The organism is Weissella sagaensis, assembly GCF_005405285.1.
GTDB lineage: Bacteria > Bacillota > Bacilli > Lactobacillales > Lactobacillaceae > Weissella > Weissella sagaensis.
Map to the genome: position 1 here is coordinate 115,344 of NZ_BJDT01000003.1, position 57,671 is coordinate 173,014.

52 protein-coding genes and 1 riboswitch (2 of these 53 cut by a window edge) are annotated in these 57,671 nt (G+C 37.0%); of the genes, 6 read left to right on the forward strand and 46 right to left on the reverse strand.

The window, feature by feature from the left end; all coding sequences use genetic code 11:
- Positions 1–165: the final stretch of an NAD(P)H-binding protein gene (locus FFM55_RS04270; protein WP_042493925.1), read on the forward strand. It extends 492 nt beyond the left edge of the window; only the last 165 of its 657 coding nucleotides appear in the window; its start codon lies off the left edge, out of view; the stop codon is at positions 163–165.
- A gap of 40 nt (positions 166–205) precedes the next feature.
- Here the strand turns inward: FFM55_RS04270 and FFM55_RS04275 are convergent, their stop codons facing one another.
- Entirely contained in the window at positions 206–1,315 is a 1,110-nt protein-coding gene (locus tag FFM55_RS04275) for an SLC13 family permease (RefSeq protein ID WP_137600552.1), read from the reverse strand.
- 202 nt (positions 1,316–1,517) lie between these two features.
- On the reverse strand, positions 1,518–4,442 hold the full coding sequence (locus tag FFM55_RS04280; protein ID WP_170999654.1) for a lectin-like domain-containing protein: 2,925 nt from the start codon (positions 4,440–4,442) through the stop codon (positions 1,518–1,520).
- 310 nt (positions 4,443–4,752) lie between these two features.
- Between FFM55_RS04280 and FFM55_RS04285 the strand changes: the two genes are divergently transcribed.
- The 3 genes from FFM55_RS04285 to FFM55_RS04295 are packed head-to-tail and all read left to right on the forward strand — an operon-like array spanning position 4,753 to position 6,202.
- Complete coding sequence (locus tag FFM55_RS04285; protein WP_042493919.1) at positions 4,753–5,283, forward strand: helix-turn-helix domain-containing protein; 531 nt, start codon at positions 4,753–4,755, stop codon at positions 5,281–5,283.
- The gene (locus tag FFM55_RS04290) at positions 5,231–5,791 is read left to right on the forward strand and encodes a hypothetical protein (RefSeq protein WP_042493917.1); all 561 of its coding nucleotides are present in this window, start codon (positions 5,231–5,233) and stop codon (positions 5,789–5,791) included. The genes FFM55_RS04285 and FFM55_RS04290 overlap by 53 nt, the downstream gene beginning before the upstream one ends.
- Positions 5,792–5,848: 57 nt before the next feature.
- Positions 5,849–6,202: a hypothetical protein gene (locus tag FFM55_RS04295; RefSeq protein WP_042493915.1), complete on the forward strand. Its 354-nt coding sequence runs from the start codon at positions 5,849–5,851 to the stop codon at positions 6,200–6,202.
- Positions 6,203–6,267: 65 nt separating this feature from the next.
- Here the strand turns inward: FFM55_RS04295 and FFM55_RS04300 are convergent, their stop codons facing one another.
- The 12 genes from FFM55_RS04300 to FFM55_RS04345 all read right to left on the reverse strand — a co-directional run bounded on the left by FFM55_RS04300 (position 6,268) and on the right by FFM55_RS04345 (position 18,869).
- Positions 6,268–7,467: an SAM-dependent methyltransferase gene (locus tag FFM55_RS04300; RefSeq protein ID WP_137600554.1), complete on the reverse strand. Its 1,200-nt coding sequence runs from the start codon at positions 7,465–7,467 to the stop codon at positions 6,268–6,270.
- A 136-nt stretch (positions 7,468–7,603) separates the two neighbouring features.
- The gene (gene rpsN, locus FFM55_RS04305) at positions 7,604–7,873 is read right to left on the reverse strand and encodes a 30S ribosomal protein S14 (protein ID WP_042493910.1); all 270 of its coding nucleotides are present in this window, start codon (positions 7,871–7,873) and stop codon (positions 7,604–7,606) included.
- Positions 7,874–7,875: 2 nt separating this feature from the next.
- Positions 7,876–8,025 (reverse strand): 50S ribosomal protein L33, encoded by a 150-nt coding sequence (gene rpmG / locus FFM55_RS04310; RefSeq protein WP_002827335.1) that lies wholly within the window; start codon positions 8,023–8,025, stop codon positions 7,876–7,878.
- 185 nt (positions 8,026–8,210) lie between these two features.
- Positions 8,211–8,846 (reverse strand): hypothetical protein, encoded by a 636-nt coding sequence (locus FFM55_RS04315; protein ID WP_137600555.1) that lies wholly within the window; start codon positions 8,844–8,846, stop codon positions 8,211–8,213.
- A gap of 136 nt (positions 8,847–8,982) precedes the next feature.
- On the reverse strand, positions 8,983–12,420 hold the full coding sequence (locus tag FFM55_RS04320; protein ID WP_042493904.1) for a pyruvate carboxylase: 3,438 nt from the start codon (positions 12,418–12,420) through the stop codon (positions 8,983–8,985).
- A gap of 159 nt (positions 12,421–12,579) precedes the next feature.
- A complete protein-coding gene (locus FFM55_RS09800; protein WP_155982519.1) occupies positions 12,580–12,753 on the reverse strand; it encodes a hypothetical protein in 174 nt (57 codons plus the stop codon).
- Between the two features lie 63 nt (positions 12,754–12,816).
- Positions 12,817–14,049 (reverse strand): peptidase T, encoded by a 1,233-nt coding sequence (gene pepT, locus FFM55_RS04325; RefSeq protein WP_042493902.1) that lies wholly within the window; start codon positions 14,047–14,049, stop codon positions 12,817–12,819.
- 15 nt (positions 14,050–14,064) lie between these two features.
- The gene (locus tag FFM55_RS04330; protein WP_042493900.1) at positions 14,065–14,862 is read right to left on the reverse strand and encodes a Nif3-like dinuclear metal center hexameric protein; all 798 of its coding nucleotides are present in this window, start codon (positions 14,860–14,862) and stop codon (positions 14,065–14,067) included.
- The gene (locus tag FFM55_RS04335) at positions 14,849–15,550 is read right to left on the reverse strand and encodes a tRNA (adenine(22)-N(1))-methyltransferase (protein WP_042493897.1); all 702 of its coding nucleotides are present in this window, start codon (positions 15,548–15,550) and stop codon (positions 14,849–14,851) included. Before FFM55_RS04335 ends, FFM55_RS04330 begins: the two co-directional genes overlap by 14 nt.
- A 147-nt stretch (positions 15,551–15,697) precedes the next feature.
- Positions 15,698–16,978 (reverse strand): tetratricopeptide repeat protein, encoded by a 1,281-nt coding sequence (locus FFM55_RS04340; protein ID WP_042493895.1) that lies wholly within the window; start codon positions 16,976–16,978, stop codon positions 15,698–15,700.
- Between the two features lie 25 nt (positions 16,979–17,003).
- On the reverse strand, positions 17,004–17,144 hold the full coding sequence (locus tag FFM55_RS09805) for a hypothetical protein (protein ID WP_167494795.1): 141 nt from the start codon (positions 17,142–17,144) through the stop codon (positions 17,004–17,006).
- Positions 17,145–17,165: 21 nt separating this feature from the next.
- Entirely contained in the window at positions 17,166–18,869 is a 1,704-nt protein-coding gene (locus FFM55_RS04345) for a hypothetical protein (protein WP_042493893.1), read from the reverse strand.
- Between the two features lie 121 nt (positions 18,870–18,990).
- On the opposite strand from FFM55_RS04345, the gene FFM55_RS04350 reads away from it, so the two are divergent.
- Positions 18,991–19,467 (forward strand): NUDIX domain-containing protein, encoded by a 477-nt coding sequence (locus FFM55_RS04350; RefSeq protein WP_052348440.1) that lies wholly within the window; start codon positions 18,991–18,993, stop codon positions 19,465–19,467.
- 68 nt (positions 19,468–19,535) lie between these two features.
- Here FFM55_RS04350 and FFM55_RS04355 read toward each other — a convergent pair whose 3' ends face one another.
- The 19 genes from FFM55_RS04355 to FFM55_RS04445 all read right to left on the reverse strand — a co-directional run bounded on the left by FFM55_RS04355 (position 19,536) and on the right by FFM55_RS04445 (position 39,501).
- The gene (locus tag FFM55_RS04355) at positions 19,536–22,742 is read right to left on the reverse strand and encodes an AAA family ATPase (RefSeq protein ID WP_137600557.1); all 3,207 of its coding nucleotides are present in this window, start codon (positions 22,740–22,742) and stop codon (positions 19,536–19,538) included.
- Between the two features lies 1 nt (position 22,743).
- Positions 22,744–23,916, reverse strand: a complete 1,173-nt coding sequence (locus FFM55_RS04360) for a metallophosphoesterase family protein (protein ID WP_042493889.1) — start codon at positions 23,914–23,916, stop codon at positions 22,744–22,746.
- A gap of 23 nt (positions 23,917–23,939) precedes the next feature.
- Entirely contained in the window at positions 23,940–25,085 is a 1,146-nt protein-coding gene (locus tag FFM55_RS04365; protein WP_240006005.1) for an MFS transporter, read from the reverse strand.
- A 132-nt stretch (positions 25,086–25,217) separates the two neighbouring features.
- Positions 25,218–25,724 carry an ECF transporter S component gene (locus FFM55_RS04370; RefSeq protein ID WP_137600559.1) on the reverse strand — a complete coding sequence of 169 codons (507 nt, stop codon included), beginning with the start codon at positions 25,722–25,724 and terminating at the stop codon, positions 25,218–25,220.
- The gene (locus FFM55_RS04375) at positions 25,721–26,536 is read right to left on the reverse strand and encodes a bifunctional hydroxymethylpyrimidine kinase/phosphomethylpyrimidine kinase (protein ID WP_137600560.1); all 816 of its coding nucleotides are present in this window, start codon (positions 26,534–26,536) and stop codon (positions 25,721–25,723) included. The genes FFM55_RS04370 and FFM55_RS04375 overlap by 4 nt, the downstream gene beginning before the upstream one ends.
- Before the next feature lie 155 nt (positions 26,537–26,691).
- Positions 26,692–26,967, reverse strand: coding sequence for a non-specific DNA-binding protein Hbs (hbs, locus tag FFM55_RS04380; protein WP_042493879.1), 276 nt, complete (start codon positions 26,965–26,967; stop codon positions 26,692–26,694).
- Between the two features lie 206 nt (positions 26,968–27,173).
- Entirely contained in the window at positions 27,174–28,484 is a 1,311-nt protein-coding gene (gene der / locus FFM55_RS04385) for a ribosome biogenesis GTPase Der (RefSeq protein ID WP_137600561.1), read from the reverse strand.
- Between the two features lie 152 nt (positions 28,485–28,636).
- A complete protein-coding gene (gene rpsA, locus FFM55_RS04390; RefSeq protein ID WP_042493874.1) occupies positions 28,637–29,854 on the reverse strand; it encodes a 30S ribosomal protein S1 in 1,218 nt (405 codons plus the stop codon).
- 105 nt (positions 29,855–29,959) lie between these two features.
- Complete coding sequence (cmk, locus tag FFM55_RS04395; protein ID WP_137600562.1) at positions 29,960–30,625, reverse strand: (d)CMP kinase; 666 nt, start codon at positions 30,623–30,625, stop codon at positions 29,960–29,962.
- A 109-nt stretch (positions 30,626–30,734) separates the two neighbouring features.
- Positions 30,735–31,367 carry a LysM peptidoglycan-binding domain-containing protein gene (locus FFM55_RS04400; RefSeq protein ID WP_137600563.1) on the reverse strand — a complete coding sequence of 211 codons (633 nt, stop codon included), beginning with the start codon at positions 31,365–31,367 and terminating at the stop codon, positions 30,735–30,737.
- A 91-nt stretch (positions 31,368–31,458) separates the two neighbouring features.
- Positions 31,459–32,901, reverse strand: coding sequence for a RecQ family ATP-dependent DNA helicase (locus FFM55_RS04405; RefSeq protein ID WP_137600564.1), 1,443 nt, complete (start codon positions 32,899–32,901; stop codon positions 31,459–31,461).
- 6 nt (positions 32,902–32,907) lie between these two features.
- Positions 32,908–33,963, reverse strand: coding sequence for a helix-turn-helix domain-containing protein (locus tag FFM55_RS04410; RefSeq protein WP_240006006.1), 1,056 nt, complete (start codon positions 33,961–33,963; stop codon positions 32,908–32,910).
- A gap of 307 nt (positions 33,964–34,270) precedes the next feature.
- On the reverse strand, positions 34,271–34,849 hold the full coding sequence (locus tag FFM55_RS04415; RefSeq protein ID WP_042493862.1) for an ECF transporter S component: 579 nt from the start codon (positions 34,847–34,849) through the stop codon (positions 34,271–34,273).
- A gap of 92 nt (positions 34,850–34,941) precedes the next feature.
- Positions 34,942–35,078, reverse strand: a riboswitch (FMN riboswitch).
- Positions 35,079–35,139: 61 nt separating this feature from the next.
- Complete coding sequence (locus FFM55_RS04420; RefSeq protein ID WP_137600566.1) at positions 35,140–35,907, reverse strand: pseudouridine synthase; 768 nt, start codon at positions 35,905–35,907, stop codon at positions 35,140–35,142.
- Positions 35,907–36,548, reverse strand: a complete 642-nt coding sequence (gene scpB, locus FFM55_RS04425; RefSeq protein WP_137600567.1) for an SMC-Scp complex subunit ScpB — start codon at positions 36,546–36,548, stop codon at positions 35,907–35,909. Before scpB ends, FFM55_RS04420 begins: the two co-directional genes overlap by 1 nt.
- The gene (locus FFM55_RS04430) at positions 36,538–37,332 is read right to left on the reverse strand and encodes a segregation and condensation protein A (protein WP_052348438.1); all 795 of its coding nucleotides are present in this window, start codon (positions 37,330–37,332) and stop codon (positions 36,538–36,540) included. The genes scpB and FFM55_RS04430 overlap by 11 nt, the downstream gene beginning before the upstream one ends.
- The gene (locus tag FFM55_RS04435) at positions 37,329–37,694 is read right to left on the reverse strand and encodes a reductase (protein ID WP_137600568.1); all 366 of its coding nucleotides are present in this window, start codon (positions 37,692–37,694) and stop codon (positions 37,329–37,331) included. Before FFM55_RS04435 ends, FFM55_RS04430 begins: the two co-directional genes overlap by 4 nt.
- A 24-nt stretch (positions 37,695–37,718) precedes the next feature.
- Positions 37,719–38,627: a site-specific tyrosine recombinase XerD gene (gene xerD / locus FFM55_RS04440; protein WP_042493854.1), complete on the reverse strand. Its 909-nt coding sequence runs from the start codon at positions 38,625–38,627 to the stop codon at positions 37,719–37,721.
- 1 nt (position 38,628) lies between these two features.
- Positions 38,629–39,501: a CvfB family protein gene (locus FFM55_RS04445; protein ID WP_137600569.1), complete on the reverse strand. Its 873-nt coding sequence runs from the start codon at positions 39,499–39,501 to the stop codon at positions 38,629–38,631.
- 244 nt (positions 39,502–39,745) lie between these two features.
- On the opposite strand from FFM55_RS04445, the gene FFM55_RS04450 reads away from it, so the two are divergent.
- A complete protein-coding gene (locus FFM55_RS04450; protein WP_137600570.1) occupies positions 39,746–40,297 on the forward strand; it encodes a hypothetical protein in 552 nt (183 codons plus the stop codon).
- 56 nt (positions 40,298–40,353) lie between these two features.
- Here the strand turns inward: FFM55_RS04450 and FFM55_RS04455 are convergent, their stop codons facing one another.
- The 13 genes from FFM55_RS04455 to FFM55_RS04515 form a co-directional block, all read right to left on the reverse strand.
- Positions 40,354–41,319, reverse strand: coding sequence for a cation:proton antiporter (locus tag FFM55_RS04455; RefSeq protein ID WP_042493849.1), 966 nt, complete (start codon positions 41,317–41,319; stop codon positions 40,354–40,356).
- Positions 41,320–41,412: 93 nt separating this feature from the next.
- Positions 41,413–41,589 (reverse strand): type II toxin-antitoxin system RelB/DinJ family antitoxin, encoded by a 177-nt coding sequence (locus tag FFM55_RS04460; RefSeq protein WP_002827374.1) that lies wholly within the window; start codon positions 41,587–41,589, stop codon positions 41,413–41,415.
- Positions 41,590–41,732: 143 nt separating this feature from the next.
- Positions 41,733–42,179, reverse strand: coding sequence for a D-aminoacyl-tRNA deacylase (gene dtd / locus FFM55_RS04465; protein ID WP_137600571.1), 447 nt, complete (start codon positions 42,177–42,179; stop codon positions 41,733–41,735).
- Entirely contained in the window at positions 42,179–44,410 is a 2,232-nt protein-coding gene (locus tag FFM55_RS04470; RefSeq protein WP_137600572.1) for a RelA/SpoT family protein, read from the reverse strand. The genes dtd and FFM55_RS04470 overlap by 1 nt, the downstream gene beginning before the upstream one ends.
- 145 nt (positions 44,411–44,555) lie before the next feature.
- Positions 44,556–47,927: a DNA polymerase III subunit alpha gene (locus tag FFM55_RS04475; protein ID WP_137600573.1), complete on the reverse strand. Its 3,372-nt coding sequence runs from the start codon at positions 47,925–47,927 to the stop codon at positions 44,556–44,558.
- A gap of 120 nt (positions 47,928–48,047) precedes the next feature.
- Entirely contained in the window at positions 48,048–48,236 is a 189-nt protein-coding gene (locus FFM55_RS04480) for a YjzD family protein (protein ID WP_042493842.1), read from the reverse strand.
- 97 nt (positions 48,237–48,333) lie between these two features.
- Positions 48,334–48,831, reverse strand: coding sequence for a dihydrofolate reductase (locus tag FFM55_RS04485; RefSeq protein ID WP_042493841.1), 498 nt, complete (start codon positions 48,829–48,831; stop codon positions 48,334–48,336).
- A gap of 1 nt (position 48,832) precedes the next feature.
- Entirely contained in the window at positions 48,833–50,734 is a 1,902-nt protein-coding gene (locus FFM55_RS04490; RefSeq protein WP_137600574.1) for an ABC-F family ATP-binding cassette domain-containing protein, read from the reverse strand.
- A 6-nt stretch (positions 50,735–50,740) separates the two neighbouring features.
- Positions 50,741–51,958 carry a CCA tRNA nucleotidyltransferase gene (locus tag FFM55_RS04495; protein WP_137600575.1) on the reverse strand — a complete coding sequence of 406 codons (1,218 nt, stop codon included), beginning with the start codon at positions 51,956–51,958 and terminating at the stop codon, positions 50,741–50,743.
- Between the two features lie 96 nt (positions 51,959–52,054).
- Positions 52,055–52,879 (reverse strand): MYG1 family protein, encoded by an 825-nt coding sequence (locus FFM55_RS04500; protein ID WP_137600576.1) that lies wholly within the window; start codon positions 52,877–52,879, stop codon positions 52,055–52,057.
- A 228-nt stretch (positions 52,880–53,107) separates the two neighbouring features.
- Positions 53,108–54,928, reverse strand: coding sequence for a glutamine--fructose-6-phosphate transaminase (isomerizing) (gene glmS, locus FFM55_RS04505; RefSeq protein ID WP_137600577.1), 1,821 nt, complete (start codon positions 54,926–54,928; stop codon positions 53,108–53,110).
- A 515-nt stretch (positions 54,929–55,443) separates the two neighbouring features.
- Complete coding sequence (locus FFM55_RS04510) at positions 55,444–56,628, reverse strand: ammonium transporter (protein WP_137600578.1); 1,185 nt, start codon at positions 56,626–56,628, stop codon at positions 55,444–55,446.
- A 188-nt stretch (positions 56,629–56,816) separates the two neighbouring features.
- Positions 56,817–57,671: the 3' portion of an LCP family protein gene (locus FFM55_RS04515; protein ID WP_137600579.1), read on the reverse strand. The gene runs 258 nt beyond the window's last position; only the last 855 of its 1,113 coding nucleotides appear in the window; its start codon lies off the right edge, out of view — the gene reads right to left on this strand; the stop codon is at positions 56,817–56,819.

Sequence of the window (57,671 nt, forward strand, 5' to 3'; positions counted from 1 at the left end):
GTTCCTGGTGAACTTTCTGATAATATTCTTTATGGTGAAGATGATATGCTATTTGACGATAATGGTAATTCGCAAACAACTAGCGATACCATGGCAAAAGCAATTATTGATGAAATTACTACACCAAGCCACAAGCAATCACGTTTCATTGTTACAAACGGTTAATTAAAATATCCCCCGCACAGTTGTGCGGGGGGTATTTTAATTAATCACCAATCATTAATAAACCAACTCCAACTAGAACAAAGATGATTAAAAAGCATAGATTAACAACCATTAACTTAAGTGGAAACGCTAATGATTGATGATCTGTTTGTTGCTGGTATTGACGCCAGGCTAATAAATTTGCCAATGAAGCAATTATCGTTCCCAATCCACCAATAGATACACCCAAATAAACGGCATACATATGATCAGTAAAAGCACTCAACAACACTGCTGCTGGCACATTACTAATCACCTGACTTAATCCAACACCCGAAGTAAAAGCACCTATTTCAGTCATCGTTAATTTTTTAAATAGCGATACAATTATTGGTACACGACTTAAACCACCCACAATTAAAAATAGTTCCATGAATAAAATAATAATGCCATAGTCAACAGTTACAAAATTTTTATAATCAATAACAATTGTTAATATGATACTTGTCAACAATGATATGCTAATTGGCACTAAATGCAACAACCCTGCGAGTACAATAACGCTACCTATTAATAACAATATTGTCTGTTTAATCCGAATATTCGGTATTGTTAAAGTTAAATCATCTAATGGTTCTGATTTAAATAAATAACTACTCAATAATAAGCTAATCAAACTAATAATACCTAATGGCAACGACATTTTAAAGAATGCCCCTGCATTCAAATGATAATAATTTGCTAGAAAAATATTTTGTGGATTACCAAAAGGTGTTATTGAACTTCCAAGATTCGCAAATATTGTTAGCAAGATAATTGGTAATACCGGTTTAATATTAATTTTTTGAGCAATAACGATAAATATCGGAATAAACGTTAGAATAGCAACATCATTTGTTAAAAGCATGGCACCAAAGAAAACCAACAAAAAGACTGTTAATTGTACTTGCCTGGTTGTTTGACATTTTTTTATAATGATTATTGCAATATATTTTAACAAATCTTCTTTTTCAAATAATCCGATTAAAATCATTAATGATAATAATGCACTAATTGTTTGAAAATCTATATCTTGAATCTTGACTGATCCAAAAACTAACATAAGAACCAATAAAAATGATGTTATCCATAAAGTACGATCATTTATAATCTTCGAAATAAATACTGGCATTTGACATTTCCCTATTTCATTTTCTAGATAATATAGTTAATATTTATTAACTTTTAAATTTCAGTATAACAAACCCTATATAACATAGTATACGCCTAACTTACTTTTTAAAAAAATAAGCAGCAACTTATCATATCATTCGTGATAAGTTGCTGCTTCAAATTTATACGCAACGACGTTAATAATTATTTACTGACTTATTTTAATCATCAAAGTTTTTCTTACTACCTAAACCAACTAAGCTTAACAAAATGGCTAATATAGACAATATCGATACACCAATTTTCTTAGTATTATATTGGCTATCATGGACACCAGTTTGAGGCAAGTCTGGTTTATCTGTCCTTTTATTCTCACCCGCTATTGTCGTCTGTGATTTTTCTTGAAGCGACTGATCAAATATTGTTTGACTTGTTGCTTGGCCAAATACTGAGGTTGTTTCATCTAGAACATTGGGTTCATTTAGTGTTTCAGATGAATTTGATTCAGAATTTGGTTTAATGACATCTTTTGGATTATTTGGCTTATCTGGTTTTATCGATATGCCTGGTTCCTGGTTCATTGTATAGATAATCGTTTGTTCATTATCTTGACTATCATAAGTTAAGCCATCAACGACTGCACTGTTGGCTTGACTTGACGTGTAACCCGCAATGACAGGTGATTCCTTACTATCGAAGTTATCCTTGCCATCAACTGCTTGCCAACCATCGTCTTGCACGATTTCACCAGTTACCTTATCCACCTGGATTTGGTGCGTAAAGTGAACAGCATCAGTCTTATCAGCGGCGGCCATTGTCCCATCAGCGTATTGGTAATGAATTGTTTGGTGCACATCAGCTGTCAAGGATGTCTTATCGGTCCCATCAGGCCACTTTGGCCCATCCGGATCTTCTGGATTAATTGGTGTGCCAGGTTCTTGGGGGTTGTCCGGATTAACCGGTGTCACACCATGCACGAAGTGCACTTCATATTGCTTAACCCCACCAGCTTGATCGTAAACCACACCATCAGTTGGATAGTTATCGGAAACCAATTCATAACCTTGATTCTCGTATCCTGTAATCTTATCCACTGTTCGGTAATCATCAGTTGTCCCGTAAGCACCGCTTAATTGATCCGCACTAATCACGTCACCCGTCGTGTCATCAATATAACTAACTTGGGCTTTTTCTTCATTGGCCATGTAGATAATCGTTTGTTCATTATCTTGACTATCATAAGTTAAGCCATCAACTGCCTCACTGTTGGCTTGACTTGGCGTGTAACCCGCAATGACAGGTGATTCCTTACTATCGAAGTTATCCTTGCCATCAACTGCTTGCCAACCATCATCTTGCACAATTTCACCAGTCACCTTATCCACCTGGATTTGGTGCGTAAAGTGAACGGCATCAGTCTTATCAGCGGCTGCCATTGTCCCATCAGCGTATTGGTAATGAATTGTTTGGTTCACATCAGCTGTCAAGGACGTCTGATCACTGCCGTCTGGCCACTTTGGCCCATCGGGATTTTCTGGATTGATCGGTGTGCCGGGTTCTTGGGGGTTGTCCGGATTAACCGGTGTCACACCATGCACGAAATAAACAGCATAATTTTGATCAACACTAATATCATTATCAAATACTGATCCTGGTGTAAATTCATCACTGTCCAGAATATACCCTTTATTTTCATAATTATCTATTTCATTACTAGTAGTGTATTCAATGGTACTCCCAGATTGTCCCGTTACTTCATCAACAGATAATTCCTCTCCTGTTGTCTTATCAAAATAATGAACATATGCTGTTTGTCCTGCTACATAATTAAATTCATCAATTCTAAATTGTTGTAAATTAGTTGCCCCACCAGTAGAACCTGACATCATAAATGCAGCTAACTTATTATTAAAATTATTAACATCTACTTCTTGTTCCCAAACGAGAAAATTATTTCTTTGTTTTAAAGTAATCGTCATTCTGTGTGAATTTCCATTATAATCAATTAAAAAATAATGAAAATCACCATCATAAATATTACGATCTAATATTTGATAACCGTTTTTCCCTTTTTGTTGCTCAGTCTCTGCCCACCATACATTATCTCTACCACCTTGTGGTTTCTTATACGTTGTTGTCACAAAACTACCAAAAGGACCACGGACAGGATCCTTATCCCAACCAAACTTATTTGATTCAGTTGTAGCGTTTGAATTTGGTCGAGTTGCACTGTTATACCAAGAATCTAATTTAAATCCAAAAGCGTTTTCCAGCCCAGCAATCCCTAAGTTACCACCTGAAATACCGACATCACTGGTTTTACCATCATGGAAAGCAATACCAATGCCATCAGCACCAGAAGCATTAGCACCTAAATTAACAGACCCTGACAAAGTAAAGTCATAATCTAAATTAATCTTATTTTTAAGCGTAAAATTTCCAACTTGATCTTGTCTATTTTTTGTTAAAGTGACAATACCGTTTTTCTTATCATAGCTAGCATCTTTATTCAGAACAAAAAAATCTAAGAAGTTATCTTTTGTAATTTTTGTATAGTCTTGATTAATATCTGCCAATTGATTAATTGCATCCTTGTAAGAAAGTCGAACAATACTATCTCTGTCATGATTTTGCTTTACCAATCCAGCTTCTGGTGTTGCTAATCCGGTTACAGCCGCCGCGCTTTTTTCTGCAGGTTCTTCTGTCGCTGCTACTTCACTTTCTGGTACAACTTCTTCCGTTGTTGCCGCTTCACTTTCTGATACAACTTCTTCCGTTGTTGCCGCTTCACTTTCTGATACAACTTCTTCCGTTGTTGCCGCTTCACTTTCTGATACAACTTCTTCCGTTGTGGCCGCTTCAACAACTTCTTCCGTTGTTGCCGCTTCACTTTCTGGTACAGCTTCTTCCGTTGCCGCTGCTTCACTTTCTGGTACAACTTCTTCCGTTGTTGCCGCTTCTGATGTCAAACTTTTGCCATCAATGTTTCCGAACTGCTTAGTCCCAACCGTAGTAATATCCTGATCAGCATAAACATTAATATCCATGCTAGTCAATCCAATGCTGATTGTCGTAACAGCTAAACCTGTAAATACCCACTTTTTACCATCTTTATACATTTTATAATGAATTTTATTTTGACCCATTATCAAATCTCTCATCTCATTTCAAAATTCCCCAATTAATAATTTAACTGAGCACAAACTAGTTAAATATTATTCATTAGGAAAGCCTTTTCATAAAAAAAGGAATCGATAATAAAATATCAACTTTTTATGAATTTAAAAAAATAAGATAATTTTTGTTACTTTTTATTAGTATAAAAAACACAAAAATGATGTATAACAGTATTACTAAACAACACATATTAAAGTACTGTTAATTAATAGTTACTATTTGAAAAAAATCTTCAAATATAATATGATTCGTTTATTAAATTTTTAGGGGATTATTTTTATGCTTCCATACTATGCACACTTCATTGATGATGACCAATATCAGGTTATTCGCTTTTTTGAATTATTTTTTAACACACGAAAGCATACCTATTCAATTGAACAACTACAAAAAAACCTTGGACTAAGTCGATATAAAATTAAAGATATTATTGCCAATGGTACGATTCTTAAAGAAGAAATTTCTAATTTAAAACTATCTGTTGATCAAAATATTGTTACTTGTGAAGATATTGATCAATCTATACTAAGAGAAATCATCACGCAATCAGCTAAAAAATCTATAAAGTTTCTAATATTCTTACACATTGTTTTAAATCCTAAACAATTATCAGATAATGAATTCCAAGCTGATATTGGGATTAGTTCAGCAACTTATTTCAGATTAAAAAAACAATTAAAAAGTGATATTGGTAGTAAAAACATCAATTACCTTAAGGAACACGAATCCCAGTTAAGATACATTAGTTTTCGTATTCTTGAATATTTTGATTTTTTTTGCCAATCCTTTACTACAAAACACTTTACCTGAAGATTTTATAACCAAAGTAAACAACAGTATTACGTATTCAGCCATATTATTAGGCAATACACCTAATAATAGTCAACGACAACAAACATTACATTTTGCAATTGTTAATTTTTTCCGTTCAATCCAAAATAAGCATAGTTTGGATGAAAATGATAATCAATCTTTATTAAAATTAAATCCAAGTCATAAGCTCGACTTATTTAATAACCATCTAAGAGAAACTTGGCGTATTCCTCAAGGAGAACATCTTTTACAAACAAGATTGTTTATTACTTTTCTGATTTCAGTACAACAAATACCTCTGGAAAATCTAATTGTGTTAGCCCATCATCAAAATATTATTAATTTAACTGATAGTCAAACTAAGTTAACCAAAAAAATTATTGATACTGAGGTAGATATTGACAAATTTAAAAATTTTTACAAACAGCTTATTAAAATTAATGCAAAATCAATATCGCCATTTCTGATTATTGACTTATTAACCCAACACAATTGGTTTCCATAAGAAATTGATAATAATGCCAATATTAAAAAATTAAGACATGTCTTGATCAAGACATATATGAAAGATACTAACTTTGGCAGTGATAAAGTACCATTAAATTATATTTATACGCAATACACACTAAATATTGCTAATGAACTTTTCCCTCATTATTATGAAAGTCCTATTTACATAGCTGTCGATTTTTCACAACAATTACGTGAAAATTACGTTATTAACCGTTTAGAAAATTCAAAACGGTTAAATATTCATATCGAAAAAAGCACCTCTAATAAAACTGATATTTTAATATCAGATACGCATGATCCAAATTTTGAAAATGAATTTATTTGGAAAGACGATCCTGACATTATTGACTGGATTAACCTAGACGAATTCATTCAATCGCAACATGAAGAAAATAACATTTAATTATTTTTTATTTCAAATAAAAAGCCGAGCAGAACCCCAACAGGTGCTACTCGGCTTTATTTATTTTATTTATTATTATCACGAGCTGTCATATAAGCGCGATTCATTGGCAAATCATGGCCTGCAGGTCCTTTAGTAATTAAGAATTGCATGACATCAATATTACCTGCTTCAAATGAAGCTGCACATGCTTGTAAATACAAGTCCCACATACGAGCAAATTGTTCACCGTACTCTTTAACGGTCTCATCATATACTTTATGATAATTTGCTGTCCAGTGTTCCAATGTCTTTTGGTAATGACGACGTAATGGTTCAAGATCATCTAATTGCAAACCAGCATCCATAATGTGCGTCATATTTTCAACGACGTTTGGAATATAGCCACCAGGGAAAATATACTTTTCGATAAATGGATCAACTCCTGCACCATAATGTTGCCCTGTAATACCGTGAATTAAAGCACGACCATTGGGCACAAGATATTTTGCAACATCTGCAAAATATTCTGCCAAGTTATCCTTACCAACATGTTCAAACATTCCTACAGATGTAATGTAATCGAATTGTTGTTCAATATCACGATAATCTTTTAACATAACGTGAACTTTATCTTCCAAGCCTAATTCTTTAACACGTTGGATCGTGTAATTATATTGTTCTTCAGAAAGTGTTACACCATATGTTTCAAGATCATAATCTTGTGCAGCTGTAATAATCAAAGTTCCCCAACCTGAACCAATATCTAGCAGTTTCTTGCCTGGTTGACTGTTTAATTTATCTAAAATATGGTGGACTTTAGCAATTTGGGCTTCTTCTAATGTCATATCATCACGTGCCCAATAAGCACAAGAATATGTCATTGTGTCATCCAACCATTTTTGATAAAAATCATTTCCAATATCATAATGACTTTGAATATCTTCTTTAGACGTTTCTTTATCGTGGGAAGACGTAAATTTTGACAGTAATGCACCAGTAAAGCCACTTTGATCCGTCAAAAAACTATCTGATTGATTATATGCTGCTTTAACAAGTTCTTGAATACTACCATCAATTTCAATATCTCGTCTCATGTACGCTTCGGCTAATTCTAGTGTTGGTACTTTTGCCATGCGCTTTAAATCAAGCTTTTTGTTAAAAGTAACATGAATATCAGATTGACCTTGACCATATTCTTCAGTCTTGCCGTCCCAATAGGTTACCTTAACAGGTACATTAAACGCACTTGCTAATAGCTTATTTAAAACTTTCTTTTGTAACATACTTTTTAAACCTCACAAACAATAAAATATATATACCTCTATTGTACGCCTCTGTGTCAAGGACATATAAAACACAAATAAAAAAAAGAACCGCCACATTAATGTGGAGGTTCTTTAATTCTTTATGGTAAAAATTTTACCATGAAGCCTTCTTAACACCAGGAATTTGACCCTTGTGTGCCAATTCACGGAAGTTCAAACGTGACATACCAAACTCACGCATGTATGCACGTGGACGACCATCAATCTTATCACGACGGTGGATACGAACAGGTGAAGCGTTGCGAGGCAACTTTGACAAACCAACGTAATCCCCAGCAGCCTTTAGTTCAGCACGCTTTGCAGCGTACTTCTCTACAGTTGCTTCAATCTTCTTTTCCTTAGCGATCTTTGACTTTTTAGCCATGATTACTTTACCTCCTTGAACACTGTAACACGACGCAACTTTGGAGAATATTTCTTAAGCTCCAAACGGTCTGGCGTGTTACGACGGTTCTTAGAAGTCAAGTAGATACGCTCACCGGTTTCGGCGGCTTCTAATAAAATGTTAATGCGCATTAACATAACTCCTTGAATTTATTTGCGGGGTGCCCCCCGCCACTAATTTGAACGACAGGATCAGCTGCATTAAACTAACCCCCAAGCTTGCGCCGTTACAATATAGCTAGTAAATTACAAATACTTATATTACACATGTTTTAGCGAAATAGCAAGACTTTTGCTTGAAAAAAATAAATATTATTTTATGATTCAGCTAAACGCATAAAATACCAACTAACAAATCCCATTGCAACAGTTATAACGTCATTAGCTATAACATCTAGAAAACCATTCACCGGCCAGCCCAGTAGTGTGACGACATATGTTAGAAAATTAAACAAGATATACAAAATACCTAATAAGGTTACTGCATTGCTTAATGACTCAAACTGATTTTCTTGAGCTGAACGTCCTAATTGTATCAAGCTAACGCCCAATCCAATAATCACCAGACCAAACACAACATCTCTAACAGAAATCGGCGTCACTGTAATCGCAACGTCTAATGTAATTGGCCACACAAATTGTAAAACCATCCAAATCAACCAAATTAGTGACAACCAACGTAGATCACGGTTGAATTTATTCTTTTTGGTTGCAATGGCATATTTAATTAATGAAATTAATGTTACTAAAATAAGCATCCCCGCAATCAATTGCAACATTCTAAAGCCCAATTCATAGGGGGTTCCTTTAGCAGTCAACATAGCTACTGGATACGGACCAATTTTATAAGTTGGCCAGGCCAACGTTCCAAGGACACTTTGTAGTATCAATAACAGACTTCCTACCATTCCTGCCCCAATAATAATTTTTTTCTGCCACCACAGTTGCATCATTTTCTCCTCAATTGTATAAAATAAAAAAGAGCAAAAGCCCTATCACCAATATAACGAAAATTTTTTTGAACAGCAAGCTCATAAAATTAACTTTATCAGATGAAGTATCTTTACGCTCTTTATCATCACTAATAATTTAATTAGATTCTATCTCTAATAATAAATCACCACCGTCAACGACATCACCATCAGCAACATGAATTTGCTTAACAATACCGTTAAATGGTGCTTGAATGGTTGTTTCCATCTTCATTGCCTCGGTAACCAACAACGTATCACCTTGCTTAAACGTCTGGCCATCAACCACATCAACTGACAAGACACTGCCCGCCATAGTGGCACCAATCTCATTTTCATTAGTTGGCTCGGCTTTACGTCTTACTATTGTTGTTGTTTGAACACTTGCATCTTGTACATCAACTTCTAATGGTGTTCCGTTAACATCAAAGTAAAGCGTCCGAATACCTTTAGCACTTGGTTCACCAATTTCCTCAAGTTGGAAAATAGCTGTTTTGCCAGTGCCTAATTGGACATCTACTCGTTCACCTATACGCATTCCTTGGAAAAAAGTTGGTGTATCAAGCAATGTCATTGGGCCGAAGTTATCAAATTTAGCAACATAATCCAAGAAAACCTTTGGATACAAAATATAAGAAATTACTTCTTCTGGCGTTGGCTGACGCTTTAACTTACGTGCCAGAGTTGCTTCTTGTTGCGCAAAGTCTACGGGTTCACTTAAAGCACCTGGACGTACAGTAATGGATTTGCGTCCCTTCAAAACAACTGATTGTAGCTCCTTAGGGAAACCACCAACAGGTTGTCCCAAATCGCCGGCAAAGAAATCAACGACTGATTGTGGGAAATCAATTGTTTGCCCTTCAGCAAGAACCTTTTCAGGCGTCAAATCATTTTGAATCATGAACAAAGTCATATCCCCAACAACCTTAGATGATGGTGTCACCTTAATAATATCGCCGAACATTTTATTAACTGTAACGTACATCTTCTTAATATCAGACCAGCGATCTCCTAAGCGTAACGCTTGTGCTTGTTGTTGTAAGTTAGAATACTGACCACCAGGCATTTCAACTTCGAAAATATCCGTTTGTGTACTGCTTGTTGCACTCGCAAAGTCACGATAATAAGGGCGCACACTCGTCCAATAATCATTAATTTTATTTGCAGCATCAACATTTACTTCAGGTTGACGCTTATTACCACTTAATGAATAATAAACTGCCCCCATTGAAGGTTGTGACGTTGCACCAGAGAAAGCGGACATTGCCACATCAATAATATCAACACCCGCATCAACCGCGCGTGCATAGGTGTACACACCATTACCAGTCGTATCATGTGTGTGTAGATGAATTGGCACATCGACTGTATCTTTCAACGCACTAACTAATTGATAAGCAGCCTCTGGTTTTAATAGTCCAGCCATATCCTTAATCGCAATAATGTGTGCACCAGCATCAACTAATTCTTGTGCAAAATCAGTGTAATACTTCAAATTATACTTTGTACGACTTGTATCTAAGATATCACCTGTATATGCCATGGCAACTTCAGCAAGCTTATTATTATCGCGAACATATTGAATTGACTTTTCCATCTGTGGTAACCAGTTCAAACTATCAAAGATACGGAATACGTCCATCCCATTAGTTGCTGCTAATTTAATGAATTCTTGCAATACATTATCTGGATAATTTTGATAACCAACAGCGTTAGAACCTCTAAACAACATTTGTGTCAATGTACGTGGCATCTTCTCACGTAGGATACGCAAACGTTCCCAAGGATCTTCTCCCAAGAAACGATAAGCTGTGTCAAAAGTAGCACCTCCCCACATCTCACTTGAGAATAAATTAGGCAATGCATTTTGTACATCTGTTGCAATAGCTGCCATATCTTTTGTACGCAAGCGTGTTGCAAACAACGATTGATGGGCATCTCGCATTGTAGTATCTGTTAGCAATACCTTATCTTGTTGTTTCAACCAATCAACCACACCCCGTGGACCTTTACTATCTAAAACATCCTTAGCAGTTACCAAATCACTTGGCAAAACAATGTCTTTAGCTGGTTCAATAGTGTTTGCGGTATAAATTCTTGGTCGGTTATGATCCAAACCAGGGAACCCGTTAACAGTCGTCTCGGCAACATAGCGTAATACCTTACGTTCAGGATCCTTGTCTGGCAAAATTTCAAATAATTCAGTGTGCTTATCAACAAAAGTTGTTGGTGCTGAAGCACTTCTAAATGTTGGATGCGCAAAAACATTCTTCAAGAATGGAATATTTGTTTTCACGCCACGAATAACAAACTCATCCAATGCGCGCTGCATTTTATCAACAGCCGCTGTAAAATCAGATCCGCGTGTCACTAACTTAACTAATAGTGAATCAAAATATGGTGTAACCGTTGCGCCTGCAAATACATTACCTGCATCTAAACGGACACCAGTTCCACCTGGTGAACGATACCACTCAATTTTACCTGTATCAGGCATGAAATCATTAGCTGGATCTTCTGTTGTAATACGTGATTGAATTGCAACACCATTAGCTGTTAATTGGTCTTGCATCGGGATATTCAATGGAGCTTCATGTAGACGATAGCCCTGAGCAATTAAAAGTTGTGATTTAACGATATCGACACCCGTCACCTCTTCTGTAACGGTATGTTCAACCTGAACACGTGGGTTAACTTCAATGAAATAAAAATTATCACCCTCTACTAAAAATTCAACCGTACCGGCATTTTGATAGTCAACACTACGCATTAAACGTAGTGCAGCATCTTGAATACGTTGTCGCATATTAACAGATACTGAAACCGCCGGTGCAAATTCAATAATTTTTTGATGGCGACGTTGAACGGATGAGTCACGCTCGAATAGATGCATAACCTCCCCATGTTCATCAGCTAAAATTTGGATTTCAACGTGTTGTGGATCCTTTAGATATTTCTCTAAATAAATATCGGGCTTACCAAAACTTTGTTGTGCTTCCGAAGCAGCACGTTCAAACGCTTCTTTAAGTTCTTCAGCATGCTCAACAACTCGCATACCACGGCCACCACCACCAGCAGCTGACTTAACAAACAATGGATACCCATGCGTTTCACCAAAAGCTAATGCCTCAGCGACATCCGCAACGGGATGATCTGTACCAGGAACTGTTGGTACATCAGCCTTTATAGCTGTTTGCTTAGCAACAATTTTGTCACCAAACATTTTTAAATGTTCAACTTTTGGACCGACAAATTTAATACCAGCTGCTTCAACTGCAGCTACAAAATCAGCGTTCTCTGATAGAAAACCATAACCTGGATGAATTGCATCGGCACCGGCTTGCTTTGCAATACGGATAATATCATCAATATCCAAATATGCAGCAATTGGGGCTTTGCCTGCACCAACTTGATATGCTTCATCAGCCTTAAAACGATGAACGGCAAATTCATCTTCTTTTGCAAAGATTGCTACCGTTTTTATTCCGAGTTCCTTAGCTGCTCGAATTAAGCGAACAGCAATTTCACCTCGGTTTGCAATCAACAACTTTTTCATTTAGTTGAATCCCCCGTGTCTTTGTATGCCTACCTTATTTTCACATTTTATGATAAACATCTAATTTATTTTACCAAAAAAAAGCGCTATACACTACCATAAAATAGTATATAGCGCAAATATTACGGTTTTTAAGTGGCTTAAAACGATAAAAGAAATTTAATGTTTGTTTTTGACTTCTTCAAACTCTCCGTCAAAAACATCAGCACCCGGTTGAAAATTATGCCTAGCATTTGCTGCATTTATATTGCGAGCTATCATTTGTTTAGTACGTCGTAAGCGGACACGCCAGCCAATCCAAACAGCTAATATAACAATTAATAATAAAAACATTTAAATTCCCCCAACTTTAGTCTAACTACAGTACCTAGGATAACTTAAAATATACTTAGTTAATTATTCAGCGTTTAGTGTTGCAATTTTAACAACTGTATCAGCCGCTTGTTGCATAACTGTCGTTGAAACATACTCATAGCGACCATGCATATTTTCACCACCAGCAAACAAGTTAGGTGTTGGTAATCCTAGGAATGTAATCTTTGAGCCATCAGTACCACCACGAACTGGTTCAATAATTGGTTCAATATCCAACTGACGCATCGCTTCAGCTGCTAAATCAACAGATGTCATATCATCCTTTAGCACTTCACCCATGTTGTAATATTGATCTTTCAAAGTCAACTTAATACGATCAACACCCAATTCTTTATTCAAACGATCAACAATTTCAGTCATCAAAGTCTTACGAGCTTCGAATTGTTGACGATCATGGTCACGGATAATGTAATCCATGCGCGCATCTTCAGGAGTTCCTGTCAAACTCAACAAATGGAAGAAACCTTCACGACCTTCTGTCAATTCTGGTCGGTCACCTGCCGGCAATGCATTATGTACATCAATGGCTACCTGTAATGCATTAACCATTGTATCCTTAGCTGTTCCTGGGTGTACGTTACGTCCTTGGATTTCAATTACTGCTGAAGCAGCCGAGAATGTTTCCCATTCAAGTTCACCCAATGGGCCACCATCAACTGTGTAAGCAAAGTCTGCGCCAAATTCAGCAACGTGGAAATTATCAGCACCAATACCGATTTCTTCATCAGGTCCAAAAGCAAAGACCAACTTACCATGCTTAGCTTCTGGGTGCGCGATTAGATATTCAGCAGCTGAAATAATTTCAGCAACACCGGCTTTATCATCGGCACCTAACAATGTTGTACCATCAGTTGTAATTAATGTATGACCTTCATATTTTTTTAATGAAGGAAAATCTTCCACTGTTAATGAATATTCATCATTTAATTTAATCTCTGATTCACCATCATAATCAGTGACAAACTGTGGTTGTACATTTTCAGCAGTAAAGTCAGCTGTGTCAACGTGTGAAATAAAGCCAATTGTTGGTACTTCTTTATCAGTATTAGCAGCTAATTCTGCAAATACATAACCGTCAGCCATGGTACGAACATTTTCTAAACCGATTTCTTCTAATTCAGCTGCCAAATCTTTCAAAAAAGCAACTTCTTTAGGATCTGAAGGAACTGTCTGTGAATCCTCATTTGATTGTGTATTAACCTTCACGTAATCAATAAAGCGATTAATTAAATTAGGATATTTTTCTTCTGTCATGTTAAACCTCTTTCTTTAAATATAAGTATATGGATCTGTATTAATTGTTGATGAAAATACATCATCGATGTCCCAATGATTTTCTTGTTGCCATTTTTTAATCAGACTAACCATCTTATCTTTAGCAATAGCTTCCATATGATGATCAGGATCAATGACCACAAAATCATCTGCCAAAACATCATGCGCAGTATGATAATAAAAATCAGCCGTAACATAGGCATCAGCACCAGCAGCTAAAGCAGCTGGATACTCATCCCCACCGTCACCACCAAGCACTGCAATTCGTTGAATAGGACGTTTTAAATCTTTTGCAATCACGCGCACTGCCTTAACCTGGAATAGGTCGCGAATAAACGCTGCATATTCGGCTACAGTTTGTGGTTGTACCAATGTTCCAATTCGGCCCAATCCAGTCTGACCATCTGCATTTGGAATCAATGGCGTGACATTTTGAAGTTTTAGCGCCTCAGATAGCCAATCATTCATCCCACCTTTAGCAGCATCTAAATTGGTATGTGCTGCATAAACCACAATATTGTGTTTAATCAAATCGGCATACATTTTATTTTGTGGAACTGATAAATCTAAATTCTTGGCTGGTTTAAAAATCATCGGATGATGTGCAAAAATAAAATCAACATCTGCATCGATTGCTTCTTGAACAACTTCTGGACGAACGTCTAAAGTCGTCATAATACGATGAATTTCTTGTTTAGCATCCCCAAGTTGTAAGCCAATTGGATCTTTTTCCCACGCCAATTCTTTCGGTGCGTATGCTGCAATTTGCGCAATAAGCTTATCGGCTTGCATAAACTAACGCCTCCATAATGGTTTGTAATTCATGTTGATAAGATTGATATGCTTCCGTATCGGTTTTATCAGCAGTTTCCAGATTCTTCATAATACTTTCAATTCTGTTAGCTTCACGTTGCCATTTTTCCGTCCAAGCTGCTGACGGTTCTGTTAGATGATAAGGACCAAATTGTAATTCACGCGCTGAGTAAGTTACATTTCCCGGTTCAGCTACCAAAATTTCATAATAATGTCCTTCGTCAGCAACAACTGCTTCATCTACTAAACGATAACCATTTTCTGATAACCAAGTGCGTACTAAATCAACATCAATGTTAGGTTGTAAAACCAAACGGTGATAGCGCTTAGTCTCTAATTGGCCGTCAGTCAAAATTTGACAAATCAAGCGTCCGCCCATGCCGGCAATGACAACTGTATCAATTAAATCGTTGGTTTCGATGGCAGCCAAGCCATCAGCTAAACGTGGTATTAAACGATCGCCTAATCGATGACGCTGTACTTCAGATTTCACGTTAGCAAGCGGTCCAGGTGCCACTTCACCTGCAATCGCAAACGATATTTGATTATTTAATAATAAATTAGCTGGTAAATAAGCATGATCTGACCCAATATCAGCCAAACGGGCTCCATCAGGTACAAAATTGGCTACTGCCGCTAAACGTTTTGACAAATGCCAAGCGTCCATTATTCATCCTCGTTTCTGTATCTTATTATTTTCTAATATTCACATTATACATTTTTAAACACACTGTGACAAACTGCCTAATAACAATAAAAAACGTCCTATACCAGGAGAACATAAGCTTGTTTTCCTAATATAGGACTCTTTTATTTATAATTCTTGATCAACTTCATTTTGCAAAGCCGAAACCATATCAAAATCATCTGGTACCAACTGAACATAAGCTTGTAAGGCACGTAATGCCAGCTCACGCTCCCCTTCATTTCTGAAGTAATAGTAAGCCGGCTTCAAGAATTCAGCTGTATCCATAAATGATGGTAACGCTGCTTCCCAATACTTCGTTGCCATGTCAAAGTCTTCCAAAGCTGTATAACTTTGTGCCAAGTTCCAATACAATTGCGGATTAATATCCGTATCATCATTAGAGAAGTATTCGTTCAGCAAGTTAATGTTACCAACATGATCATCATTTTGAACTAAAAAGTCTGAATAACTTGTAATAAGTATTGCATCATCCGGAACATTCTCTAATCCTTCTTGATACAATGACTTAGCTTGTTCTTCTTCCCCTAGCTCCGCTGCAATCTTAGCACCTTCTTGGTAGAACTTAACATTAAACGGATCAACTGCAATACCTTCTTGATATGTTACCAAGGCCTTATCTGGTTCATGCGTGTCCATATAAAGTTGTGCTAATGGTTCATACACACCAGCATAAGATGCATCTAAATCACGCAATTGCGTAAACGTCTTGATCGCTTTTTGCCAATTTTCAGGATTTGTTGCATAAGTCAATCCCAATTGGAAGCGAACATCTGGTGTCATATCAGCTTCTTTAATTTGTTCTAAGTAACCCAATGCATTATCAAAATTGCCAACAAGTGCATACGCAACACCAATGCGCGATACAATATCTAATCCTGAGAAATAACGTTCACCCGCTTTAATCAATTGACGATAATATGGAATCGCTGTTTGATATTTACCAGTAGCAAAGTAAAACTCAGCTAACGCAAATTGAATAATTGGCTCTTGATTATCTAATTGATAAGCTGTTAACAATTTATCTTCAGCCGCCTCAGTAAGACCTTCTGATTGGTATAAATCAGCAGCAACTAACAATGACTCTAGATAAGCTGTCGAATCCGTAGAAATTTCTGAAAGGTACATCAATGCCTTATCAGTATCATCGTCATCAATGGCAATATCAGCCAAAGCTGTCCGTAGTTGGTCTTCATCTGGATACTTATCCAATAATTTTTGATAGGCCCGTTTGGCTTGGTTTGAAAATCCTAAACCATATAATTCTTCTGCTAATGAATAAATTGTATCATCATCGTCATAACGTAGTGATGATGCAAATGATTTTTTAGCAGCATCTAATTGTCCACTTGATAATTCATCAAGCATACGTTCTGCAAAACTAGCCATTAGAGCGTCCTTTCATAATACGATGTTATTTTTTATTTTGTTGTGCTTTTTGCTTAGCTTTCTCTAATAAAGCTTGACGGGCAGCTTTTTTCTGTTCGACCGTGGTTTTTCCTTGTTTAGCGGCACCACGTGCAAAGTCATTTGATTTAATTGTTCCTTGTCCCATTTTATCTAACCTGTTTATTATTTACTTTAAAGATTTGTTAGTCAAAGTCACGACATTAGCAACCGACGCACCAGCAATGGCTTTAACCTTTAGTTCTACTTGATCATTTTCTTGCAATAACAATGCATCCTGCTTTTGTGATGGATCCAAGGTGTATAGCGTGTCATCATCAACTAATTTAAACACTACCACCTGCTTACCATTTAAGGTTGCATTGGTGTTAACACGACCAACTTTACCAGTAATCTTTTTAATTTTAACTTTTTGATCACTAGCAGCGGCTGACTGGGCACTACCAGCTAAAGCATTACGGTATGATGCCAATGCATCTGAAGCATTAGCACCTTCACCAATAACGTTTTGATCAGCACCTTTAATATAAGCATATTCACGGAAACGCTCATTATTATCCATCATTGAGACAACCCAAGTTGGTGTACCATCAATATTCATGATAACCGGATTTGATCCATGCCACTTATTTTGTGGATGCAATTGCTTAGCAACCTTCATAGCACCCTCAGAATCCATAATACCGACATTCTTACCAGTATAGAAACGCAGCTTACCAGAACGCGTATCAATTAATGAATAACCTTTATCAGAATCGGCATTTGATCTAACTGTTGTGAAATCATCAAAGTATGCCAACGATCCATTCACGTTAAACATTGGTGTAACACCACTTTCGGAACCATTCTCAGTTGGCTTGATTTGGTTCTTATGACGGAAATTAAATGCATATGGATTACCATATGTACGATTCATCAAAGTTGCTGCTTCAGGAGAAACACCCACATCAACCCACTTAGGCAAATCCTTAGTCTTGTAAACTTCAGTCTTACCCGTATTAGCATTTGTGATTGCGACATGGATGTTATTAAACATCACTTGACCAGCCCAACGTACATTTAACAATGTTTGGACCCAGTAAGTTTGACCACTATTATCTACTTCAAGAATAGGTTCACCAACTTGTTGGTAACGTGGATTTGCCATATAAATCTTACGTGCGATACTATGTGAGAACCAACTTGTTTCAGAATAAGCCATTTTTTCCTTCACAAAATGGGCCGTATCGTTAATATCTGTTGCTGAAACAACAAAATATCCCGGTAGTTCACGATTCATAAACCATGAAACAAAGCCATTAAACTCAACTGGTGCAACGTAATAAGGCTTACCTTTGATGTATTGTGCTGATAGATCACCTAGCTCATACATTGACGAATCTGGAACCTGCGAAAAGGCTTTTTTCATCATATTCTGTGCTGCTTGTGCAGACAAAGCAATTGGTTGATCATCTTTAGTCAATGGCGCTTCTTTTTGCTTAGTAGCCTGCACCGAATGATACATTGGTCGAACTGTCAAAGATTTTGACACACCTGCCACTACTGAAATACCAATTGCAATCAACGGAATAACAAATGGCCACAAAGTGATATTTAGCGCCATGCGGTCATGCTTTTTCGTTGTAACTTTCTCAATTACCACAGTGGCACTACCAATTAATAATGTCCAAATACTAATTAGTGTTGTCTCTAATGCTACCGGCATCACCAATTGTGATAGTGTTGGCACCGGCATCCACCAATAAACAAAAATTGCGTTTAAAATAGTTAAGCCAGCAACGGCTAACCAATCTAACTTACCCAGTTTTAATTTTTTTGCCCATAAAAAAGTCGCGAACATCGCGATTTCAAGGACCAAAAATGATGTAATCATGTAGTTCTCCTCAATAAAATATAGATACGTTAATTGTACCATAAGAGCCATTTAAGTTTTTAGCCAATATGCTATGATTAAGTGAAGCAGTCGTTAAATGATTACAGGGGGAATTATCAAAATGGTTATGGAACAATATTTCAAAAATATTCGCCAAAAAATCGGTCATGACGAAATTATTATGCCTGGTGTCGCAGGCGTTTTATTCGATGAAACACGCCAGAAAGTTTTACTTGAACAACGTGGGGATGGTGAAATTGGCTGGAGTTTAGTTGGTGGTATGCAAAACATTGGCGAATCGGCAATGACCTCACTTATTCGCGAGTTTAAAGAAGAAGCTGGTATCGATGTTCAAATTAAAGCGCTAATTGGGATTGATACTAATTTTCATCACATCTTCCCCACTGGGGATAAAGCTCAAATTCCAATGACCCTTTTTGAAGTTGAGCAAATTGGTGGTCAATTAAAGGCGGATGGGGATGAAACACTCTCGTTATCATACGTACCACTATCAGATCACCCTCAGATGTACAACACGCAACACCAATTAGCTATTGATCAGATGATTAAGCAAGCCCCATATGGCTGGTATTTTTAATCGTATAAATTTAAAAAGTCGCCAATCTATCCAATTTCGGTAGATTAGCGGCTTTTATTTAAACATTTTTATAAAGTACGAAGACTTAATTGGCTTCGTCCATCACCTAATTTTTTAACCTGTAATTGTTGTGGGATTTGTTGTTTCATCGAAGTAACATGCGAAATAATACCAACTAAGCGACCACTTTGCTCCACTAAGCTAAGGGCTTCCATCGCTTGTGATAGCGTTCGTTCATCAAGTGATCCAAATCCTTCATCAATAAACAAAGCATCAATTTTAGCACCACCTGCTCTTCGTTGCACCACTTCGGCCATAGACAAAGCAATTGATAAGGCCGAAATAAATGATTCGCCACCCGACAACGTACTGGTAGCACGTATTTTACCACCGTCTTGATCATAAATATCAATATCTAGACCATTTTGATTAGAGCGCCCACCTTGTCGATCTGACAAGATGAATTGATAACGTCCACCGGATAAGGTACCAATATAATGATGATTAGCATAATCTAAAACATCAAACAAGAAACGGCGCAAAATAAATGGTTCAAGGCGTAAGCGTTTTGCATTATTACCATCAACCGCTTGCGTTAACGTCAATAAATCTTTCCCTGCTACCTGTTGCTGCTCCCATTTATCTTGTAATGCTTTTACCGTTGTTTCAATTTGTTTTTGTTGTGCCAATACTGATTTCTTCGTGGCATTATCTTCTATCAACTGATTTACTAACGTTTGCTGTTGATCAATGGCTGCCTGTATTTTCGCCATATTTGGCCTAGAGACATCCCCTAAAACCTTTTCCAAATTAATAATATCTTGTTGTAATTGCGTCACAGTCGTCTGATACTTCGTGATATTCTGCGTTAGTTGATTTATTTTATCAGGTTGCTCCTGTAAGACATTAAGCAATTCATCAAATGCTTGTTGACTATCAACAGGACCATCAGTGATTGCCGTTACAATTTGTTGTTCTAGTGTTTCAATGTCAGTTGCTGTTGTCGTTATTTTTTCTTCTAACGATGTCTTTTGCGCCTGCTTTTCAACTTGAGCTTGTTGGTTAGTCAAAACTTGATCATGCACTTTTTTAACTTGATCATCATATTGCTGCTGTTCTGCTTGTAATTTTTGCAGCATTGTTTCATATTCAGCTACGGATTTGAGCGTTGTTTCTGATGCAACAATTTGCTTAATTTCTGCATCGTAAGCTTGCTTACTATCAGTTTTTGCCACAACTTTTTGCTCATTTGTAATGACCTGTGTTTGAATATTCTGCAATTTATTTTGACTATCGGTTACTCGCGCTTGTAAATCAGCGGCCTCATTTTTAGCATGCTTTACAAAAGTTATTGCTTGTTCAAAACAACCGGTAAGTCGTGTTTCATCAAATACATCAGGTAACGTTACAAAAGTTTCTGATGATGATATAAACAATTGTTGCCAATCCTGCTTAAATGTTGCATATTCTTTCTCTAATGTATCATTATCAGCTGTGACCTTATCTGTCAGCTCCATCAATTGCGTTTGATTATTTTCTAAATCCGTTTGCAATTTTGTTAATTGTACAGTTGCCGTTTGTTCAGCTTTTTCACTATCAGCAACTGCTTGAATAGCATCAGCCAAATCTGCATAAGTACTCTGTGCATCAGCATGGTCATGATGAGCTTGTGCATGATAAATTTGACCACAGATAACACAAGGTTCACCATCAACGAGTTCTTGTTGTAATTGTTGAATTAAGATATCACGCCGTAACGACGCCTTGTCTTGTAGATCCTGTTTTTTATCTGCTTGATTCTGCACCGCTGTTGCAACCTTTTTTTTCAGCACAGTAACCTGTTCTTTTTTAGTTTGCGCATCTTTTTTATTCTGTTCAAAGGCATGTTGATGATTAATTAACTGATCAAATTGATATTTTCGATTAGCTAATTCACTTTCATAAGCTGCATTTTTCTGATAGCGTGCCAAATTATCAGATTGCGTCGTGATAACAGCATCTAACTTTTGAGATGTTTGCTCAAGTTCTTCTCCTTGTGCGTATAACATTTTAATCTCATCAGCAATATTTTTACCCTTGTCGCGTAACGTTACTAATTGCCGTGCCTTTGGTAACAAGTTCTCTTGAATCTGCTTAGACAACTGTTGATTAGTCTCAACAACACTCGCTTGCTGCTTAAGTTCAGTTTGCGCATCAGCTAAAGTTTGCTGTTGCTTCTCCAATTCATCAAGCGCCGTTGATAACTTCTGCTTTTCACTAATCTGTTGCTGATATTGATTATGCAGATACCTTTGTTGGGTAACTAATGGTTGTTGCGCCACACCCCAAGATAATGTTGCTAACGTTTCTTTTTGTTGTGCAATACGATCCTTTTGTTCATATTGTTCGTTTAATACAGTTTTTTTCTGCTCAAGTTGATCCAATTGGTCAATAATCTGACGGCCCTTTTGTTGCTCACCATGCAATGCTGCTAGTTGAGTCTGAGCTTGACTTAAAATTTCAGTTTGTTGCTCAATTTCAGCGGTCATATCTGTATTTAGCTGACCCAAAACCTGAATTTTTTCAGTAGCAGTGGGCGCAACATCTTCAATATCAGGTTGTGACCACTTAACTTGTTGTAACTTTTCATCACGTTGTGTCGCTAATTTTTCCAACGCTTGACCCGATTGCTTTTGCTGATCTTTTAAATTATTAACAAAATCATCAAAAATAGTAGTGCCAAAAAGCTGACGCAAAATAACCATCTTTTCATCACTTTGCGCACTTAAAAATTCTCGAAATTTATCTTGCGGAAGCAAAATAATCTTACGAAACTGATCAGCATTTAAATGTAATAATTCTTCAATTTGATCATTAACTATCTTCGCTTTATCGCCCAATGCCTCTAATGGTGTCTCTAACGTTTCATCAACTTCGATTAACGACGCAGTTGCCTGATGAGTTGTCGTATCATCATCGGACTTTGCACCACGCTTTTTCTTCAATTGTTGCGTTGGTGTCCGCCGAATCTCATAAAAGTGACCATTATGTTCAAACCAAAAAGTAACCATCGTTTTAGCCAGGCCATTGGCAAACTCACTACGCATGTCTTCTGGGCTACGCTCACCCGTACCTTTACCAAACAATGCATATGTCATCCCATCAAAAATGGTTGTCTTACCAGCACCCGTATCACCAGTAATTAGAAATAATTTTGATTCCGTAAATTTCATAAAATCAATTGTTGTTTCATCATACGGACCAAAGTTATTTAATTGTAATTTTAAAGGACGCATCTTACTCCTCCTCTTGTTGATACAAATCACTCAATGTATCATCTACCAATCGTTGCTGATTATCATTCAGATCTGTACCTGTCACATAGTTATAAAATGCAGCAATTAATTTATCATCAGCACCATCTGCATCCTCTGTAATTTCTGGTATTCCCTGTTTATCAGCCACTAAAGTCGGCAAATCATATTGCACTTCAACAACATCACCATAAATTTTAGCTAACGTTGCTCTAGCATTTGTTGCATTCGCCAAGCCTTGAATTTTAATGCTGAAATAATTTTTATGACCACGTTCATATTGACCATAAAAATTAGGATCAATCAATGTATCAAACGGTTCCGCCAATAAAATTAAATCTTTTTTCGGGATTAACGGATGCCAAGTTGTGGTCACAACATGTCCGTTAATTTCAACAATATAAACCCCTTTTTGTGTTTGCGCTTCTTTAGTATTAAATTTTATTGGTGAACCTGAATAACGAACAGTTTCACTGGGACTAGCTTGCTTCAAGTGTAAATGTCCTAGCGCAACATAGTCAAAATCTTTGAACATCATATCATCAAGGCTTCGTAATCCCCCAACCTGCGAATTTGTTTCACTTGTTAATTCATAATCTTGGTTTTTACTGCCTGTGACATAATAATGTGTAACTAATAAATGATTCTTCTGCAGATCAAATTTTGCTACCATATCCGCAATAATCCTTGGCATCACTTGATTAATCGTTTGATATTGACGAGCTTGTGATTCTGGAATTTGATAATAAACACGGGCCATTGCTGGTTCAATAAAAGGCAATAAAAATATTTGCGTATCAGCCGTTTCGATTGGTGTAAAGGCATCTGCTAACGTTGTGTTAAGATATAATTCATTTTGTTGGCGCCACTCACGACCAGCACCTAAACGAGTCGCACCATCATGATTTCCTGAAACGGCATAGATTGGTAGATGATGATTAATATTCAAATCTTTCAACATACCTTCCAAACTATTAACTGCGGCTGTTGGTGCAATACCACGGTCATATAAGTCGCCAGCAATAATTACACCATCAACCTTTTCAGATAATGCAATATCACGAATTTGTTCATAAGCAGTTTGCTGCTCTGGTAACAAAGAGAAGCCACCCAACTCCTTACCAATATGCCAATCAGCTGTATGTAAAAATTTCATCGTCAATTACTCCCCATTCATAATTATTCGTCAAACACATTTTTTGTGTGTGCAATCATAACTGCAGACACAATCATTAACAAAACCAAAATTAGGTAAACAATATTTTGAATCTTTCCTGCTGGATTAGCATCAAAAGCGTGCCCATATAAAATAGGCCCAAATGCTGATATAAAATAACCACCAGCTTGTGCCATACCAGATAAACGAGCTGTTTGTACTGGTGATTGTGTTTTACTTGCAAACATTGTTAATGAAAACAAAAAGAAAAAAGCAGTCGATGCACCAATTAATATTGTTACAATGCCCCAAAAGACAACCGACTTGGTTTGCGTGTGAAATAACATCACAACACTAAGTAATGCTACCATACCTGCACCTAATGAAACCCAAGTTGTACCTTTTGCCTTCAATGTTAAAAATACTGTTGGTAATATAATTGATAATGGCATACCCACAAATGAATATAACGACATAAAAATTGTCATCACCCCATTAGGAACACCATGTTGCAACATCATAGATGGTAACCACGCAACGGTCGTGTAGTTAACTGTCGCTTGCACACCAAAAACAAATAAGAATGGCCAAGCTTTATAATTTGACCAGACACGTAAATGCTCTTTAGGTTGCCCTGTTTGATTAGCCGGTATCGTCTCATTGGCTGTTGGCACAATTTTTTTAGTCGTCCAAAACCATAACACTAAAGTAATTGCCGGTACTAATACCAATAACCCCATGACACCTTGCCAACCAGATACTGCTACCACAGGTGCTGTAATTAAACTAAATACTGCTGATCCAACCATGATTGCAAGCGAGTAAACTGACGTATACAAACCAATTTTATTAGGAAAATAAGTCGCTACAAATGGTGGCATTAATACGTTCAAATGTGCAATACCAATTCCAATTAAAGCAGTACCTAGTAAAATTAATGGCATATTAACCAACATACGCAATATTGACCCAACAATAATACTTAACAACGACAACATAAGTGCACGATTAAGGCCAAATTTCACCATTGTTTTAGTTGCAAAATTTGAAATAAGCAAAAACATGATTAAGGGAATCGTCGTAATAATTCCTAGCTGACTCTGAGCAACATGCAACGACTCAGCAATTTGTGGTAGCATTAGCGGCATTGTTGTAATCGGTGCACGCATAATACTACTCATTAGCATTAGACTAATCGTTAATAATATAACAACTTGATGTTATTTTTTCTCCAACATTGTGCTCTCCTTCTAAAAACCAAATAAAAAACTGCCCCATTGTGGCAGCTTTTAATCTTCTAATTAACGAATCCACTTACGTAATGGCACGCTGACAAGTAAGGCTACAATAAAGCCTACTAATACTTGCATGATGTTAGCTGGCACATCTGTTAAGCCAGCTAACATAGCTGTTTGTATTGACATTTTAGTCCCACCGGTTATCCATAGCAAAAAGCTACCCGCCAGCCAGTAACCAAATATCATCGTAAAACTACCACACAAGTTTCCAATAATCCGAACACTGACTGCTTTTTTAACATTAAAGTGTCCAATAATCCAACCTTCTAATCCATGAATAATAAGTGAAAAAAACATCCACTGTGGGTAACCCGCAAATAAATCTAATAAAAATCCGGTCAATCCACCAACAGCCAAGCCCATTTTAGGGCCAAAATGCCAAGCACCAATAAAAATACCCGCTTCAACTAAAGAAACAAATCCCGTCGGTGTTGGTAATTTTGCAACATAGCTTAATACAATATTTACAGCAATTAAGACCGCGCCAATTGTTATCTGTTTTGTTTTCATTTCTCTATCCCTTTATAACGACGTGCTGCCTGCCAAACATTGCCAACCTCAAATGCATCGTTTAGCCTAACACCTTGCAAGATGCCTTCATGCACAAAATTTTTCGCATCACTAATCGCATTTAAAGGTGTTTCACCTTGCGCTAGCTGACTAGCAATAGCTGATGAAAATGTACAACCAGCGCCATTATTAAATGGTTGCATTAATTTTTGTAATTTCACTAACTTTTGTGTCTTATCAGTCACAATTGCATCTGTTGCATTATCCCCAGGCAAGCGCATACCGCCCTTAACAACAACTGTTTGTGCACCAAGCTGGTGTAGTGTTTTTGCCGCCACTAACAACTCAGTTTCAGACGTAATCGTTTGTTGTGTCAACAATTGTGCCTCAATCAAATTAGGCGTTACCACTGTTGCTAATGGCAAGAGTTTTTCTATAATTGCTCGTGTCAGCTCACTAACATTAATCGTATCTGTTTCTTTAAACGCCATTACAGGATCAATTACTACTGGAATATGTTGACCATTTGCTCGCAAAAAATCACTTACTAATTCAATATGTGCGACTGTCGGTAATAGCCCAACTTTAATGCCCTTAACATCCGTTAGTTGGCCCAATGATGCTAGTTGTTCTGCCAAAACTTTTATCGGCACAGCATGAATATCAAAATCAGTTTTCGTAACTGTGACAATACTCGTTATTGCGCTTAATCCAAACAAGCCATATTCATTAAAAGTCGCTAAATCCGCCTGAATACCACCACCAGCTAAAATATCAGAGCCAGCAATCGTTATCATTTTCCCAATCGCCATCTCACTACCCCTTTTATATTAATTAAATTTGTATCGTAATTAAATTTAATTTTAGCACAATTCAACTAATGTAAACATATTCATCTGGTTACACTTGTAAAAAAGTATACAAAAAAAAGAAGTTATGCGTAAACACAACTTCTTTTTCATGATGCTTACTTGATAGCATCCTTCAAAGCCTTACCAGGCTTGAATGCAGGAATCTTTGATGCAGCGATCTCAATTTCCTCACCAGTTTGTGGGTTGCGACCCTTACGAGCTGCACGAGAACGTACTTCAAAGTTACCAAAGCCAATTAATTGAACTTTTTCACCCTTTGCCAAAGTATCTTGGATTGAAGCAAATACTGCATCAACTGCAGCAGTTGCATCCTTCTTTGTCAAACCAGTTGCTGTTGCAACATCAGTTACTAATTCTTGCTTGTTAGCCATTTTAATTTCCTCCTGCATAGTTATATTGACTGAATGTCAATAATTTCAGATTGAATCTGTAATTAGATTTCGATATTTAGAATATCATAGTTAGCACTATCTTACAAGTAAAAAATGTCTTAAAACGTTGATATAATAGGCTTTTTCATATTTTTTTAAACATTTAGCTAAAAATAATCATATTCTGTTGAATATTAAGGTTATTTTTATTTTCGTGCTCTTTTGATTAAGTGAATTGGCGTACCCGTAAAGTCAAATGACTTACGAATTTGGTTCTCTAAGAAACGCTCATATGAGAAATGCATCAATTCAGGTTCATTGACAAACACAACAAATGTTGGTGGTTGAATAGCAACTTGTGTGGCATAGTATACACGTAATCGCTTACCATTAACAGTTGATGTTGGGTTCAATGCCAAAGCATCCATAATCACATCATTCAATGTTGCTGATTGAATACGCTTTTGATGATTTTCATTCACTTTCTTAATTAATTCTGGTAGCTTATTAAGGCGTTGTTTAGTCAATGCTGATACAAAAATAATTGGTGCATATGACAAATATTGGAATTCTTGTCTAATTTGATTTTCAAAGTCTGCCATCGTGTGATTATCTTTTTCAAGCGTATCCCACTTATTAACGACAATAATAACCGCACGACCGGCTTCGTGTGCATAACCAGCAACGTGCTTATCTTGATCACGAATTCCTTCTTCGGCATTCAAAACCATTAATACAATGTTTGAATCATCAATGGCACGCATAGCACGCATAACTGAGTACTTTTCAGTAGATTCGTATACTTTACCACGCTTACGAATACCTGCTGTATCAACCATTACAAACTCATCACCTTCAGCAGAAGTAAAGCGCGTATCGATTGCATCACGTGTGGTTCCTGATATATCAGAAACAATTACACGCTCTTCTCCTAGCATGGCATTAACCAACGATGACTTACCAACATTTGGACGTCCAATAAATGAAAAACGAACAGCATCGTCTTCTTCTTGGGCTTCAACGTCAGGAAAATTATCAACAACTTTATCCAGTAAGTCACCTAAACCAGTTCCATGCGCACCTGAAATAGGGTACGGATCACCAAAACCTAATGCATAAAACTCATAAATTTCAGAACGTAATTCAATATTATCAACTTTGTTAACTGCTAGAACAACTGGCTTTTTTGAACGATACAAAATTTTTGCAACACGTTCATCAGCTTCCGTTAATCCTTCACGTGCTGACACCATAAAAATAATAACATCAGCTTCATCAATTGCAATTTCAGCTTGTTGTACTATTTGTGACATGAAAGGTTCATCACCCATGTCAATTCCACCTGTATCAATTAATCGAAATTCATGTGTTAACCATTCAGCACGTGTATAGATACGATCACGTGTTACACCTGGTGTATCCTCCACAATTGAAATTCGATCACCCGCAATACGGTTAAATATTGTTGACTTACCAACATTTGGACGACCAACAACCGCCACAACAGGAAATCCCATATTAGCCTCTTTTCTAAATTACAAATATTATTGTAATTTGTTTTACTTCATATTTAGTATATCTAATCTTAACATGGATTAATTTGAAACAAAAATTAGAGGCTGAGACAATGTATGTCTCAGCCTCTAACTGTTTGAAACTATTTTAATGCTTAGTTAAAATCTTTAAAGATGTCACCAAAGGCATCACCCAACGTTGCTGAACCTTCTTCTTCTGAAGTTGAGTAGTTAGTTGGAGCTGATTGGCGTGGGCGACGTGCGCGACGAGGACGATCATTTTCCTCACGTGCAGGTGCTTCCTCCAATGCCTTAATTGACAATGATAAACGTTGACGTTCTGGATTAACATCCAAAACCTTAACTTGAACCTTATCACCAGCTGTCAAAACATCACTAGGGTTAGCGATGTGCTTGTGTGAGATTTGTGAAACGTGAACCAAACCTTCAACACCTGGAAAGACTTCAACGAAAGCACCAAAGTCAACGACACGCTTAACAGTTCCTTCTAGAACTGTACCTTCTGGAGCTTGTTGTGCTGCTGCATCCCAAGGACCTGGTTGCGTTGCCTTAATTGACAATGAAATACGCTCACGTTCTGGATCCAATCCCAAAACCTTAACCTTAACTTCTTCACCAACTGACAAAACGTCTGAAGGTTGTGAAACGCGTTCGTGTGAGATTTCAGAAACGTGAACCAAACCATCAACACCACCAAGGTCAACGAATGCACCGAAGTTAGTCATACGAGCAACTTTACCTTCAATAACATCCCCAACTGATAGTTCGTCAAAGACGCGTGCCAAAGCAGCTGAGCGCTCTTCGTTCAACACATCACGACGTGACAAGATCAAACGGCTATCTGCTGCATTGATTTCAATAATCTTTGCACGGATAGTTTGACCCTTGTATTGGTTCAAATCTTGCACGAAACGGTTCTCAATCATTGAAGCTGGTACGAATCCACGTACACCTTCAACATCAACAACCAAACCACCTTTAACGGCTTGCGTTACTGGTGCTTCCACAATGTCATCAACACTGTGCTTGCTTGCGATTTCTTCCCAAGCACGACGAGCTTCTAGTCGACGCTTTGACAATAGGTATGATCCACCTTCCTTGTCAGAACCGATAGTAGAAACTACTACCAAATCCAACACGTCTCCAACCTTGACAAGGTCATTCACGTCCGCATCGCGGTCAGTTGTCAATTCGCGCAAAGGAATTACACCTTCAACACCGGCACCTTCAATACCTACGATAACTTGACGATTATCATCAATTGCCAAGACTTCACCCTTAACTACATCGCCAACTTTAACTTCAGCTACGCTGTCAAGAGCTGCCAATAGCTCGTTGTTCTCTTCGTTCATTACAATATATCCTCCTGGTCACACGACTCTAATAGCATTATACCTAATATTGCTATATTTTGCTAGTGCTTTTTTACATTTTTTTCAATGTTATGATTCATTTTATTATTTAGTTGCAATAATGCGTTTCACACTATCAACAACTTCTGCAATCGACAGACCCGTTGTGTCCAATTCAATAGCATCAGTTGCCTTTTTCAAAGGTGAAATTTCACGGTGTGAATCTAAATAATCCCTTTTTTCAATTGCCGCTTCCAAATCTTCTAAGGTTGTATCCATACCCTTAGCTTGATTTTCTTTAAAACGACGGACAGCTCTTTCATGAACAGAAGCAATTAAAAAGATTTTAACTGCTGCATTTGGTAAGACTGTTGTCCCAATATCACGGCCGTCCATAACAACGCCACCACCAGCTGCAATATCACGCTGTAAATCAGTCATGGCCTGACGAACTGCAGCATAAGCAGATACAACTGAAACATTCGCCGTAACGTCTACTGAACGAATTTCTGCTGTTACTTCCTCATCATTTAAAAATACTCGTTGCACTGGATTACCAGGTTTAAACGAAATATTAATATTTGGTAGCACTGCTGCCACTGCTGCTTCATCTTGTAATACGATGTTTTTTCGCATCGCAGCAAGCGTAACAACACGATACATTGCACCTGTATCTACATATACAAAATTTAAATCGGTTGCTAAAATTTTAGCAATCGTTGATTTGCCAGCAGATGCTGGTCCATCAATTGCAATCTGAATTGGGTTCATGCTTTACATCCTCATTCAATCTATTATTCATACTATTTTACGCTTAATTACTAAGAAACACTAGGGGGTATATAAAAAAACGTCTAACAAATGTCAGACGTTCACAAACTTATTTTACTTTTAGCCCCTTACCATAAAAAGTGGCATAGTTACTTGCATTCAAGCCAGGGTTCATGGCATATAATTCTTCAGGCGTTGTCCCATTAGCCACTGCAAAACTGTACAAGGTTCCCGAATCAAACGGTACTGTCTTGGCTTCTTCTTCAGAAGATGCCGCCGCCTCTGATGATGCAGCTGCCTCAGATGAAGCCGCTGCTTCAGAAGATGCTGCCTCAGATGAAGCTTGCGCTGCTGCTTTTTCTGATGATTCTTTTGCTGCCGCTGCTTTCTTTTCAGCAGCCTTTTCTGATTTAGATGCTGCCACTGATGATTTAGATGCTGCCACTTTAGCTTTTGATTCTGATTTTGCCGTATCAGTTACTTTTTTGGTTGATGTTGTTGTTTTCTTAGATGATGCAACCGGTAATTCAGTATTTGTAGTAGCATCGGCAGGCTTGTTTAATTCCTGTAAATATTTATAAACAGGCACAAAAGACAAAACAATCACAATCAGTACCAAAATTCCGACAACCATGCTAACACGTTGCGACTTACGTCGATTTTGTGTTCTTGAATACTGCTTAGTCGTTTCATCTTTGAAAGATGCCTCCCATGGCTGTTCTTCATTCTTCTTTTCGGTCATGATTAGTGACTCTCCTTACTTTACCTTTATTTTTCACTATATTATACCATACACTAACATTCTAAAAAACAGTTAGTGTCACACCAAATCTTTACTGTAAATTAAATAGTTTTTTCAACTGTTGCGACCACTCTGACACCTTTGTTATATGGCCATTTATTTCTTGACGTGCTAAATTTAGTTGTTCTGGCTGCCACGCTGTCACACCCACACTTTCTGTATCTTGTGACAAGTGCTTCGTATCATTGCCAAAATATTGACTAATACTATTACGTAACTGTGTTTTTGCTTGCGCATAATCTATCATATGCTGCAATTTATTTTGTCGCAGTTTTTTGCGATTGGCGAATAATTCAACAATACTAGTCGTCGACAAACCTTGGTGACGATATTCTGTCAGTAATTTAATCTGTTCTTCTGTTATTTGCGTTTTTTCATCCCGATCCAAGTAAGCTTTGACGGTAGATTCACTCGGGATTGACTGGTCAATCAAGTTAAATTGGATCGATTCATCACCTACAACATATAATAAAATGGCCACAGATTGTTTACCATCACGACCAGCACGGCCAATTTCTTGCAAATAATTCGCTAAATCATTGCTCAAATGATAATGAATAACAAAACGAACATCTTCTTTATCAATTCCCATACCAAATGCTGACGTAGCTGTAATAACATCAATATCCCCTTGCATGAATTGTTGTTGCACACGATAACGGGAAATTGCGTCCATTCCAGCATGGTAAGCCACCACATTTAAGCCAGTCTCATCTGACAACCATTCCGCCATACTTGTTGCTAATTTTCTAGATGTAAAATAAACAATTCCTGGTCCTTGGGTTGTTTGAACCAAAGTTTTTAACCGTTGCTTTTTTATTGCTTCGTTAGCTAATTGTTCATTGTGTAAAAAAATATTAGGTCGATCAACTGGTTGTTGATAGATAAACCAATTTTTGGCTGTTGGATTAAAACTGGCTACGATTTCTTGCATCATATTGGGCGTCGCAGTTGCCGTTAATAACAATAATTGCGGTTCATTTAATTGTATATGAATTTGTGGTAACGCTAGATAATCAGGCCGAAAATCTTGGCCCCAGGTCACCATTGTATGCGCCTCATCAATTACCATTAAATTAATCATGGTCCGTTGTAAAGCTATTTTCACAGCCTCTTGATTCAGTGTTTCTGGTGAAACAAAGATAAAATGGTAGCGTGCTAAATTGTTTAAAATAGACTGTTTCTCTTGAAATGTTAAATTAGAATTTAGCGCTACAACTTGCTTCTCCCCTAAATAATTTAAACGAGCAACTTGATCTTGCATTAGCGATAATAAAGGGGTCACAATCACAACTAATCCTGGACGTAGTGCACCCATCATTTGATAAATTAACGTTTTACCACCACCTGTTGGTAAAACTGCCAACGTTGATTGTTGTGCCATCAAAGCCGTTAAAATTTCTTCTTGACCAGTTTTAAAATTTTCAAAGCCAAACTGTTTTTGTAAAACTTGTTTTAAATTAATTTGTGTCATGCCCGCTCACCTCTTTTTTGTCAAATAAATTTCATAAAGGCGAAACAAAAAGAATTCTAACGGATCATCCGAAGTACGAACATCAGTAAATCGCCATTCATCAATACTGCCATCCAAATGATTCTGTAAATATGCAACAACATCCCTCGTTAAGAATAAATCATACGGGAAATTCTGTTTGGGCAAACGAATTGCTGCTGTCAATAAATGTTCCCGCACAGTGCCAATCTTTAAGTGCCGTTGTTGACTAATAGTAGTCATTGAAACTCCTTGGCACACTTGTTGTACAGTCGTTTGAATGCCAGGCGACAAAAACGTTTGGCATTGTGTTAGCTGCCATAATGTCACTAATGCTTGTTTATTATCTTGTTTTTGACTTAAAAACTGTTGCCAGTAAGCAAATAAATCAAGTTCCCATAAATAAAAATCTATGGCTGTCCACACTGTTGGTAAACCAAGTTGTTCTAAATTAAGTCCTGGCGTTTGATGACCAACCCATGTTGCAGCTAATTGGTTTGCTGTTATCGGGGGTAACTGTTTTAAAAATTCAGTTATACCAGTCACCCATTCGCTGATAATATCGTTTTGATATACTTTTCGATACCAACGTTTGACTAAATTTTTTGTCTGTAAATCAACTTGCAATGGATAGTAGCGTTTATTTTGATAAGCACTTTCTGAAATGACTTGATTAGCTAGCCAAAAAGCTTGTTGAAAATCACGCACATTTGATAATGGTTGTGTTGCAATTATCATATACTGTATTTGATAATGTTTTGCTTGGTACGCTTGTTTAGCAGCCTGCCCTTTGTCTGTTAATAAAAATTGATTTGTATCTGTACCTATTTCAATTAAAAGTGCCTGTTCTACAAATTGTGCAATTTGTTGATCAAAAATATGCTGATCTAAATGTGGAAACAACCCCACGTACGTTAATAAATTGTAACGCAATCCCCAATACTCGGTTGATACCGTTAAACGACGCTTTAACAAGCCAAAAATAACACGTTTTCGACGCGCTTGTACAGATGAAAAAAGTGTTATTAAAAATTCATTTACCACCCGTTGATCCACCTTCCATGATGATCATCAATCTATTTTAATGTTTTAAAAATATTTATATCTTAAATTCTACATCTAAAATCAAAAAATCGAAAAAACAATTCCCTAAAAATGTTTTCTCACTATCATATTATGCTATAACATAGCACCAAGCATATCACATTGTCTTCATGAAAATAATTATTTATATTAGCATTTTTAAACAAATAAAAAGGATTATTAATCTAACCGTTTTAATACGGTAGGATTAACAACCCTAAGCATATGTACAAGGTAGCTTTACCTTATGCCATATTGTTTACATTAATTAATTTAACTGTGAATGCATACGTGCCAAAACATGGCGAATTGAGAAAAAGACTAATGCAGATACAGTACTCAAGATAAGTCCCTCAATCAAATTAAATGGTACAACCATCCAAAGTAGGTATTGCCCCATACCAATCGTTGCCTTAATATCAAAATTTGCAAATACGGCATAAAGCGGTACGGCATAAATATAGTTTAGAATAACCATACTAATGGTTAAACCAATTGTTCCTAATAGACCACCCATTGCAAAGCTGCCTTTCGTTACCTGCTTTTTATTCATTACAACAACAATAATCGTAATAAGCATCGCCATACCAACGATATTCATTGGTATTCCAATTAAATCACCTGGTCCCTCATTATTAAGCAATAATTTTAAAACTGATCGTAAAATCAAAATTAAATATCCTTGCTTTAAGCCTAATAACAATGCCCCTAGTAACACTGGCACAATTGAAAAATCAATTTTTAAAAAACTTGCGCCAGGTAAAATTGGAAATTGTGGAAAAATCATTAATACAAATGAAATAGCAGACAGTAATGCCACAATTGTTAAACGACGTGTCTTATTCATAACTCCTAAAATCCTCCAACACTGATAATAAAAAGCCGGTTCTATCCATGCCAGGGCGACACAAATAAAACCGACTTTATCAGTCAATTCATTAGTTTCTTCTGCATACCAGACTTTACTGTCGGTTATGGATTTGCACCATATCAACCACATAACGTGGGTCGCGGACTTTTTGTTATAAAACAAAATCACCGCCGGTCGGGAATTACACCCTGCCCTGAAGATATTAAGTTAATGATATTATTATAGAATTTCAATAATATAAAGTCAATAGCTGCTTAACCTTTATTTTACCAACGACCGGCTGACTTACGGAACTGACGTCCTGATTGCAAAAGTTGTACCTCTTCGTGTGTTAATGGTCGGTATTCACCCGGTGTCAAGCCAGACAAATCTAACATACCATAACGTTCACGTGTTAATTTGATTACCTCATGGCCAACTGTACGCATCATTTCCTTAACTTGGTGATAACGACCTTCATGAATCGTTAGCCGCACAATTGATGTATGCTTTTTCTTATCTGTTGATAAAATTTCTGCTCGAGCTGGTGCTGCTTTAAAAATATGATGGCGACCATTTTGAACCGTCTTTACCGTAACACCATGACGTAATTGTTCTAATTGTTCATTAGTGGGAATACCTTTAACCTTCGCCACATAAACTTTGTCAATTCGATACTTAGGGTGCATTAACTTATTAGCTAGTTCACCATCATTTGTTAGTAATAACGCACCAGTCGTATCATAATCCAAACGTCCAACAGGATAAACCCGCTCTGGCTCATCCAGAATATCCATAACAGTTTGACGACCTTTATCATCAGAATTAGTTGTCACAACGCCACGTGGCTTATCTAGCAAAAAGTATACTAATTTCTCTTTAGAATCAATTGGTGTCCCATTAACTTCAATTTGATCACTAGCTTCAACCTTTGTTCCCAATTCGGTTACGAGTTTGCCATTTACAGTCACTTGACCATCAGTAATCAACTTTTCTGATGCTCGACGTGATGCTACCCCTGCTTGGGCCATTACTTTTTGTAATCGTTCTGCCATTATTTTTCCTCGTTATTTTCTGATTCTTTAGTTAAGTCTGCAATTGTCACATCAAATAAAGATTGTTTATTTTCAGTTGGTATCAATGGCACAACAACATCTTGCTGATTTTTTAAGTTTTCGAGTGCTTGCGCTGTCACTAATGGTGGTAACTGGTCAATGTTCGTTAGTCCAAAATAATTTAAAAAGTAAGCTGTTGTACCATATAAAATAGGACGACCAGGTTCATTGGCACGACCTTTACTTGTAACCAAATCACGTAACAATAACTTTTGAATCGTTGATTGCGACTGCACACCACGAATTTCATCAACTTCAATTCTAGTTACTGGTTGTTTGTACGCAATAATAGCCAAAACTTCCAACGATGCCTGTGATAGCGCTGTTGTTAACGGTGCTGTTAAGTACTGATGAATCGTTTTAGATAAAGACGATTTCGTGACTAATTGATAATGATCATCCGTAACTAAAATTTCAAAAGCACTGCTCTTATCTTCAGCATATTTAATTGCCAATTCATCTAACAAACCTGAGACTGCTGGCTTTAAAAAATTAGTTGCAGCTGATAATTCAGCCAAAGTAACGCCCTCATCTCCTGCAACAAATAATAATCCTTCTATTTGCTGTAAGCTATTTTGCATTCGCCTGATCCTCCTCCCTATTAATTTGATGATATGGTACATCGCCACGCATAATATCAATATTGGCAAATAATTTATTTTGTTTAACTTGAATATGTTGATGGCTTACCAATTCTAGCATCGCCATAAAAGTAGTTACCACTTCGTCTTTACTAACATCATCTACGAACAATGCTTCAAAACTAACCACTGATTGTGTCGTCAGCTTCGCCATTAATTTAGTCATTTGCTTTTGAATCGACCAAGTATCGTTTTGTACAGACCGTGGTTGTATTTGTTTATGAAAACGACGTTTTACTAATTTGTTAAACGCTGATTGTAAATCATTAATTGTTAACCCATCAGGTAATGGCGCCCCTTTAATATCAGCTGGCAATGTCATTGGTGCCCTAGAAAATTGGAGTTGTCGTTCTTCTTCACGGTTACGCAATTCATCAGCAGCCTGGACAAACCGTTGATATTCCTGTAACTGCGTCATTAACTCATCTCTTGGATCAACAGTATCCGTTATAAATTCGGATAATTCTTCATCGTATTCAAAAACATCATTTTTAGGTAATAAATAACTTGCCTTAATTGACATAAGCGTAGCAGCCATCACTAAAAATTCACCTGCAACATCTAAATTACGTTCTTGTGCTTGATGTAAAAAATCTAAATATTGTGATGTTATGGCAACAATTGGAATGTCCATAATATCCATTTCATTAACTCGAATTAAATGTAATAGCAAGTCTAGTGGACCATCAAAATCTTCAATATGATAAGTTAATTTTTCGTTCATGACTCGTTTTGCCACGCCATCACGTATTTTTGCGTTGTAATAGATCCCATCAAAACTTTATCTGGGTATTGCGCTTGCAGTGCCTTATAAATACGTTTTCCCAACGTTCGCTTTTGTCTATCTAACACTTCTGGGCTAAAGACAATATGCCGAATAACCAGCGAATTATAAACCCGCGCCACACCTAATAAAACTGTAAAATGATGTGTTTCTTCATCACGCCACAATAAAATATCACGGCTATCATCGGATTGGTACCAATCATATTCCCGTTGTACAGCCGCTATATCGGCTAAATCTGGACTATAAGATAATAATCCCATCACGATTTTTGATTGATCTTTACGTACGATGACTAGCATATTTACCCTCCAATTAAATTTAATTTATGCACGAGGATGTGCTCTTTGATAAACTTCAGTTAATCGTTTGTTAGAAATATGGGTATAAATTTGCGTGGTTGAAATGTCAGCATGTCCCAATAATTCTTGGACAATGCGTAAATCAGCCCCATTTTCTAAAATATGTGTTGCAAACGAATGACGCAACGTATGCGGTGATACTTCTTTAGTAATACCTGCCTGCTTGACCCATTGTTTAATCAACTTCCAAATGCCTTGACGTGTTAATTGATGACCATGATCATTTAAAAAAATCACATGTGCATCTTGTTGCTTACCTAACAGCGGCCGTGCATCATTAAGATAGTGTGTTAGCCACTTAGCGGCTACATCACCAATGGGGATAATTCGTTCTTTATCTCCTTTTCCAATTGTTTGAATCAAGCCTAAATCTAAATGTAAATTATCAAGTTTTAAATTAACTAATTCGCTAACACGCAATCCAGTCGCATACATCACTTCTAAAATGGTGCGGTTTCTGAGACCTAAAGGCGTATTAGTGTCTGGCACCTGTAAAAGCGTCTCAACTTCTTCCAGCGTTAAAACTGCTGGAATATGTTGCGCTTTTTTAGGTGAATCCACTTGTTCCATTGGATTATTTTGAATCATTTTATTCAATTGTAAAAATTCAAAGAATTTACGCAGGGTCGATACCATCCGAATAACCGTATTACGTGATTTACCTTTTTGTTCAAGTTGACCTAAAAAAGCCATAATCGTAAAGCGATCGACATTTGCTAAACTTGTATAGTTTTCGGCCATTAAATACTGAAAAAACTGTACCAAATCTTGTTGATACGAGTATTTGGTATTAATTGACAAACCACGCTCAACAGTTAAATAGTGAAGGTAGTCAACCAGTTCATCTTCAAATGGTCCTACCTGAGGCTTCATATTACTCGCCTTCACTTTCTACCAAATAAATACCTGCTTCATTTTGTGTAATACGACGCTCTTTATATAAGCGACCAACAGCGCGCTTAAATTGTGATTTAGACATGCCAAAGTATTTTTTAATTGCTTTTGGATCAGACTTATCAGTAAATGGTAAACTATGTGTTGTTGATCGTTCAAGTAGTGTTAGTAACATTTGGGCATCTTCGGGAATAGCTTCATAAGCCCGTGGTCGTAGTGATAAGTTCAAAACACCATCAGGACGAACACCAATAACTCTTGCTGACAAGACCTCACCTAACCGAGGTTCACGTTGACGTTCGTCTGGATGAATAAAGCCAAAATTATAATCTGCTGTTATTACCATCGTTCCAACCATTTTTAAACGGTAAGCTGTTGCTTGAACTTGCTTGTTATGCATGTCTGGCTTAGCCGGAATTCGAATAGCCTGTAGTATTTCAGGCGCTGCTAACTCACCCCATAAACGATCTTTTTTATCGATACGCAACGTAATCATTAATTTATCACCACGCTGTGGCCATAACTCTTTGATTGTTGGTAGTTCGTCTAATGAAACGACAACATCTTTATTTGGCAAACCAATATCCACGAATACACCTAAATCACGACGAATATCCGTGACTGTTCCCCAAGCAAAATGACCTAAGCGAACCGCTGGTAATTGCTTTGTTATTTGTAATTGATGCTTATCATTTTCGTAGGCAAATCCTGTAATTAGTCCACCAATATTTAGGGGCTTTTCTAATTCTTCTTTAGCAATTTCATAGGTGTCACCATCAATCTGTGCATAGTAATAACGATCATTCTCGTCAGTTACCTTTGCTGTAATCACATCACCAAGTTTATGTGTCATTTTTTCTCCATCCTTTTACGTCAGTTGCATCTCATTGTTCTACAAGTCGTCCGATGCCACGGCACTGGTAAAGGTGCTTATTAACCAGCCTAATAGCGCCAGTAATCTTGTTCACTATATCTAATTATCTTAACAGATATATCCGAGATATGGTATATGTAAACTACAATCTATGTAATAAGGTATTAAAAATAGCTTCTTTTCTGCTAGAATAGTTTATATTAAGTTGAAAGTGAGTATTATTATGAAAGCAATTGGTATGGAGCCACAAGTCCTAATCGATATCCTTGTTGGTGCTAAAATTGGGGTTGTATATCCCTTTGGCACTGACCACCGTGGTGATTTAGTCGTCACATCATATGCCTTGAAGCAAGCTGGTCTACCATCTAATATGGCTGGGGCAATTGTTCAATTGGAAGATGTTGAAGAAACAGCACCCGGTAATTTTGTTTGGAAATTCAATCCAGATGTAGCCTTAATTCGTCCCTTTAAAGTTCATGGTACGATGGAACTATTTGATGTTGACGATCAATTAATTCATACAGAACCAACAAATTGGTTCAATGTTGAAGCTGAGAATGCTGGGCATGCTAAAATTGACAATTGGTTGCAGGAATACTTTGCTTCCCATCCTGATGCAAATCGTGTGCCTCGCCAAGAATTACCCGAAGAAATCATTAATCTAGCAACATCATTTGATGATTGGCGTGCAGCATATTTTGAATTCTTATATAAGCCAACAAAGGCGCAAAAACACGAACTACGTGCTAAGCGTTATGACATTGATCCACTATAAAGGACGATAGTATATTTAAAAAGATCAAAACCACTTTAGTGGTTTTGATCTTTTTTTTATAACTTTTTTAATAGTGGTCGCAATAGTAGCGGTGCAATAATCGTTGATATAATAATGACAATAACCATATCCCCAAAAATATTCTCAGCAACAATGTTTGCTTGTAACCCAATTTGTGCAATAACTAATGCCATTTCACCGCGTGACACCATCCCCGCACCGATTGCACGAGCTGTTGGTTTATCTAGTTGGGCCATACGCGCGCCCCATTGCGCCCCATAATATTTTGTGCCAACTGCCAATACTGTAAGAATAATAATCAACGGCCAACTATCCTGTAAACCTGCTAGAGAAATATGTAAGCCAATCGAACCAAAGAAAATTGGATACAGTGTCCATTCACCAAATACATCAACTACGTGAGCCATCTTTGTTGTATCTACCATTCTATTTAGGACAGCACCAAACAAAAATACGATAATTGGTAGTAGTGTTGAAATACCTAATCCTTCTCCCCCAAAAACTAGTACGTAGACTCCCACTAACAACAATGCGATGATATCATCCAAAACTGCTGCACCTAATACAACAACCCCCACTTGTGACCCTAATTGTCCCGATTCACCTAGCACACTGATTGTAATTGATATTGAGGTTGCTGCAAAGACGATACCCCAAAAAACAGCAATATGAAAATCATAACCTAATATAATTGCAATAACTACAAATAAAATCAAAGGCACAATAACACCCCATATAGCAGTTAATGATGCACCTTTTAAATGCCGTTTCAACTGCCCCATATCAGTTGATAAACCAGCCGTAAACATTAATAACAACACACCAATTTCTGATAACGAATCTAGTGTTGCCCCGGTAGTGACCCAATTAAGTAGTGCAGGTCCAACAATAACTCCTGCAAATAATTGTCCGACCACCTGTGCAAATCCTAATTTTTTACTTATTTGCCCCAATATAAGCGTAATTATAATTAAGATAATAAGTTGCCCTAACAATATCATAAAAAAACCTCCAAAAAAAACGTACACAACAAGTCCCTAACTGGTTACCCACCCAGGAACTTGAAGCATACGCCCAACCGAATCTTATTTATTTTACTTTGATAAATTACGTGAGAACAAATTGCTAAAAGGTGATTCACCAGTATTTGCAACTTGCGTCAAGAAAATCTTGATTGCTGTCTGCGTAGTTAAACCTTGTGACTTAAAAATTTCATCTGCCTTGTCTTTGACATTATCCTCAACACGCAATTGAATTAACTTTTCTGCCATATCGCTCCCCCCTTCACAATTGTTGTTCAATTAGTATATGGATTATTATATCACAGCACACTTTACAAGTACCTTAAATATAAATCAAATACTTTTATTTTTTATGCAAATTGGCTAACATTTGATAGTAAATTTAAAACGAATTACTTATTTTCAGTATCAAAGATAATCGTAACTGGTCCATCATTTATTAATTGAACTTGCATATCTGCCCCAAATTCGCCTGTGGCAACAGTTAAACCAGTATCGCGTAATTTTTCATTAAATAGTTGATACATTTTATTGGCAAAATCAGGTTGCCCAGCTTTTGTAAAACTAGGTCGATTACCTTTTTTTGTATCTGCATATAACGTAAATTGCGAAATTGACAAAATTTGTCCTGAAATATCCTCAATAGACAAGTTCATTTTGCCGATAGTGTCTTCAAAAACTCTTAACTTGGTAATTTTTCTAACTAAATAATCTAATTCATCTTCAGTATCATTATCACTAATTGCTACCAACAGTACATAGCCAGCATCAATTTGACCAACAACTTTGTTCTCAATAGATACATCAGCTGATTTTACTCTTTGTAGTACTACTCTCATTACTTAAATGCTCGCTTTACTTCATATACATCTTTAATATTACGAATGTTAACCATAATAGATTCTAATTGCGTTAAACTCTTCACCCCGACGCTAACTGAAATACGCACATCATTATTATGATCAGTCCGACCATTAACAAAATTAAGGGAACGCGTTGTGTTATTAATCATGCGAATAACATCATTTAATAACTTATTACGATTAGTTGCCGAAATTTGTAAATCTGCATCATATTCAGTCTTATTGTTTCCTTGAGGATCATCCCAAGTAACATCAACTAAACGATTACCTTGAACTGTCGCCGCCTTAAGGTTAGGACACCCTAGTCGGTGGACAGAGACACCGCGTCCTTTTGTAACGTAACCCACAACTTCATCCCCAGGAACTGGGGTACAACAGTGACCCAACCGAACCAACATATTATCTACACCTTGAATGACAATACGATCTTCACGATGAGTATGTGTTTTATTATTTTTGACAGCTTTTTCAATTGTTTGATGTTGCTCTAAAATTGCCTTTTGCTCTGCCTCTTGTCGAGCAGCTTCAATTTCAGCACGTTTTTCTTCGGTAAAACGATTTGCTACACCTTGTGGCTTTATATCGCCAAATCCGAGTGACGCATACATATCATCAACAGCTAGATAATGTAGTTTTTCTGCAGCCCGTTCTTCGTTTTCGGGTTGCATGAGTTCTTCAACATTATAACCTTCTTCTTCTAAAGCAGTTGCTAGCATCATTTTACCTGCTTCAACATTATCTTCTCGATCTTGTTTACGGAAATATTGCTTAATTTTATTACGAGCACGTCGTGTTGAAACCATTGATAGCCAATCACGGTTTGGTTGCGCATTTGGTGAAGTTAAAATTTCAACGATGTCCCCTGTTTTAATGGGGAAATCCAATGGTACCATGCGGTCATTAACCTTCGCACCAACCGTGTGATTGCCCACATTGGTATGAATTGTATAAGCCATATCCAATGGGCCAGCTGTCTTTGGCATTTCAATCACATCGCCTTTAGGTGTGAAAACAAAAATACGATCTGTAAACAAGTCTCCTTTAACAGATTCCATAAAATCATCCGCATCTTGTGCATCGTCTTGCAACTCTAAAATACCTTGAATCATATTTAACTTTTGTTGATCTGCGTTTTGGACGTCTGCACCAGCAAAGTTACCTTCTTTATAAGCCCAATGCGCTGCAATACCAAACTCTGCGATTTCATGCATCTGGTATGTTCGAATTTGTACCTCTAACGGACGACCTCCTGGCCCAATTACTGAAGTATGCAAAGATTGATAGCCATTTGCTTTTGGCAAGGCAATATAGTCTTTAAAACGGCCTGGCATTGGTGTCCAGCGAGCATGAATGGCACCTAATACGGCATACGTTTCTGGAATCGTATCAACTAATACACGAATCGCCAATAAATCATAAATTTCTTCAAAACGCTTATTCTTATCTACCATTTTACGATAAATTGAATAAATGTGCTTAGGTCGACCGTATACGTCTGTATGTTTCAATTTCAAGTCTGTAATAGCATGTTCGATTTCATCTACAGCCTGATCAACAATTGCCAAACGTTCTTGTCGACGTAAATTCATTGACTTAGCAATTTCATGGTAGGCTTCAAAATTCAAATAACGTAATGCCATATCTTCTAATTCCCATTTAATCGTCATAATTCCAAGACGATCAGCTAATGGTGCGTAGATTTCCAAAGTTTCAGAAGCAATGCGTTTTTGTTTTTCTTCAAGTAAAGCAGAAAGTGTTCGCATGTTATGCAAACGATCAGCCAGTTTAACAATAATCACGCGAATATCATGCGACATAGCCAACAATAACTTACGATGATTTTCAGCGAGTTGTTCACGTGATGATTTATATTTAATTTTTGATAATTTCGAAACACCATCAACAATTACCGCAACATCATGTCCAAATGCGCTTTCAACGTCTGCCAATGTTGCTGTCGTATCTTCAACAACATCATGTAAATATCCAGCCACCACTGTATCCGGGTCCATATGCAATTCAGCCAAAATACCAGCTACTTGAATAGGATGAATAATATAAGGTTCACCAGATTTACGCCGTTGTTCTTCATGTAAATGTGCAGCAAGTTGATAAGCTTTATCAACTTTTTTGACATGCTCATCGTTCATATAGTTTGTCACTAATTCATGCACGTCTTGTGCCGTTAACCGTTTTGCTTCTGCCATAAAATCATCCTCTATTTTTAGATTCACGCCGATTGGGATTTAGTACCCGCAGCATTGTATCTTCCTACTAATCTGAATAGTTAATCTATTCTAACCCATTCAATTGGTGTTTGTATTGTATCTTGTTTACTTTTTTGATAATTTGTTAAGAATTACGTTTAAAAATCACATTATTCTCACCTAAAACACGCTGAATTGCTTGGATAGTTGCTTGATCATCTGCTAACCAATAAGTTTCATTTAACGCGATTTTACGACCATCACGTTCAAAAACCATTAGCACTGGATTAGCACCTAGATGCTGTTGAAAAATTGCCGGTAAGGTTTCTAATACACCTGCATCTTGGGCTGCCATCATGATGCGTAAATACCATTGACCAGTAGCCTGCATTTTTTGTGGCTGTAATTGCTTTTTAGTATTTAATAAATCATCCCCATTAGCTACCTGATTTGCAATCATTTGTAAGGCATCCCGTCCACGTTGCTGTTCAATTTTACCCGTCACAACTAGAACTTGTTCATTAACTAGCAAATGGCTAATCTTTTTAAACAAAGCCGGAAAAATTGTGATTGACAAATTACCTGTTAAATCAATACCATCTACGAATGCCATAGCATCACCTTTTTTTGTACGTATTTTTTTAACATTTTGTATATAAACAACAACTTTCACATGATTCATACCCGCTGTTAGATTAGCAATGTCAGTGCGTTGCGGCGCAGGTAAAGCTGCTAAATAAGGTTCAATAGGATGACCACTCAGATACACACCTAATACATCATGTTCATATGCTAGTTTTTCAGTTAATGGAAACTCTGCAACTTCCCGCATTTTAGGTGTTAAAGTTTCAAACAAAGACATCGACTCACCAGCTAATCCAATCGCATCGATATAACCTTGTAGTGACGCTAAAATTGTTTTGCGATTAACGCCAAAATCATCCAAAGCCCCTGCGTATACTAAAGGTTCTAGGTGGCTAACGTTTCTATATTTACTAGGTAGACGACCAATTAAATTAGCCAGATCTTTAAAGCGCCCATTTTCTTGGCGTTCTTGTAAGACCGCTTCTCTGAAGTCACGCCGCAAACCACTAATTGAAGCTAACCCCATTTGCAATTGACCCTGTTTATTTGTACTGTAACCTTGCCATGATGCATTTATATTGGGGCGTAAAATAACAACTTGTCGTAATTTTGCTTCTGAAATATACCGACCAATTTTTTTACGATCTGCAATTGCATCATTTAAAACTGCTTTATAAAAGGCTGCTGGAAAATGTGCTTTAATATAGGCTAACTGAAAGGCTAATTTTGAATACGCCACTGCATGTGAACGATTAAAACCATACTCAGCAAAAGTTTCAATATAACTAAATACTTGTTGTGCCACTTTTTCGTCATGTGCTAAAGCAATTGCCCCATCAACGAATTTTGATTTCATAGCAGCAATCTTTTTATGATCTTTTTTAGACATTGCGCGTCGTAATAAATCGGCTTCCCCTAATGAAAAACCGGCAAACTTTTCAGCAACCCGCATAACTTGTTCTTGGTACACAATAATGCCATATGTGGGGGCTAAAATATCAGCCATACTCTGATCAGGAACATCCTGCGCCTCTTCGTGATGTTTACGCGCCACGAAATGAGAAATATTTTGCATTGGACCCGGTCTAAACAAAGCATTTGCTGCAACAATATCTTCAAAACTATCAGGTCGCATTTGACGTAAGATGTTTTTCATACCGCCTGATTCAAATTGGAAAACACCATTAGTTAAACCATTTTGAAATAGTTTTAAAGTTTGTTCATCATCTAACGAAACTGTTGTAATTTTGAAATTTTCATATTCAGGTATTTTTTGAATTTCTCGAATCGCAATATCTAAAATATTTAAATTAGATAGCGCCAAAAAATCCATTTTCAAAAGTCCTAACGCCTCGACGGGACCTTTAGGCAATTGCGTTACAAGACGTCCATCTTCACCTAGCTGAACAGGCATATGTTTCACTAATGGCTCGGCCGATAAAACAACCCCGGCCGCATGTAGCGATGCATTACGTGGTAAACCTTCTAGTTTTAATGCTGTTTGATATAATAACTCCCCATCTACAGGTAAATCCATTAAAGCGTTACGAAACGGTAATGATGTTTCATAAGCTGCTTTTAAATTAGGGGTATCACGTGGTAAAGTTTTTGCCAAACTATCAATTTTACTAGGATTTAAACCGAAAACTCGGGCAACATCACGAATAACAGCTCGTTGCGCCATTGTCGAAAACGTAATAATTTGGGCAATACGTTCATGACCATATCGTTGGTGTAAATAAGTCAATATTTCTTCACGTCGATTATCTGGAATATCAATATCGATATCTGGCATCTGCCGACGCTCAGGATTCAAAAATCGTTCAAACAATAAATCATAAGCAATCGGATCAACATCTGTAATCCACAAAGCATAAGCAACTAAAGAACCAGCCGCCGAACCACGACCAGGTCCAGTCCGAATAGTATGTTTGTGGGCATAATTTAAAACATCCCACACAATCAAAAAATAGTCAGCAAACCCTAATTCATTAATAATTTTCAGCTCTTCATTTAATCGTTTTTCATAGGTTGTCGCATCAACGTGCAAGTCATGCAAACGATTTTTTAGACCTTCTTTAGCTAAAGTTGCCAAATAGTCACCTGATGTTTGGTGTTGTGGTGTTTCAAAATGAGGAACGGTAACAGCTGACTGTTCTAATTCAAACTCACTATGTGCTGCAATCCAATCTGTATTTTCGACAGCCTGCATTAAACCAACACGCTCATAAGTGCTAATCCAGTCATCTTCTTCTCTTAAATAAGCGGTAGCAGGATCTTTTTGCGCTAAGCCAATGTTAGTGATAATTTCGCCCTGTCCCAATTTTTGAATAGCTTGGGCAGCAAATTGATCCGACGCATTTGCATAATTGACACTATCATTTGCAACAATACGTGTTTTAGTTTGGGTGGCAATATCTTTAATAGCTTGTTGTGTTTGCGTGTTCATAGTTGTTGAAACGCCTAAAAACACATTATTTTTATCAACAATATTCGTTAAAGTTTTTACTAATGAAACGCCACGATCAGGTTCAGTTCCTAATACAACCGATAATTCCCCCATACTAGGTAAAATAACGTATAATCCTGCCAAATAATCCTTTAAATCCACTAGCGTAACTTTTTTTGATTGTGTATTAATAATGCTACTAATCGTTAAAAGATTATGATAACCCGTTTGATTCGCCACAATTAAAACAAGTGGATAGTCTTGTGAATTTTGCAAACCGACAATCTTAATTGTTAATCCTAAGATAGGTTTAATATTTGCGTTTTGTGCTGCTTGATAAAAATCATACATACCATAAAGGACGTTTTCATCAGTCATCGCAACGGCCTGATAACCTTTTTCTTTTGCCGTATTTACTAATTGTTGAGGGGTCATCGGGCTCCGCAACAAACTAAATGCTGTCATGGTTTGCAGTGGTACCATAATAGCCTCCTTTTTATATCACTTGATTCATTTATTGTAACTTATTTTCATTATAGCGATTACAAATAAAAAAGACCACTGACAACAGTGATCTCCTTGTCTTAAACGATAAGATGAAATTTATTTATCTGCATGTGGTGCAGCTGATTTAGAGATTGCGACATAAGTAATCGTGGCAATCACACCAACAACAACTGCAAACAAAGAAGTTACTGTTGCATCATAGGTTGTACTTTCTAAAGCACTACCAATGTAACCAATAATCTCACCTAAAACAAAAGTCCAAAAAAACGTTACAATATACTTCATATCAATACCCCTTAGTGTATTGCCAAAATGTTTTACAAGGTCATTTTACGCCCATTCCCTAAGTTTGTCACAGAATAATTAATGAATTTTTTTGGTTTTAAAAACGTGTATACTTTACCAAACGCCAGGCGTAATCATTATCATCATCAGCTGGGCCTTCATCAATTATTTCAGATTGCCAAACAGTTTGATCAACTGATGGCATTTTAACATCCCCCGAAAAATCTGTTTGTAAATAAGTAACATATAGCGTATCGGCAATGGCTAAAAAGCTATCATAAATTGCCTTGCCACCAATAACTTGTAGCTTTAGACCTTGACTATCTGCCAGTTGCTCTGCTTCTTTGGCAGAATAAACTTTCTGAAATCCCTCAGGCACTACTAATTTCTCATCATGTGTTAAAACCACATTTAGGCGATTGGGCAAGGGCCGTCCATGCAAACTTTTCATGGTATTGCGTCCCATCAACGCCATTTCATGAATCGTTGCTTGTTTAAAAAAATGTAAATCAGCCTTTTGATGCCATGGCACTTGCCCATTTAATGCAATTGTACCATCAAGCGTTTGCGCCCAAATCAAATTTTTTTCAGCCATATTAAGCCCCACCTTCTATACGTTCAGATAATTCTTCCCAACGTAACATTTTATTTTCTAACGTTTCATTCGTTTCATCAAGTGCTTTTTGTAGGTCCCCTAATTTCGTAAAATCATCTCCTTGAGTCGTCATGTCAACTTCGATTTCACTAATTTTATTTTCTAATGATGCCATTTCATCTTCAATGGTTTCCCACTCTTTTTGTTCTGACCATGTTAGTTTTTTCTTCTTAGGTGCTGTTGCTTTAGCTGTTGTCGTTGGCACAACAGGCGCTGGTTTAGCATCTTTTTTGGCAAGTGTTGGTACACCATAATCAGTTAAATAATCACTAAATCGACCATTATAACTGGCGACAACTCCTTCACCTTTGAATATCCAAAGCTTATCTGCAACTTTATCCAAAAAATATCGATCGTGGGAAACAGTAATCACTGTACCTGTAAATGTTTGCAAATAATCTTCTAAAACAGTTAATGTCCCAATATCCAAGTCGTTAGTTGGTTCATCTAGCAACAAAACATTTGGTTGTTGAATTAATAATTTTAGTAGATATAAACGACGTTTTTCACCACCTGACAACTGACGAATTAACGTACCATGCATAAATGGCGGAAACAAAAATTGTTCTAATAATTCAGCGGCTGATACATGGTTACCATCCCGATCGATCACTTCTTCAGCAACCTCACTCAAATAGGCAATCACGCGTTTATCATCTGGAATCGGTTCGGTAATCTGCGTGTAATATGCCATCTTAACGGTTTCACCAATTTCGATAATTCCTGTATCTAATGGTTGCTGTTTTGCAATCACATTCAATAAAGTCGATTTACCTGAGCCATTTGGACCAGTAATACCAATACGTTCATTTCCCTGCACTAGGGCACTAAAATCATCTAAAATTTTAAGCTGATCAAATGCTAAATTAGCATTTTGAATATTGATAACTTTTTTACCCAAACGTGTTTGCCCTAAATTAACCGCAACATCCTCTTCAACCTTACGAGTACCTTGTTGTGCTGCCAAATCAGCAAAGGCATTTTCTCGTGCTTTTTGTTTAGTTGAACGAGCTTTGGCACCAGCATGCATCCACGCTAACTCTTTTTTATATAGTTGTGCTGACTTGTGTTCAGCGACTGCTTCAGATGCCACTCGTTCAGCTTTAGCCGTCACATACTTTTCATAGTTACCATGATATTCATATAATTTACCAAATGATAATTCAAAAATGCGATTTGTCACATTATCCAGGAAATAACGATCGTGCGTTACGGTCATAACAGCACCCTTGTAATTAGCAAGATATTTTTCTAACCATGCAATTGAATCAAAATCTAAATGATTAGTTGGCTCATCTAATAACAATAAATCTGGTGCTTGAATAAGCACTTGGGCTAACCCAACACGTTTCCGTTGCCCACCAGACAACGATGAAATTGGTAAGTCTAAATTAGGTAGATGTAATTGTGACAAGATATTTTTAACTTCAGATTCAGCTAACCAAGCATCTTGTTGTGTCATTTGTTGTTCAAGTTTTGTATAACGTGACAATAACTTATCATCAGTTGGGTTTTGAGAATATGCGCCCAAAGCTGCTTGATAATCACGAATTAATTGGAATACTGGTTGTGCACCACTAAAAACGGCATCTAATACTTTTTTATCTTCATCTAAAGATGGTTCTTGTTGTAAATAGCCAATCGTATAATCATTAGGTGTTTCAATGGTTCCTGCATCAGCTGGTGTAATAGCAGAAACGGCATTAAGTAAGGTTGTTTTACCTGTACCATTGACACCAACAATCCCAACTCGGTCACCTGTTTCAATTAAAAACGATACTTGATCAAGTAACGTTTTCTCACCATAAACACTTTGCAGGTTTACTGCCCGTAATTGTTTCATTGTAAGTTATTTCTTCTCTTTCTGTACAAATTCGACAGCCGCCCTTAATAACATTTCTTTGTCATTAGACACTTGTCCCATTACGACTTGATACTCTAAATTAGCTAAAATTTTTCCAAATAACGGTCCAGGGGCTAACTGTAATTCTTTAACTAATTCACCACCGTTAATTGCTAATGCTTTTTTATCCTTGATAGGTAAAGCTTGATAACGTTCCGCTAACCTGTTGACATCAACATGCAACTCACTGAGTTTGATTACTGCTAAAGTTGTTGAGATAGCTGATTTCGTTTGATATAGTTGCCAATCGTCAACATCTTTAGCTCGCAAATCATTCATAACTGCCACAGATGCTTTAGCAATTTGAATCATATCATTTGGTTGCTTCCAAGCTTTTAAAAATCGACCTGTTGCCTCAGGATTTAGGCCTAATTCAAACGCTAGCAATGTCCAAGCTTGGTTATCAGTCACAGGCTGTCCTTGTTGTAACAGTAGCGCTAGTGCTGCTAAATCACGATCACTATTACCCAACATCGGCATATACTTGTTCAACCCACTTTTTATAAGTTCAACTAACCCATAACTTGCTGCCGGCCCCTGCATCAGTTTTGTAAATTCAATATTAATTCGTTCAATTGCAATATTAGCTAGCAAAGCTGCATTAGCCGAAATGGCAGCTAGCGTTTCATCATCAATTTTAAAGTCTAATTGTGCTGCGAAACGAACTGCACGCATCATTCGTAAAGCATCCTCATGAAAACGTTCTTCAGCTTTTCCAACTGCTCGTAAGACCTTTTCGTTCAAATCTGCAACACCGCCAAATAAATCAATTACTTCGCCTGTTTTTGTCAAAGCTAAAGCATTCACAGTAAAGTCACGTCGCTTTAAGTCATCTGTCAATGAACGAACAAAGGTTACCTCATCTGGACGCCTAAAATCTGTATAGGTTGATTCTGTTCTAAAAGTTGTTGTCTCATATCCTGTACCATGATCCAAAATCATCACCGTACCATGATCAATGCCTGTATTAACTGTTCGTTGAAAAATGCGCTTAATTTCTTCAGGATAAGCCGAAGTGGCAATATCAACATCATGAATTGGTTTATTTAATAGTGTATCTCGCACTGAGCCACCGACAAAATATGCTTCATACCCAGCAGCTTCAATTGTTTCCAAAATGGGTAACGCATCTGTAAACTCTGTTGGCATTGTATTAATTTTCATATTTAGCCTCCTCAATTTTTTACTATATTAAGTATAACAGACCAAGTCCTATAAAACGGTACGGTCTTTCATAGATTAATAAGTGTTCATTTATATTTAAACGTTGTCAACTAGCGATTTTGCTAATAATAAGGCATGTTCTTTTGTATCTACAACCCCCATAAAACCCGTACGATGAATAAATATAATCCATGGCTTATCAAGTTGCGGTAACGGTTGTTTAACTTCAAAACTACCATGACTGACTGGCACGCCTTGAATCATCCAATTCCCATCTTTTCTAGGCATCACAACAAAACGACATTTATCAAATTGTTCTACGTAATCTTTCCATGGCCCAGAAACTGGTAATAACAATATCTCATCAGATATAAAAGTTGCATTATTAATAACATCTTTTTCAGCAATTAATTTCGCAATAGTTTTATAAATACGATTATCTAACACACCTTTTGCAAATGTGATAGCGCGTTTAAAGCTTTCTAACTCATGATCTTCATCATAAAAATCATTGATAGCATCCGAAATCGTAAATGCCGGACTTTGATAAGTTGAAACCCCATTATCCAATGCATCAATGCCAATAATAAAACTTTTTTCTACATTTAATTTCGTTTTCATAATCAAATCTGGGGCAATATCTGGCATCATTTTTTTTAAATAGGTTTCACTAAATTTTTGCCAAATCAACCCAAAAGCTGCCATTGGCACACCATTTTCATGTTGCCTTTGATCGTCAATACCGTGATGATCAAATTCACCACCACCAACATCATATACAAAATTATTTTTATCATTTGTTATCTGTTCATCTCGTGTACGGACAAGTGGTAATTCAGGAAGCAGTTGTGTCAAAATAACACTTGCAAAGACATCATCAGCATGAAACTTACCATTATGTGTAACTAATTGTTGATACATTTTACTTAGCCTCCAAATTACTTGTAATCTTTATTTTCTATTTTACACGTGATTGCTTGATAAAAAAATGGTGCTTCAACAAAAACTACCTTGAAATGAAACAGCTACTATTTGAGGTTTCTGATCATCAAAATTTTGATTATATAAAAAATAGCAAATTACCAATTGATTAGTAATTTGCTATTTTGCAAGATAAGAACATTTATTGTGTTCTAACCTCATTATTTTTTACTGAACCGTAACTGATTTGGCCAAATTACGTGGGTGATCAACATCTAAGCCACGACCAAGTGATGTATAATAAGCCAACAATTGTGCTGGGACAACACTTACTAATGGTGTTAATAGTTCGTTAATATCTGGCAATACCAAATCATCTTCCGGCTTAGCAATCGCTTTAGTCACAATCGTAAACGTCTTTGAACCACGGGCTTGCGTTTCAGCTAAATTACCACGCACTAATCCTGCCAGACTTGGTTGCGTCATGATTGCAATAACGGGTGTATCTTGTTCAATCAATGCCAAAGTCCCATGCTTTAGCTCACCTGCTGCAAAGCCTTCTGTTTGAACATATGATACTTCTTTCAATTTTAAAGCATCTTCAAGCACTACTGCAGCATCCACACCACGCCCAATATAAAAGGCATTCTGTGATGGCACAAGCATATCATCAGCAACTTTTTGTAACGTTTCTTTGTCGTCAATGATACCTTGGATAGTCACGGCAATCTTTGATAATTCCTGTTCTAGATCAAGATTTAATTGCTTACGGTCTGCCAAGGCGTATGCCAAAATAGCTTGTAACGTAATTTGCGCAACGTAAGCTTTCGTTGAAGCAACCGCAATTTCAGGACCTGCAATCAATGGCAAAGCATATGTTGCTTCACGCCATAACGTTGACTTTTCAACATTAGTTAATGTTAATGACTTGAATCCTAACGCATTAATATTTTGTAGCACTTCACGGGAATCAGCGGTTTCCCCTGATTGTGATAAGAAAATAAAGAATGGGTTTTCTGACAACAATGGTTGATCATGTGCAAATTCTGATGAAACATGAACTTCAGTTGGAATCCCCGCCCAGCGTTCAAACATACGCGCACCAACTAAACCAGCATTATATGATGTTCCAGCAGCAATGATGTACAAACGATCAGCGGCTTTTATATCATTGATAATTCCTTCACCAATTTGCGGCTCATTATCTTGTGGCAAATAACGTGAAATCAGATGGCGCAAAACAATTGGTTGCTCATCAATTTCTTTTAACATGTAGAATGGATAAGTCCCCTTATCTGTTTCAGTTGCATCAATATCCAAATGGAAGATATCACGAGTGACTGATGCACCAGTTTGATCAAATAATTGTACATTATCTGGGTCAACAATGGCAATTTCACCATCATGTAGCTCGATAAAATCATGGGTTTGATCTAACATAGCGACCGCATCAGATGTTACCACATTAAAATCTGCGCCAATACCGATTAACAAGGGTGACTTTTGCTTAGCAACATACATGCGTTCAGGCTCTTCACGATCCATCAATAAGAACCCATATGCTGAATTTTCATCCATCAAACCAATTAATTTCTTTAATGCATCAATAGTAGTTGCCCCTTCTTTAACAAATTTATCAATCATTTGGACTGCTACTTCAGTATCAGTATCTGATTCAAAGTGCACACCTGCTAAATAAGTTTGCTTTAACTCAGCATAATTTTCAATCACACCATTATGTACCAGGTAAAAACGGCCATCACCCGACTTATGTGGATGCGCATTGTCAACTGATGGCACACCATGAGTTGCCCAACGTGTGTGCGCAATTCCTGCAGATCCTTTAACATCCTTTGAGGCCACAAGCTTTGCCAATTCTGAAACCCGACCATTTTCTTTAACTAGTTGATCAGTCCCCGTCGTTTCGTCAGAAACATACAACCCTGCAGAATCGTAGCCACGATATTCTAATTTTTGTAGTCCCTTCAATAAGACAGGTGCTGATTGATAATTGTTACTACCAGTAAATCCAACGATTCCACAAAACATATTTTTCTCCTTAAAAACTAAAATCCAAACAAATCATCAAATGGTATAGTATTTTTTTTGGTTATTTTTTATTTTTTTATATCATAAACACTATTATTACGCGTTAATGTTTGCTGGTCAACAACTTCATACAATTATATAACTACTTTGGTATAAATTGGTATAGTTTTAAAATATTGAAAAGTTTAAACTTACTTTAATTGTAAAGAAAAAGAGTTAGCCCAAAATAAGCTAACTCTAAAAATATTAAGATCAGTGATCAATAGTGACCAGAGATTTTTCAATCATCGCTTTAATTGTGAGCGTTTGAATGCTTACAATCATTGTGGTGGCGCTTAACATCCATGCTTTTATATGCACGAACAGCGCGATCAACTTTCTTATTCAACATATTCATTCCAAACATAAGATTGCCCCCTTTTATAATTTTATTCAAAGTGTAAAGAAATCCTTTACACTACTGTAATATTTACCGTTGTTATATACTAACGCACTTACCTTAAATTGTCAATAAATTATATATTGATTTCACCATGTAAATCATAGTCTAGACCCTTTTCTTCAATTGCTTCATCTACACGCAACGGTGTTACCAACTCAATTAATTTCGCAATGATAATCGTCATTATGCCAGCCAACAAGATAGTGATCACCATTGCACCAAGTTGTGTGCCTAGCAATTGCCAACTAACCGATTGTCCTGTTAATGATTTTGATGCAAACAAGCCTGTTAAAATACCCCCGATAACACCGCCAACACCGTGCAAACCAAATGCGTCAAGCGTATCATCATAGCCCAACCGATTCTTTAGGACGTTGGTTACAAAATAAGCGCCAATGGCAACGATAATTCCCATGGCCATTGCACCAGCTGGTTGAACAAATCCTGCCCCAGGTGTAATTGCCACTAACCCAGCAACGCCACCTGACATTGCACCTGAAACCCGCACCCGCTTGAAGATAACCATATCCATGATAACCCAAGTCAACATGGCAAATGCAGCTGCAATACTTGTATTTGTAAAGGCAATTATTGCAACACCATTAGCCGCTAATGCTGATCCGGCATTAAAACCGAACCAACCAAACCATAATAAACCACCGCCGACAACAGTTGCTATTAGGTTAGTCTCGTTTAGAAATTGTACTTTACGTCTTTTACCAATCAACAATGCCAGTACTAAGCCAGAAACTCCCGATGAAATATGTACGACATCACCACCAGCAAAATCTAATGCACCGTGAGAAGCAATGATACCATCACCCCAAACCATGTGTGCTAATGGGACGTATACTAACAGCATCCATGCCAACAAAAATAGAATAAAAGCTTTAAAATTCATACGACCAACCACAGATCCTGCAATAATGGCCATTGTAATCATTGGAAACATCCCCTGGAATAAAGCGAATAAGCCATCCGGAATACTTAATCCTCTTGTACTTTTAGTCATTGAAACATTATGCAAAAAAGCAGCATCTAAATTACCAATAATTGGTCCTGACCCACTAAATGTCAACGAATATCCAACTGTGAACCATACCACACCACCAACAGCAACCGCAATCATAACCATAGCTAGGGTATTAACAGTTGTCTTGGTTTGTGATAAACCACCGTAAAACAAAGCTAACCCCGGCACCATTAACCAAACTAAACCTGCACTAATTAATATCCATGCAATATCTGCACCATTCATTGCCCACACCTGCGCTTTCTTAAATATCTTAACATCAGTATAAGCATCTAAATAAGAATCGTACCGAAATGTGTTAGCAATTGTGACATCTAATGGTATAGACTATTAATATTTTCACTATTTAAGTCTATAAAAAAGCCGAAGATATCCATTTTAGATACCTTCAGCAAAATGATAATAATCATTTATTAATTTGTTGGAACACCAATTGTGTTCATTGTAGCAGTTGAAACGTCCCCACCATACAAAGGTCCCGTTTGTGCTTGTTTTAGTCCTAATGACTTGCGCAAAACATTGGTTGCACGTTGTTGTTCATCACTTGAAACAACTTCAGTTGATCCTGAAGACAAACTATAGCCATCACCTTGAATATGATCATTCTTAACATTGTCCGCAGCGCCTGCATACTTGCGCACCATCGTAATCATATCACCATATGATAAGTCAGTTTGCATCGATGATGTAATTGAGTTTAAGAAACCTGAATCCAACAATTTAGTTGGGTTGTTTTCAGCAGCTTTAATAATACCTTGTAATACCAAACGTTGACGATTTTGACGACCATAATCACCTTGTGGATCATCATAACGCATACGTGAGAATGCTAAGGCTGCTTCCCCCGTCATACTAGTATAAGTCTTCCCATTATGTGTATAAGTACTTGAACCTTGTGTAAAGCTATACAAGTTACCACCAGTTGCATGCGCTGTATCAGGATTAAAATCAAATGTTAATGGTGAATTGACCTTAACACCACCAACTTTATCAACTACTTTTTCCATACCACCCATATTAACTAAGGCATAGTAATCAATAGGCACGTTTAACCATTTTTGAACCGTCTTAATCGTTGATTCAGCTGAACCATATGAATAAGCAGCATTAATTTTTTGTGGGAACGTATCTTCATGACCAACAATTGAAACCAGTGTATCACGAGGAATTGACATAATAGTCGTCTTATCCTTCTTTGGATTAATCGTTACCAACATAATCGAATCAGTACGTCCTTTATAGTGCCGATTTAATTCACCCGTATCAGT

Coding starts and splice junctions, on each gene's coding strand:
- FFM55_RS04295 (WP_042493915.1), top strand. CDS start 5,849: ATGAAAGATACTAACTTTGGCAGTGATAAAGTACCATTAAATTATATT.
- FFM55_RS04400 (WP_137600563.1), bottom strand. CDS start 31,367: ATGACCGAAAAGAAGAATGAAGAACAGCCATGGGAGGCATCTTTCAAA.
- scpB (WP_137600567.1), bottom strand. CDS start 36,548: ATGCAAAATAGCTTACAGCAAATAGAAGGATTATTATTTGTTGCAGGA.
- FFM55_RS04485 (WP_042493841.1), bottom strand. CDS start 48,831: ATGGCTGAAAAAAATTTGATTTGGGCGCAAACGCTTGATGGTACAATT.
- FFM55_RS04335 (WP_042493897.1), bottom strand. CDS start 15,550: ATGGACGCTTGGCATTTGTCAAAACGTTTAGCGGCAGTAGCCAATTTT.
- FFM55_RS04285 (WP_042493919.1), top strand. CDS start 4,753: ATGCTTCCATACTATGCACACTTCATTGATGATGACCAATATCAGGTT.
- FFM55_RS04495 (WP_137600575.1), bottom strand. CDS start 51,958: ATGAAAATTAATACAATGCCAACAGAGTTTACAGATGCGTTACCCATT.
- FFM55_RS04435 (WP_137600568.1), bottom strand. CDS start 37,694: ATGCTAGTCATCGTACGTAAAGATCAATCAAAAATCGTGATGGGATTA.
- FFM55_RS04350 (WP_052348440.1), top strand. CDS start 18,991: ATGGTTATGGAACAATATTTCAAAAATATTCGCCAAAAAATCGGTCAT.
- rpsA (WP_042493874.1), bottom strand. CDS start 29,854: ATGAACGAAGAGAACAACGAGCTATTGGCAGCTCTTGACAGCGTAGCT.
- FFM55_RS04365 (WP_240006005.1), bottom strand. CDS start 25,085: ATGCGTGCACCGATTACAACAATGCCGCTAATGCTACCACAAATTGCT.
- FFM55_RS09800 (WP_155982519.1), bottom strand. CDS start 12,753: ATGTTTTTATTATTAATTGTTATATTAGCTGTTTGGATTGGCTGGCGT.
- rpmG (WP_002827335.1), bottom strand. CDS start 8,025: ATGCGCATTAACATTTTATTAGAAGCCGCCGAAACCGGTGAGCGTATC.
- FFM55_RS04300 (WP_137600554.1), bottom strand. CDS start 7,467: ATGTTACAAAAGAAAGTTTTAAATAAGCTATTAGCAAGTGCGTTTAAT.
- FFM55_RS04320 (WP_042493904.1), bottom strand. CDS start 12,420: ATGAAAAAGTTGTTGATTGCAAACCGAGGTGAAATTGCTGTTCGCTTA.
- FFM55_RS04355 (WP_137600557.1), bottom strand. CDS start 22,742: ATGCGTCCTTTAAAATTACAATTAAATAACTTTGGTCCGTATGATGAA.
- FFM55_RS04420 (WP_137600566.1), bottom strand. CDS start 35,907: ATGGCAGAACGATTACAAAAAGTAATGGCCCAAGCAGGGGTAGCATCA.
- FFM55_RS04275 (WP_137600552.1), bottom strand. CDS start 1,315: ATGCCAGTATTTATTTCGAAGATTATAAATGATCGTACTTTATGGATA.
- FFM55_RS04375 (WP_137600560.1), bottom strand. CDS start 26,536: ATGGCGATTGGGAAAATGATAACGATTGCTGGCTCTGATATTTTAGCT.
- FFM55_RS04510 (WP_137600578.1), bottom strand. CDS start 56,628: ATGAATGGTGCAGATATTGCATGGATATTAATTAGTGCAGGTTTAGTT.
- FFM55_RS04475 (WP_137600573.1), bottom strand. CDS start 47,927: ATGGTACCACTGCAAACCATGACAGCATTTAGTTTGTTGCGGAGCCCG.
- FFM55_RS04450 (WP_137600570.1), top strand. CDS start 39,746: ATGAAAGCAATTGGTATGGAGCCACAAGTCCTAATCGATATCCTTGTT.
- hbs (WP_042493879.1), bottom strand. CDS start 26,967: ATGGCTAACAAGCAAGAATTAGTAACTGATGTTGCAACAGCAACTGGT.
- cmk (WP_137600562.1), bottom strand. CDS start 30,625: ATGAACCCAATTCAGATTGCAATTGATGGACCAGCATCTGCTGGCAAA.
- FFM55_RS04330 (WP_042493900.1), bottom strand. CDS start 14,862: ATGCAAGCCGATAAGCTTATTGCGCAAATTGCAGCATACGCACCGAAA.
- FFM55_RS04500 (WP_137600576.1), bottom strand. CDS start 52,879: ATGTATCAACAATTAGTTACACATAATGGTAAGTTTCATGCTGATGAT.
- FFM55_RS04360 (WP_042493889.1), bottom strand. CDS start 23,916: ATGAAATTTTTACATACAGCTGATTGGCATATTGGTAAGGAGTTGGGT.
- FFM55_RS04490 (WP_137600574.1), bottom strand. CDS start 50,734: ATGAAACAATTACGGGCAGTAAACCTGCAAAGTGTTTATGGTGAGAAA.
- dtd (WP_137600571.1), bottom strand. CDS start 42,179: ATGAGAGTAGTACTACAAAGAGTAAAATCAGCTGATGTATCTATTGAG.
- pepT (WP_042493902.1), bottom strand. CDS start 14,049: ATGACAGAAGAAAAATATCCTAATTTAATTAATCGCTTTATTGATTAC.
- FFM55_RS04415 (WP_042493862.1), bottom strand. CDS start 34,849: ATGAATAAGACACGTCGTTTAACAATTGTGGCATTACTGTCTGCTATT.
- FFM55_RS04430 (WP_052348438.1), bottom strand. CDS start 37,332: ATGAACGAAAAATTAACTTATCATATTGAAGATTTTGATGGTCCACTA.
- FFM55_RS04480 (WP_042493842.1), bottom strand. CDS start 48,236: ATGAAGTATATTGTAACGTTTTTTTGGACTTTTGTTTTAGGTGAGATT.
- rpsN (WP_042493910.1), bottom strand. CDS start 7,873: ATGGCTAAAAAGTCAAAGATCGCTAAGGAAAAGAAGATTGAAGCAACT.
- FFM55_RS04470 (WP_137600572.1), bottom strand. CDS start 44,410: ATGGCAGAAGCAAAACGGTTAACGGCACAAGACGTGCATGAATTAGTG.
- FFM55_RS04280 (WP_170999654.1), bottom strand. CDS start 4,442: ATGGGTCAAAATAAAATTCATTATAAAATGTATAAAGATGGTAAAAAG.
- der (WP_137600561.1), bottom strand. CDS start 28,484: ATGGGATTTCCTGTTGTGGCGGTTGTTGGTCGTCCAAATGTTGGTAAG.
- FFM55_RS04455 (WP_042493849.1), bottom strand. CDS start 41,319: ATGATATTGTTAGGGCAACTTATTATCTTAATTATAATTACGCTTATA.
- FFM55_RS04445 (WP_137600569.1), bottom strand. CDS start 39,501: ATGACACATAAACTTGGTGATGTGATTACAGCAAAGGTAACTGACGAG.
- FFM55_RS04340 (WP_042493895.1), bottom strand. CDS start 16,978: ATGGCTAGTTTTGCAGAACGTATGCTTGATGAATTATCAAGTGGACAA.
- FFM55_RS04460 (WP_002827374.1), bottom strand. CDS start 41,589: ATGGCAGAAAAGTTAATTCAATTGCGTGTTGAGGATAATGTCAAAGAC.
- FFM55_RS04405 (WP_137600564.1), bottom strand. CDS start 32,901: ATGACACAAATTAATTTAAAACAAGTTTTACAAAAACAGTTTGGCTTT.
- glmS (WP_137600577.1), bottom strand. CDS start 54,928: ATGTTTTGTGGAATCGTTGGATTTACTGGTAGTAACAATTATCAATCA.
- FFM55_RS04370 (WP_137600559.1), bottom strand. CDS start 25,724: ATGAAAACAAAACAGATAACAATTGGCGCGGTCTTAATTGCTGTAAAT.
- xerD (WP_042493854.1), bottom strand. CDS start 38,627: ATGAAGCCTCAGGTAGGACCATTTGAAGATGAACTGGTTGACTACCTT.
- FFM55_RS04345 (WP_042493893.1), bottom strand. CDS start 18,869: ATGATTACATCATTTTTGGTCCTTGAAATCGCGATGTTCGCGACTTTT.
- FFM55_RS04315 (WP_137600555.1), bottom strand. CDS start 8,846: ATGATGCAACTGTGGTGGCAGAAAAAAATTATTATTGGGGCAGGAATG.
- FFM55_RS09805 (WP_167494795.1), bottom strand. CDS start 17,144: ATGGGACAAGGAACAATTAAATCAAATGACTTTGCACGTGGTGCCGCT.